Origin of the sequence: Thiorhodococcus minor (assembly GCF_010820565.1) — a bacterium.
Classification (GTDB): Bacteria; Pseudomonadota; Gammaproteobacteria; order Chromatiales; family Chromatiaceae; genus Thiorhodococcus; species Thiorhodococcus minor.
This window is the reverse complement of the sequence record NZ_JAAIJQ010000022.1, coordinates 1-57671: the sequence shown is the minus strand read 5'-3', so window position 1 is coordinate 57671 and position 57671 is coordinate 1. Positions and strand designations below refer to the sequence as shown.

General features: G+C 65.6%; 44 protein-coding genes. 24 read left to right on the top strand and 20 right to left on the bottom strand.

Annotation, left to right across the window (positions count from 1 at the left end; genetic code table 11):
• Positions 1 to 213: 213 nt before the first annotated feature.
• The 3 genes from G3446_RS09520 to clpB form a co-directional block, all read right to left on the bottom strand.
• Positions 214 to 1773: an ArnT family glycosyltransferase gene (locus tag G3446_RS09520; protein ID WP_164452596.1), complete on the bottom strand. Its 1560-nt coding sequence runs from the start codon at positions 1771 to 1773 to the stop codon at positions 214 to 216.
• Between the two features lie 176 nt (positions 1774 to 1949).
• Positions 1950 to 2915, bottom strand: a complete 966-nt coding sequence (locus G3446_RS09515) for a PDC sensor domain-containing protein (protein WP_164452595.1) — start codon at positions 2913 to 2915, stop codon at positions 1950 to 1952.
• A gap of 7 nt (positions 2916 to 2922) precedes the next feature.
• Positions 2923 to 5523 carry an ATP-dependent chaperone ClpB gene (gene clpB / locus G3446_RS09510; protein ID WP_164452594.1) on the bottom strand — a complete coding sequence of 867 codons (2601 nt, stop codon included), beginning with the start codon at positions 5521 to 5523 and terminating at the stop codon, positions 2923 to 2925.
• Between the two features lie 316 nt (positions 5524 to 5839).
• Here clpB and G3446_RS09505 point away from each other — a divergent pair, with 316 nt between their 5' ends.
• From G3446_RS09505 to G3446_RS09495, 3 genes are all read left to right on the top strand, one after another.
• Positions 5840 to 6757: a LysR substrate-binding domain-containing protein gene (locus tag G3446_RS09505; protein ID WP_164452593.1), complete on the top strand. Its 918-nt coding sequence runs from the start codon at positions 5840 to 5842 to the stop codon at positions 6755 to 6757.
• Positions 6758 to 6989: 232 nt separating this feature from the next.
• The gene (locus tag G3446_RS09500; RefSeq protein WP_164452592.1) at positions 6990 to 7184 is read left to right on the top strand and encodes a hypothetical protein; all 195 of its coding nucleotides are present in this window, start codon (positions 6990 to 6992) and stop codon (positions 7182 to 7184) included.
• Positions 7185 to 7361: 177 nt separating this feature from the next.
• On the top strand, positions 7362 to 7796 hold the full coding sequence (locus G3446_RS09495) for a hypothetical protein (RefSeq protein ID WP_164452591.1): 435 nt from the start codon (positions 7362 to 7364) through the stop codon (positions 7794 to 7796).
• Between the two features lie 19 nt (positions 7797 to 7815).
• On the opposite strand, the gene G3446_RS09490 is transcribed toward G3446_RS09495, so the two are convergent.
• Both G3446_RS09490 and G3446_RS09485 read right to left on the bottom strand, forming a co-directional pair.
• Positions 7816 to 8163, bottom strand: coding sequence for a cupin domain-containing protein (locus tag G3446_RS09490; protein ID WP_245232406.1), 348 nt, complete (start codon positions 8161 to 8163; stop codon positions 7816 to 7818).
• A 78-nt stretch (positions 8164 to 8241) separates the two neighbouring features.
• Positions 8242 to 12096 (bottom strand): DUF3683 domain-containing protein, encoded by a 3855-nt coding sequence (locus G3446_RS09485; RefSeq protein ID WP_164452590.1) that lies wholly within the window; start codon positions 12094 to 12096, stop codon positions 8242 to 8244.
• Between the two features lie 295 nt (positions 12097 to 12391).
• Between G3446_RS09485 and G3446_RS09480 the strand changes: the two genes are divergently transcribed.
• The 11 genes from G3446_RS09480 to G3446_RS09430 all read left to right on the top strand — a co-directional run bounded on the left by G3446_RS09480 (position 12392) and on the right by G3446_RS09430 (position 24118).
• Positions 12392 to 12952 (top strand): Uma2 family endonuclease, encoded by a 561-nt coding sequence (locus G3446_RS09480; protein WP_164452589.1) that lies wholly within the window; start codon positions 12392 to 12394, stop codon positions 12950 to 12952.
• A gap of 56 nt (positions 12953 to 13008) precedes the next feature.
• Positions 13009 to 13983 carry a tRNA modification radical SAM protein MnmL/YtqA gene (mnmL, locus tag G3446_RS09475; protein ID WP_164452588.1) on the top strand — a complete coding sequence of 325 codons (975 nt, stop codon included), beginning with the start codon at positions 13009 to 13011 and terminating at the stop codon, positions 13981 to 13983.
• Between the two features lie 21 nt (positions 13984 to 14004).
• Entirely contained in the window at positions 14005 to 15000 is a 996-nt protein-coding gene (gene ubiU / locus G3446_RS09470) for a ubiquinone anaerobic biosynthesis protein UbiU (RefSeq protein ID WP_164452587.1), read from the top strand.
• A gap of 81 nt (positions 15001 to 15081) precedes the next feature.
• Positions 15082 to 15993 carry a ubiquinone anaerobic biosynthesis protein UbiV gene (gene ubiV, locus G3446_RS09465; protein WP_164452586.1) on the top strand — a complete coding sequence of 304 codons (912 nt, stop codon included), beginning with the start codon at positions 15082 to 15084 and terminating at the stop codon, positions 15991 to 15993.
• 117 nt (positions 15994 to 16110) lie between these two features.
• Positions 16111 to 17883, top strand: a complete 1773-nt coding sequence (locus G3446_RS09460) for a sensor histidine kinase (RefSeq protein WP_245232405.1) — start codon at positions 16111 to 16113, stop codon at positions 17881 to 17883.
• A 10-nt stretch (positions 17884 to 17893) separates the two neighbouring features.
• Positions 17894 to 19252 (top strand): sigma-54-dependent transcriptional regulator, encoded by a 1359-nt coding sequence (locus G3446_RS09455; protein WP_164452585.1) that lies wholly within the window; start codon positions 17894 to 17896, stop codon positions 19250 to 19252.
• Between the two features lie 318 nt (positions 19253 to 19570).
• Complete coding sequence (locus G3446_RS09450) at positions 19571 to 20569, top strand: TRAP transporter substrate-binding protein (RefSeq protein ID WP_164452584.1); 999 nt, start codon at positions 19571 to 19573, stop codon at positions 20567 to 20569.
• 161 nt (positions 20570 to 20730) lie between these two features.
• A complete protein-coding gene (locus tag G3446_RS09445) occupies positions 20731 to 21282 on the top strand; it encodes a TRAP transporter small permease (RefSeq protein ID WP_245232404.1) in 552 nt (183 codons plus the stop codon).
• Positions 21279 to 22679, top strand: a complete 1401-nt coding sequence (locus tag G3446_RS09440; protein ID WP_164452583.1) for a TRAP transporter large permease — start codon at positions 21279 to 21281, stop codon at positions 22677 to 22679. The genes G3446_RS09445 and G3446_RS09440 overlap by 4 nt, the downstream gene beginning before the upstream one ends.
• 6 nt (positions 22680 to 22685) lie before the next feature.
• Positions 22686 to 23186 (top strand): universal stress protein, encoded by a 501-nt coding sequence (locus G3446_RS09435; protein WP_245232403.1) that lies wholly within the window; start codon positions 22686 to 22688, stop codon positions 23184 to 23186.
• A gap of 251 nt (positions 23187 to 23437) precedes the next feature.
• Positions 23438 to 24118 carry an SOS response-associated peptidase gene (locus G3446_RS09430; RefSeq protein WP_164452581.1) on the top strand — a complete coding sequence of 227 codons (681 nt, stop codon included), beginning with the start codon at positions 23438 to 23440 and terminating at the stop codon, positions 24116 to 24118.
• Positions 24119 to 24233: 115 nt separating this feature from the next.
• Here G3446_RS09430 and G3446_RS09425 read toward each other — a convergent pair whose 3' ends face one another.
• Genes G3446_RS09425 through G3446_RS09415 form a run of 3 tightly spaced genes read right to left on the bottom strand, consistent with a single transcriptional unit; the run spans position 24234 to position 31283 of the window.
• Positions 24234 to 24776: a hypothetical protein gene (locus G3446_RS09425; protein WP_164452580.1), complete on the bottom strand. Its 543-nt coding sequence runs from the start codon at positions 24774 to 24776 to the stop codon at positions 24234 to 24236.
• Between the two features lie 9 nt (positions 24777 to 24785).
• Positions 24786 to 28166, bottom strand: a complete 3381-nt coding sequence (locus G3446_RS09420) for a GH36-type glycosyl hydrolase domain-containing protein (protein WP_164452579.1) — start codon at positions 28164 to 28166, stop codon at positions 24786 to 24788.
• Between the two features lie 33 nt (positions 28167 to 28199).
• Complete coding sequence (locus G3446_RS09415; RefSeq protein WP_164452578.1) at positions 28200 to 31283, bottom strand: discoidin domain-containing protein; 3084 nt, start codon at positions 31281 to 31283, stop codon at positions 28200 to 28202.
• A gap of 178 nt (positions 31284 to 31461) precedes the next feature.
• Between G3446_RS09415 and G3446_RS09410 the strand changes: the two genes are divergently transcribed.
• From G3446_RS09410 to G3446_RS09390, 5 genes are all read left to right on the top strand, one after another.
• A complete protein-coding gene (locus G3446_RS09410; protein WP_164452577.1) occupies positions 31462 to 33198 on the top strand; it encodes an ABC transporter ATP-binding protein/permease in 1737 nt (578 codons plus the stop codon).
• Complete coding sequence (locus tag G3446_RS09405; RefSeq protein ID WP_164452576.1) at positions 33195 to 34553, top strand: GH1 family beta-glucosidase; 1359 nt, start codon at positions 33195 to 33197, stop codon at positions 34551 to 34553. Before G3446_RS09410 ends, G3446_RS09405 begins: the two co-directional genes overlap by 4 nt.
• Positions 34554 to 34597: 44 nt before the next feature.
• Positions 34598 to 35620 carry a helix-turn-helix domain-containing protein gene (locus G3446_RS09400; protein ID WP_164452575.1) on the top strand — a complete coding sequence of 341 codons (1023 nt, stop codon included), beginning with the start codon at positions 34598 to 34600 and terminating at the stop codon, positions 35618 to 35620.
• A 767-nt stretch (positions 35621 to 36387) separates the two neighbouring features.
• Positions 36388 to 40416: a hypothetical protein gene (locus G3446_RS09395; RefSeq protein ID WP_164452574.1), complete on the top strand. Its 4029-nt coding sequence runs from the start codon at positions 36388 to 36390 to the stop codon at positions 40414 to 40416.
• Positions 40417 to 40426: 10 nt separating this feature from the next.
• A complete protein-coding gene (locus G3446_RS09390; RefSeq protein WP_164452573.1) occupies positions 40427 to 41845 on the top strand; it encodes a hypothetical protein in 1419 nt (472 codons plus the stop codon).
• A gap of 464 nt (positions 41846 to 42309) precedes the next feature.
• On the opposite strand, the gene G3446_RS09385 is transcribed toward G3446_RS09390, so the two are convergent.
• From G3446_RS09385 to G3446_RS09350, 9 genes are all read right to left on the bottom strand, one after another.
• Positions 42310 to 42822: a PIN domain-containing protein gene (locus G3446_RS09385; RefSeq protein WP_164452572.1), complete on the bottom strand. Its 513-nt coding sequence runs from the start codon at positions 42820 to 42822 to the stop codon at positions 42310 to 42312.
• A complete protein-coding gene (locus tag G3446_RS09380) occupies positions 42812 to 43066 on the bottom strand; it encodes a UPF0175 family protein (RefSeq protein ID WP_164452571.1) in 255 nt (84 codons plus the stop codon). The genes G3446_RS09385 and G3446_RS09380 overlap by 11 nt, the downstream gene beginning before the upstream one ends.
• 38 nt (positions 43067 to 43104) lie before the next feature.
• Complete coding sequence (locus G3446_RS09375) at positions 43105 to 43638, bottom strand: recombinase family protein (RefSeq protein WP_280818799.1); 534 nt, start codon at positions 43636 to 43638, stop codon at positions 43105 to 43107.
• 177 nt (positions 43639 to 43815) lie between these two features.
• Positions 43816 to 44118, bottom strand: coding sequence for a hypothetical protein (locus tag G3446_RS09370; RefSeq protein WP_164452570.1), 303 nt, complete (start codon positions 44116 to 44118; stop codon positions 43816 to 43818).
• Between the two features lie 247 nt (positions 44119 to 44365).
• Complete coding sequence (gene mdoH / locus G3446_RS09365) at positions 44366 to 46522, bottom strand: glucans biosynthesis glucosyltransferase MdoH (RefSeq protein ID WP_245232402.1); 2157 nt, start codon at positions 46520 to 46522, stop codon at positions 44366 to 44368.
• Positions 46438 to 46986: a hypothetical protein gene (locus G3446_RS27990; protein ID WP_245232401.1), complete on the bottom strand. Its 549-nt coding sequence runs from the start codon at positions 46984 to 46986 to the stop codon at positions 46438 to 46440. Before G3446_RS27990 ends, mdoH begins: the two co-directional genes overlap by 85 nt.
• Positions 46971 to 48536, bottom strand: a complete 1566-nt coding sequence (locus G3446_RS09360; protein WP_164452568.1) for an OpgD/OpgG family glucan biosynthesis protein — start codon at positions 48534 to 48536, stop codon at positions 46971 to 46973. Before G3446_RS09360 ends, G3446_RS27990 begins: the two co-directional genes overlap by 16 nt.
• 304 nt (positions 48537 to 48840) lie before the next feature.
• Positions 48841 to 49272: a hypothetical protein gene (locus G3446_RS09355; RefSeq protein ID WP_164452567.1), complete on the bottom strand. Its 432-nt coding sequence runs from the start codon at positions 49270 to 49272 to the stop codon at positions 48841 to 48843.
• 84 nt (positions 49273 to 49356) lie between these two features.
• Positions 49357 to 50907 (bottom strand): diguanylate cyclase, encoded by a 1551-nt coding sequence (locus tag G3446_RS09350; RefSeq protein ID WP_164452566.1) that lies wholly within the window; start codon positions 50905 to 50907, stop codon positions 49357 to 49359.
• 529 nt (positions 50908 to 51436) lie between these two features.
• Here G3446_RS09350 and G3446_RS09345 point away from each other — a divergent pair.
• Together G3446_RS09345 and G3446_RS09340 are read left to right on the top strand one after the other, a co-directional pair.
• A complete protein-coding gene (locus G3446_RS09345; protein WP_164452565.1) occupies positions 51437 to 52597 on the top strand; it encodes a hypothetical protein in 1161 nt (386 codons plus the stop codon).
• A gap of 9 nt (positions 52598 to 52606) precedes the next feature.
• Positions 52607 to 53035, top strand: coding sequence for a hypothetical protein (locus G3446_RS09340; RefSeq protein WP_164452564.1), 429 nt, complete (start codon positions 52607 to 52609; stop codon positions 53033 to 53035).
• A gap of 261 nt (positions 53036 to 53296) precedes the next feature.
• Here G3446_RS09340 and G3446_RS09335 read toward each other — a convergent pair whose 3' ends face one another.
• The 3 genes from G3446_RS09335 to G3446_RS09325 are packed head-to-tail and all read right to left on the bottom strand — an operon-like array spanning position 53297 to position 55664.
• Positions 53297 to 54664, bottom strand: coding sequence for a sensor histidine kinase (locus G3446_RS09335; protein WP_164452563.1), 1368 nt, complete (start codon positions 54662 to 54664; stop codon positions 53297 to 53299).
• A complete protein-coding gene (locus G3446_RS09330) occupies positions 54661 to 55326 on the bottom strand; it encodes a response regulator (RefSeq protein WP_164452562.1) in 666 nt (221 codons plus the stop codon). Before G3446_RS09330 ends, G3446_RS09335 begins: the two co-directional genes overlap by 4 nt.
• A complete protein-coding gene (locus G3446_RS09325; RefSeq protein ID WP_245232400.1) occupies positions 55326 to 55664 on the bottom strand; it encodes a PepSY domain-containing protein in 339 nt (112 codons plus the stop codon). Before G3446_RS09325 ends, G3446_RS09330 begins: the two co-directional genes overlap by 1 nt.
• Positions 55665 to 55885: 221 nt before the next feature.
• Between G3446_RS09325 and G3446_RS09320 the strand changes: the two genes are divergently transcribed.
• The 3 genes from G3446_RS09320 to G3446_RS09310 are packed head-to-tail and all read left to right on the top strand — an operon-like array spanning position 55886 to position 57488.
• Positions 55886 to 56509 (top strand): cytochrome b/b6 domain-containing protein, encoded by a 624-nt coding sequence (locus G3446_RS09320; RefSeq protein WP_164452614.1) that lies wholly within the window; start codon positions 55886 to 55888, stop codon positions 56507 to 56509.
• Positions 56506 to 56862 (top strand): DUF1924 domain-containing protein, encoded by a 357-nt coding sequence (locus G3446_RS09315; RefSeq protein WP_164452561.1) that lies wholly within the window; start codon positions 56506 to 56508, stop codon positions 56860 to 56862. Before G3446_RS09320 ends, G3446_RS09315 begins: the two co-directional genes overlap by 4 nt.
• Positions 56863 to 56876: 14 nt before the next feature.
• Complete coding sequence (locus G3446_RS09310; protein WP_164452560.1) at positions 56877 to 57488, top strand: cytochrome C; 612 nt, start codon at positions 56877 to 56879, stop codon at positions 57486 to 57488.
• The last annotated feature ends 183 nt before the right edge of the window (positions 57489 to 57671 follow it).

Below are 57671 nucleotides of genomic sequence, written 5' to 3'. Positions count from 1 at the left end.
CCAAAACCCAGTGCAAGCGTAAGGATCGCTGCGATCTTGGTTAGGAAATCAGTGCCTTACGCAGGGGCGCCTTGCTCCCGGCAGCCAGGTGGACCGAACGATGATCGAGGCCGACTCCTGGACCGACGAAAGCGCCAACGAAGAGACCCCCGGACTCCATTGGAGAAGCCGGGGGTCTGGTTGTCGCAAGCAATGCCGAGCTGAAGCCCGGACCTAGGGCGTTGCGGCTGGCTCGGCCGCTGGCTCTGCCTCGGAATCAGACTCGGTAGCCTCCGCCTCGGAAGCGACAGTGCCGGCTTGCTCGGGCTGCTGCAGCGCGAGCGGCACCCCGATCGAGGGCTCGACGACCATGCCGCGCTCCGCAACGAGCTTATCGACCAGGGGCTGGTGCATCATCAGCAGCGTCCAGGCCATCACGACTCCAGCCGGCCAAGCCAAGAGCGCCGATGGCTTTGGCGAACGGAAGCGCATGACGATCCAGAGCCAAAGCACGGTCGCCACCGCGGCCACCAGATAGAGGATCGGCTGGAAGGCGAAGCCATAGCCGTCCGGCATGACGGCGTTGACTTGCTCGATCTCCGGCACCTCCCCCTTGAATCTGAGATAGCCCCAGAGCCCCCAAAGCGTCAGGGCCAGGGCACCAAAGAGCAAGGCGGACAGCCACTTGACGGGTGCCACGATCAAGCCCGGCATCCGGGTGATGCTGCCGGCACCCAGGGCGGCCAATGGGATCAGCAGCATCACGCCATGGATCGGCCGCGCCGCCTCGGCGGTCAGGAGCACTGCCCAGCCGACGACCGAGACCAGCAGCGCCAAGCGGACTCCCGGCAGCCCGAAGAATGCGAAGGGACGCACGATCAGCGCCAAGATCGCCAGCAGCCAGGCGGGAAAGGCCATGATCAGGATCGCCCAGAGCCACTGGAGGTTCTCCTGCGGCGTGCCGACGGCGATGTTATTGAGATAGAGGTCGAGATTGTTGCCCCACAGCCATTGATCCAGCAGCTGCGGATCACGCTGATAGAGCAGCCAAGGCCAGATCGCGAGCCAGGGCAGTGCGAACAGCAGCCCCACGAACATCCCGCGGATCTGTTTCCCGAGCCCGCCCCAAGTCGCCAGGAAGGGCATGAGCAAGGCGGTCACGCCGAGGATCGCCGGACCGAGGAGCCCCTTCGCCATGAAGGCGATGCCGGCCCCCGTGCCCAGCCAGAGCCCGCCCCAGAGGGTGCTCCTAGGCAAGAGCAGCAAGCCGTAGAGGCCGACGGTGACGCCGGCCACCAGCGCGCTGTCCGTCGTCACATCGTGACCGAACCAAACCACACCCAGGGTGCCGATCAGGATGAGCACGGTCATTGCCCCGGTTCGGCCGACGTTCTTGTGCTCGGCGGGCTTCCAAGTCAGGCGCCCGAGCAGGCCGGCGAATAATAGGGTAATGGCGAGATAGGCCCCGCCGGCGACCCGTGCGGCATCGCGCTCGGGAATGTAGTCCGCCAGCTTGTCGGTGAGTCCCACGGCGGTCATGAAAAAAAGCGGCGGCGTCTCGAGAGCGGGCTGATCGTCGCGCATCGGCACGACGAAATCATTGCTCTCGGCCATCGTCTGGACAATCTCCAGGCTCTGCACCTCATGCAGCTTCCAGGGTGCATGTCCGACGAGGCCGGAGCCAACGAAAACGATGGCCAAAATGAAGGTGAGCAGCAAGAGCGAGCGGCCTTGCGGGCGCGCAGCTCGGGCATCCGACTTGGCGTCGGCGGTCTTATTCTCTGCGTTGGACATAGTGATTCCTCACAGCAAAATCGCGCGGATCATAACACGGGCCGATCAAACTTTAGAGTGTTCTAATGTTATTAATCTCTACGACCCGGCTTGCACCTTAACAAGACATCGGCACAAGGCAAGGAATTGTATGCGGCATCGATCTGAAGATGGGCGCCCTCTTCCGCCAAGGCCATCTACCCGGTCGGGCAGGCTTCTCCAGTCCCCAGCCAAAACCCCAGGCTCTTATGAAGGAGCTCGTCCCACTGCATGTAGTGGGAGCCGTCGCAGGAGAAGTTCAGGCCCACCATGCCGTTGAAGATATTGAGCGAGCCCGAGCGCAGATAGATGGTCTCGTCCATGAGCCGCAGCTCGCGAAAGGTGTCGAAGACCGGTCGGATCTTTTCTTCAGGGATGGACGCGTCCTCGGGATAGGGGCGTCTGGTATAGGCCAGGCAGATGCCTGGATTCGTCAGGTCCTCGTAATCGAGGATGCGGTAGCGGAAGGGGTCGTCGATGGTCCAGAGCGTCGCGCGCGAGCTGGAGAAGTGCAGCTTGCCATGAAACACGCCGTGGGCGGTGATGAGCTCGACGATCAGGTCCAGCACCTCGTCGATGCGGCTGTCCATGAGGCTCTCGACACGCTGCTGGTTGAAGAGCCCCCCACGGATGGCGGGATCTCCCTTCATCTGCAGCCATTGCTCCGGCTGCTTGTAAAGCTCCCGCGTGAGGGGCAGCTCGCGCAGGTCGAAGTCGGCGCCCAAGAAGCCGAGCAGGCCGCCGGCTTCGTCCTCGATGCGCTGGACGGCGGTGAGCGAGGGGCGGCGCGCATTGCGGCTCAGATAGACGGGCGAGAGCGAGAAGCGGTCGCCCGCGATTGCCTCCGCGAGGTATGGACGCTGGCTCCTGTCGCGCCCCAGATGCTCCGGGAGCAGCCCTTGCGGAGAGACATTCGCCGTGATCTGGTGCGCATTCGCATCCAGGATGTAGAGATACTTGCAGGACGCCAGGCTTGGTAGGGCATCGACTAGGATGCCCTCCAAGGCCAGCCGGTCGGGCCAGGCCGACCGGCATCCGGCCACCAGCCGCTCGCACAGCCCGGACAGGCGGCCCTGCAGCAGCATGCGTTGCCGCGCGACGGCGGTCTGAAGTGCTTCACTCATAGGGCGGTCAGTCTACCAGCTCGCCCTGGAGCACGCGCTCGAAGGCAAGCTGACCGTCCGCCATACCCACCTCGATGAGGTCGCCCGGCGCGAACTTTCCGGCGAGGATCTCCTGCGCGAGCGGGTTCTCGAGCTGTGCTCGGATCGCCCGCTTGAGCGGCCGCGCGCCATAGACCGGGTCGAATCCAGCCTCCCCCAGATGGTCGAGCGCCGCCTCGCTGACCTCCAAACGCATATCCCGATCGGCCAGACGCGCCTGGAGATAGGTGATCTGGATACGCGCGATGGCCCGGATCTGCGCTTGCTGGAGCGGATGGAAGACGACGATCTCGTCCAGCCGGTTGATGAACTCCGGCCGGAAGGCGTGACGAACGATCTCCATGACAGCGCCCTTCATCTCGGCGTAGTTGGCCTCCCCGGCGCGCTGCTGGATGACGTCCGAGCCCAGGTTGGAGGTCATGACGATGACGGCGTTGCGGAAGTCCACGGTGCGCCCCTGGCCGTCGGTCAGGCGGCCGTCGTCCAGCACCTGCAGCAGCACGTTGAAGACGTCCGGATGGGCCTTTTCGACCTCGTCGAGCAGGATGAGGCTGTAGGGCCGGCGACGGATCGCCTCCGTGAGATAGCCGCCTTCCTCATAGCCCACGTAGCCGGGCGGCGCGCCGATGAGCCGGGCGACCGAGTGCTTCTCCATGAACTCGGACATATCGATGCGGACCATGGCCTCCTCGGTATCGAAGAGGAAGGCCGCAAGCGCCTTGCACAGCTCCGTCTTGCCGACACCCGTCGGCCCCAGGAAAAGGAAGGAGCCGATAGGTCGTGCCGGATCCGACAGCCCCGCGCGCGAACGGCGGATGGCGTCGCTGACGGCGCGCACCGCCTCATTCTGCCCGACGACCCGCTGCTCGATCTCCTGCTCCATGCGCAGCAGCTTCTCGCGCTCGCCTTCGAGCATCCGAGAGACAGGGATGCCGGTCCACTTGGAGACGATCTCGGCGATCTCCTCGTCCGTGACCTTGTTGCGCAGCAGCCTGTTCTCGCCACCCACCTCCAGGTCGGCCGCCGAGGCGAGCTGCTTCTCCAGCTCGGGAATGCGGCCGTATTGCAGCTCGGACATGCGGGCCAGATCCCCGGCGCGACGCGCGGTCTCCATCTCGATGCGGGCGCGGTCGAGCGCTTCCTTGATGTGGGCCGTGCCCTGCACCGCCGCCTTCTCGGACTTCCAGACTTCATCGAGGTCGGCGAACTCGCGCTCCAATCGGCCGATCTGCTCCTCCAGATCCGCCAGCCGCTTCTTGGAGGCGTCGTCCGATTCCTTCTTGAGCGCCTCGCGCTCGATCTTGAGCTGGATCAGACGGCGGTCGAGCCTGTCCATCTCCTCGGGCATGGAGTCGATCTCCATGCGGATCTGGGAGGCCGCCTCATCGATGAGGTCGATGGCCTTGTCCGGGAGCTGGCGGTCGGCGATGTAACGGTGCGAGAGCACAGCGGCGGCGACGATGGCCGGGTCGGTAATCTCCACGGCGTGGTGGACCTCGTAACGCTCCTTGAGGCCGCGCAGGATGGCGATGGTGTCCTCGACGTTGGGCTCATCGACCAGCACCTTCTGGAAGCGGCGCTCCAGCGCGGCGTCCTTCTCGACATACTTGCGGTACTCGTCGAGCGTCGTGGCGCCCACGCAGTGCAGCTCGCCGCGGGCCAGCGCGGGCTTGAGCATGTTGCCCGCGTCCATGGCGCCCTCGGCCTTGCCGGCCCCAACCATGGTGTGGAGCTCGTCGACGAAGAGGATGATGTTGCCTTCCTGGCGCGCGATGTCGTTGAGCACGGCCTTGAGGCGCTCCTCGAACTCGCCGCGAAACTTGGCGCCGGCGATGAGCGCGGCCATGTCGAGCGAGAGCAGCCGCTTGGACTTGAGCCCCTCGGGCACCTCGCCGTTGACGATGCGCTGGGCAAGCCCTTCCACGATGGCCGTCTTACCCACGCCAGGCTCACCGATGAGCACTGGATTGTTCTTGGTGCGGCGCTGGAGCACCTGAATGGTCCGGCGGATCTCGTCGTCACGCCCGATGACCGGATCGAGCTTGCCTTGCTCGGCCCGCTCGGTCAGATCGATGGTGTACTTCTCCAAGGCTTGGCGCTGGTCCTCGGCATTGGGGTCGTCGACGCCCTGCCCGCCACGCACCGAGTCGATCGCCTTCTCGATGGCCCCTTTGCTCGCGCCCGCCTCGCGCAGGGCGCTGCCGAGCGGTCCCTTGTCCTCGAGCGCCGCGAGGACGAAGAGCTCCGAGGAGACGTATTGGTCCTTGCGCTGCTGGGCGAGCTTGTCGGTCAGATTGAGCAGGCGGCTCAGGTCGTTGCTCAGATGGACGTCGCCGCCCGCACCCTGCACGGTCGAGAGCCGATCCAACGCCTCGCCCAGGCTGGAGCGCAAGCGGTTGGCATTCACATCAGCCTGATTGAGCAGGTGGCGAATGGTCCCGCCCTCTTGGTCCAGCAGCGCGACCATGAGGTGCACCGGCTCGATGAATTGATGGTCGCGGCCCAGGGCGAGGCTTTGCGCATCCGCCAGGGCCATCTGAAACTTCGCAGTCAGCTTGTCCGTTCTCACAGTGGCTTACTCCAGAAAACTTGTAGGGTTTTATCGGAAATGTGGGAAGCGACCCGCCCGAATCAAGGGCAGCGGCGGACGGCTGGCCAGCAGCCAAGCATTGGGCGCCACCTGCCCGCTCCTGTAAACTGCCTTGAACAAGATCACAGCTTCGAGTCCGCCGACGCCGCCTCGCTCCACGCGATGATCCCGCGACCCCAATTAGCTGGCGGCTGGCGGCTGGCGGCTGGCGGCTGGCGGCTGGCGGCTGGCGGCTGGCGGCTCGACAGCGAATTCCCCGGACAACGAAAATGGAAATTTCCGCTATCATGCCCGCGTGAACCTTCGTGACCTCAAATATATCCTCGCCGTCGCCGAAACGCGGCACTTTGGCCGTGCCGCGGAGCGTTGCTTCGTCAGCCAGCCGACGTTGAGCGGCCAGATCAAGAAGCTCGAGGACGAGCTAGATGTGGTCATCTTCGAGCGCACCAACCGCTCGGTCGAGGTTACCCCGGTCGGTGAGGTCATTCTGGCCCACGCCCGCCTCGCTCTGGAGCAAGCCGAGGCCATCGAGCAGGTCGCCCGTGCCCATCAGGACCCGCTTGCAGGTCCGCTGCGCATCGGGGCCATTCCGACACTCAGCCCCTATCTGATGCCGCTGGTCCTGGTGCCGCTCAAGCGGACCTACCCCAAGCTCAAACTGGTCCTCTCGGAGGAGATCACCGCATCACTGCTCGGGCGCCTCGCGCGGCACGAGATCGACGCCGCGCTGCTCGCGACCCCGGTCGACGACACGGATTTCGAGACCATCCCCCTTTTCGACGAGCCGTTTTGGCTGGCCCATCCGGTGAATCACCCGCTCTACGAGCAGGATGAGATCACGGAGAAGGACTTGGAGGATCTCGAGCTGCTCTTGCTCGCGGATGGTCACTGTTTGACACATCAGGTCATGGACGTCTGCCGCATGGCCGAGCGCCCTACGCGCGGGGAGATGGCCGACTTGCGCGCATCCAGCCTGGAGACCCTCCTGCAGCTCGTCGGCGCCGGCTTCGGCTGCACGCTGATCCCGGCCCTCGCGATCCGCGGCGGCTGGATGACCGACAGCGGCATTGTCGCCCGCCCACTGCAGCTTCCCGACGCCTTCCGCCGGATCTCACTCGTCTATCGCCGCAGCTTCCCCCGCCGCCAGACGCTAGAGGCCTTCGCGGACATGGTCCGCACTCACCTCCCAAACACCGTCAGACGACTGAGCTGATTCGCGTTGAGCACAAGACTGTATCTTTTATCTGACGCTGTCGCTTGAGCAAGACAAATTTGCAGAATACGCTACACTTTGTCTCAGGTGCCGGAACCAGATGCCGCGCCCAATGAGGCAGCCGGGCAGGCGTCTGATGGGCAACCGGGAGTCGCCCGGACTGGTGTGTTGATTGCTTAGTATTCCTGCGAAAGCACACCTAATCCGTCGTCAGCATTGGGGGGGACCCATCATGAGCATCAAACAATTACAGGCCGTCTGGGAGCTTTGCCGCCAGGGGTTCCAAGTCACCGCAGACAACGCGGCGAGAAGCTGGCACGACGGCAAGCCGTTCGAGCTCAGGGACAGAGTCCCGCTCGGGCGCTCGCTCGAAAGCTTGATCGACCAATGCAATTGGGAGGTCGAGCGCAAGACCAGGATCCACTAGACCGGGCAGGCACCTTGCCTCGCTTGAGCTAGATTGTTCAGGCAGCACAGCTGCGGTTATCGCCGGCGTGCTCAGTCGCAGCCCGTGCTCCCGCCGCTCACCCAAACGCCATCGTCGACAGACTCGCGATAGACTGACACACAGCCAGCATCGTCACGTTTCGAGGTCCTGCTAAAGATGGCCAAGGGATATCTCATCATTGAGACACGCGCCGATCACCCCGGCGTTACACGCATTCGCGCGACCGAGCAGCTCGCCGATCCGGATTCTCCATCCAGCAGCGGGGAAGCTGACACCAAGGTTCACTTCGTCGCGCGCTTTGGCAACGTCTTCGTGGCGCGGATGCACGCCCACACTGCCCTGCGGCGGCAGACGCTCGATGCGGAGGCCGGCCTCTACCGGGTCGACCCTGCGACTGCGGTGGCGGCCATCGATGCCATCGACCTAGGCCACGAGCCGATCTACCTAGATCCCGAGGTCGCAAGCGATCCGGGAATCGGGCGAGACACCGCCCGCCGACGCCGCAATCATCGGCTCGTCGACCGCGTTTTCAATGGCGCCGGAGCTGCGGCGGTCATCTCGCTCGTCCTCCTCGCCCTCCTTGGCATCTGATCGGCCTTTCAGCCGCGGCTCAGGCGAGCTCGAGGTCTGCGAAGATATGGACCGCCAGCCAGACGCAACGAGGCTCGGCGCTGGTGCTGAGGACCCGGTGCGGCGTGCGTGACGGGATGAAGCGGAAGTCGCCGGCCTCGAGCGTGATCGCTTCGCCCGCGATCTCAAGCGTCGCCCGTCCTTGCAGCAGGCAGACCCATTCATCCTGCTCCTGGTCATAGAGGACCGGATCGGGCTGGTCGCTGCTGACGATGCGCTCGATTTTGACCCGGCCGCATCTCAGCAGGTCCTCGAACACTTCGCCCGCGAGCGGCTCCGGAAGTGACGTGAAGAGCTTGCCTTCCATCCGGGATTCGGCCTTCGACATCAGCGCTCTGCCTCAACCAAGCATCGATTCTTCTTCGCGCGCTTCGCGCCTTAGCGGTTCCAAATTCTCCGGCCGGCATCAGAGCAGCACACGCTCGATCCCGCCGTCTTTGAGCCGCTCGATGAAGCGCTGCTGCCAGCCCTCGCCCAGCATGCGCTTGGCCATCTCGACGACGATATAGTCGGTCTCGAGGCCGGTGTCGTCCCGATACTTGGAGAGACCCTGCTGACAGGCGGGGCAGGCCGTCAACAGCTTCGCCTCGCCATCCGTCACCCGCGGCTTCCCGGTCAGGCCCTGGATGCCGGCGGTCAGCTCCTCCTGCTTGCGGAAACGGACCTGGTTGGCGATGTCCGGACGGGTCGCGCCCAGGGTGCCGGCCTCGCCGCAGCAGCGATCCGATAGGGTCACGGTCTGGCCGATGAGGCTGGTCGCGACCTTGGTCGGCGCATAGCGCTTCATGGGCGTGTGGCAAGGGTCGTGATAGAGGTATTGCACCCCATCGACGCCGTTGAGGCTCACGCCCTTTTCCATCAGCCACTCATGGATGTCGAGCAGACGGCAGCCGGGGAAGATGCGCTCGAACTCGTACTTCAGCAGCTGATCCATACAGGTCCCGCAGGACACCAGCACGGTGCGAATGTCGAGATAGTTCAGGGTGTTGGCGACCCGATGAAAGAGCACCCGGTTCTCCATGGTGATCTGCCGCCCACGCCCCTCCAGCCCGGCCGCACTCTGCGGATAGCCGCAGCAGAGATAACCGGGCGGCAGGACGGTTTGAGCGCCCTGCTCCCAGAGCATGGCCAGGGTCGCCAGCCCCACGTCCGAGTAGAGGCGCTCGGACCCGCAGCCGGGGAAGTAGAAGACCGCCTCGTCGTCGTCCGCGACCACCTTGGGGTCCTTCAGGATGGGCACCTGGGCGCGGTCCTCGAGCGCCAGCAGGTTGCGGAAGGTCTGCTTCGGCAAGTCGACGCGAATCGGCCGGCTGACCAGCTCGACGGCCAGGCCGGTTGCGGCGGGACGGCCCGTCGTGCTTCCTGGCCGCTCGGTTCGCTGTTTGGTGAGCCGCAACAGCTTGGCCGCGCGATGCGCCGCGTTCATGGCCGCGAAGCCCCACTCGGCCAGCCCCTTGCGCATCAACCGAATGGCGCGCGGATCCGTGACGTTGAGGAATTGCATGGCCGCCCAGGCGCCTGGGCTGAAGGCGCGCTTGCCGCGGTCGACCAGGATGCGTCGCATGCGCGTGGTGACCTCGCCGAAGTCGATGTTGACCGGACAAGGTGTCAGACACTTGTGACAGACCGTACAGTGATCGGCGACGTCGTTCATCTCGGTGAAGTGCCGCAGCGAGAGGCCGCGCCGGGTCTGCTCCTCGTAGAGGAAGGCCTCGATGATGAGCCCGGTGCCCAGGATCTTGTTGCGCGGCGAATAGAGGAGATTGGCGCGTGGCACATGGGTCATGCACTTGGGCTTGCACTTGCCGCAGCGCAGACAGTGCTTGACGTCGTCGTTGAGGGCGCCGAGCTCGGTCTCCTCGAGGATGATGGCCTCCTGCTCGACCAGGCGCAGTGAGGGCGTGTAGGCGCCGTCCAGCCCAGAGCCCGGCATCAGCTTGCCGCGATTGAAGAGCGCCTTGGGATCGACCTTGTCCTTGTAGGCGACGAAGGCCTCCAGCTTCTCGGGCTCGAGAAACTGCAGCTTCGTCAAACCGATGCCGTGCTCGCCCGAGATGACCCCGCCGAGGCTGGTCGCTAGCGCCATGATGCGCGCCACCACGCGGTCTGCCTCGTGCAGCATGGCGTAGTCGGACGAATGGACCGGGATGTTGGTGTGGACGTTGCCGTCGCCGGCGTGCATGTGCAGGGCGACGAAGAGGCGGGAGTCCTTGACGCCCTTGTGGATCTCGCGCAGACGCTCACGGACACGGGCGAATTCCTGCCCGCCGAAGATCTCGTCGAGCCGGTCCGCGACCTCGTCCTTGAGCGCCTGACGCAGATCGCGCCGCAGCATCATGCTCGCCAGGGTGTCGCCCTCGCGGATCAGCGCCTTTTCTGCGCCCTCCAGCAGATCCAGGTTGTCCGCAGCGGGCTGGTCGAGCCGCTCCAAGATGGCCTGCCAGCGCCCGCGCACCTGGGTGATGGAGTCGCGCGCGGCGTCCCGCTTGGCGCTGAGGATGGCCCGGCTCTCGTCCGATCCTTCATAGTCGCCCTCGACCCGCGCCTCGGGCATCTCTGAGGCGAGATAGTCCAGCACGGCCGCCATGATGGCGTCCTTGTTGCGGATGGACAGCTCGATATTGATGCGCTCGATGCCCCGGCTGTAGTCGGACAGCCGATCGAGCGGGATGACGACGTCTTCGTTGATCTTGAAGGCGTTGGTGTGGCGTGAGATGGCGGCGGTGCGGGCGCGGTCCAGCCAAAAGCGCTTGCGCGCCTCCGGGCTGATGGCGATGAAGCCCTCGCCGTCGCGCGCCTGGGCCAGCCGCACCACCTGCTCGGCAACCGCGGTCAGCGCGGTCTCGTCGTCACTGACCAGATCGGCGATGAGCACCATCTTGGGCAGCTCGTGGCGGGGCGCCTTGGTGGAGTAATCCACGGCGCGCACATAGCGCTCGTCCAGGTGCTCCAGGCCGGCCATCTGCACGGCCGATTGAGACTCGATGTAGTCCTTGATCTCGACGATGGCGGGGACGGCGAGATCCAGGTCGGTGCCGAAGAACTCCAGACAGACCGTGCGCACATGATCCGGCATGCGGTGCAGGACGAAGCGGGCCGAGGTGATGATGCCGTCGCAGCCTTCTTTCTGGACGCCCGGCAGGCCGGAGAGGAACTTGTCGGTCACGTCCTTGCCCAGACCGACCTTGCGGAAGGACTGGCCGGGCATCTCCAGGATCTCCGGCTCGCCGCGCGGCGTCTTGCCGTCCGGCGCATAGCGCGAGATGCGGAAGCGCACCCGCTCCTGGTCGTGGATCTTGCCGAGGTTGTGGTCGAGCCGCTCGACCTCGAGCCAGTCGGCGTCCGGCGTCACCATGCGCCAGGAGGCCAGATTGTCCAGGGCCGTGCCCCAGAGCACCGCCTTCTTGCCGCCGGCGTTCATGGCGATGTTGCCGCCGATGCAGGAGGCATCCTGCGAGGTCGGGTCCACGGCGAAGGCCAGGCCATTGGCGTCTGCCAGGTCGGACACGCGCCGCGTCACCACGCCGGCGCCGCAATGCGCGGTCGGCACCAAGCCCTCCACGCCGGGCAGGGCGACCCGCTCCACGCCGGAGAGCGTCTCGAGCTTCTCGGTATTGATGACGGCGGTCATGGCGTGCAGCGGGACCGCCGAGCCCGTGTAGCCAGTGCCGCCGCCGCGGGGGATCAGGGTCAGGCCGCAGTCGATGCAGGCCTTGACGATGGGCGCAACCTCCTCCTCCGTGTCCGGGGAGATCACCACGAAGGGCAGCTCGACGCGCCAGTCCGTCGCGTCCGTCGCGTGCGAGACGCGCGCCAAGCCGCCGAAGTCCAGGTTGTCCTTGCGACTGATGCCGCTCAGGGCCTTGCGCAGACGCTCGCGCTGCTCACGCTCCGTCTCGAACCAGTCGCCGAAGCGCTTCACCGCGGCCCGGGCGGCCGCCAGCAGCTCGGCGGCACGCCGGTTGTCGTTCAGGCGCTGCTCGAACTGATCGAGCCGGTGGTCGAGCGCCTGCAGCAGAAGCTGACGGCGCTTCAGGTTCTCCAGCAGGTCGTCCTGGAGGTAGGGATTGCGGGTGACCACCCACATGTCGCCCAGCACCTCGAAGAGCATCCGCGCGGAGCGTCCGGTGCGGCGGCTGCCGCGCAGCTCCTCGATCAGGCTCCACATGGATGCGCCGAGGAAGCGGATCACGATCTCGCGATCCGAATAGGACGTGTAGTTGTAGGGAATTTCGCGGATACGGGGCTGCTGTTCTGACATTACTGCGCGGGTCTGCTCGTCGATGATTTCTTGCACTGCACAAAATGGTACTGCAAAGTTGAGTGCTTTGGTTTGCCGAGTCTTGCGGGTGGACAGCTTTCACTCTATGTTGGCCCGAGCGCATTGATCTTTCGGGGAAGGTCTTTCGGACCAGGTCCGGTAGGGTGGATGAGCGAGAGCGAAATCCACCGATCCCGCGCCGGCGTTGGTGGACTGCGCTGCGCTTGTCCACCCTACCGGACACTCCGGCCGCCCCCTCGATCAATGCCGACCGACCCACCGACGGAGGGCACCAATGGGCCTGCCACAGATCGATTCTCCGATTTCGGCTGCCGACTACCTCGCCTGGGAGGAAGAGCAGCCCGAGAAGTCTGAGTACGTGTGCGGCGAGATCTTCCCGATGGACGAATTTTCACGGCGGCACGTCATGGTCTGCGGGAATGTCGCTTCGACCCTGCACCTGGCGCTCGAAGAGACAGGTTGGAGGGTTTACGCGTCGCAGATGAAGCTCCGCGTCCTCGAGGACGAAGCCTACTTCTACCCGGATGTGCTGGTGACCTGTGATCCTGCCGATCATCGCGCCGATCAATTCATGAGTGCGCCGACGGTGGTCGTCGAAGTCCTCTCGCCCTCCACCGCGGCCTTCGACCGCGGGGACAAATTCGCGCTCTACCGGCAAATCCCGTCGCTCAAGGAATTCGTCCTGATCGACCCGGAGAAGCGCCGTATCGAGTGCTACCGGCGCGGCGAGCAAGCCCGCTGGGAGCTGGAAGACATCGCTCCAGACGGCCCGCTGCGCCTGCAGAGCCTGGATGCCGAGGTCCCTTGGGAGCGGATCTTCCGCAATGCCGATTGAACCTTATTTGATTCAGATCAAATACTTGACGATGAAGCCCAGATATTTTTGATCGGATGCCCTCCCCGCCCACTCAACACCGCACCCTGAGTGACCGCGTCAACACCTTCGGTCAGTACCTGCTGAAGCGCTACGGCCAGCGGGTGCACAAGCTCGCCCTGAACGCGGGCTTCACCTGCCCAAACCGCGACGGCTCCAAGGGACACGGCGGCTGCACTTTCTGTAACAACGTCTCTTTCGGGCCAAACGCGAAGCGGTCGCCACAGATCGATCCGCAGCTCGAGGCCGGTCGCGGCGTGCTCGCCAAGCGCACGGGCGCGCGGCGCTTCATGGCCTACTTCCAGACCTACACCAACACCTACGATGAGATCGAGGTGCTGCGCGAGCGCTATGACAGCGCCCTGACACAGCCGGACGTCGTTGGCCTGTCGGTCGGCACCCGGCCGGACTGCGTTCCGGAGGCCGTGCTGGACCTGCTCGCCAGCTATCGCGCCAAGGGCAAGGAGGTTTGGCTGGAGCTGGGGCTGCAGTCCGCGGACGACGCCACCTTGGCGCGGGTCAACCGGGGGCACGGCTTCGAGGAGTATCGAACCGCCGTAACCGCCGCGCACCGGCGCGGCATCCAGGTCTGCACCCACCTCATCATCGGCCTGCCCGGCGAAGGCCGAGACGCCGCCCTGACCACGCTCGACCGTGTGCTCGAGCTCGGCGTCGAGGGGCTCAAGCTCCATCCGCTGCACGTCGTGCGCCACACCCAGCTCGCCATCCAATGGCGCCGTGGGGAGTACGCGCCGCTAACCCTCGAAGACTACATCGGCATCTGCGCCGACCTGGTCGAGCGCACGCCCCCGGCCGTGATCTACCACAGGCTTACGGGCACGGCCTCGAAAGACATCCTGCTGGCGCCCGACTGGTGCAGCCAGAAGTGGGCCGTGCTCAACGGCATCGAGGCCGAGCTCTACCGCCGCGGCACCCGCCAAGGCGACAAGACCGCCCCCACGCCGCATCACCAACTCGTCAGAACTGCATAGTCCGCAGGGGATCGAAATACCATGGAGCTCGTCTGTCCCGCCGGCAATCTGCCGATGCTCAAGGCCGCCGTCGACAATGGCGCCAACGCCGTCTATATCGGCTTCCGCGATGACACCAACGCCCGTCACTTCGCCGGCCTGAACTTCAACGACAAGCAGATCGCCCAAGGCGTGCAGTACGCGCGCGACCGTGGCGTCAAGGTCTTCGTCGCGATCAACACCTATGCGCAGCCGAATGGCTGGGAGCGCTGGACCGCCGCCGTGGACCGCGCCGCCGGCTTCGGTGTCGACGCCATCATCCTGGCCGACATGGGCGTGCTGGACTATGCCGCCGAGCGTCACCCCAAGGTCAACCTGCATCTCTCCGTGCAGGGCTCCGCGACCAACCCGGCCGCCATCGGCTTCATGCAGCGCCACTTCGGCATCAAGCGCGTGGTGGTGCCGCGCGTGCTCTCGCTCGCGCAGGTCGCGCACCTGATCGAGCAGACCAGCGTACCTGTCGAGATCTTCGGCTTCGGCAGCCTTTGCGTCATGGTCGAGGGCCGCTGCCTGCTGTCCTCCTATGCCAGCGGCCAGTCGCCCAACACCTTCGGCGCCTGCTCTCCGGCCGCCCACGTCGAATGGCGCGACACGCCCGAGGGCCAAGAGACCCGGCTCGGGGGCGTGCTCCTCGAGCGACGGTCGCACTCCGAGGCGGCCGGCTACCCGACCATTTGCAAGGGCCGCTACGATGTCGACGGCGAGCTGCGCCATGCCATCGAGGAGCCGACCAGCCTCAACACCCTCGACGTCCTGCCGCAGATCCTCGAGGCCGGCGTCAGCGCCATCAAGATCGAGGGGCGCCAGCGCAGCACCCGCTACGTCTCCCAGGTCGCCAAGGTCTGGCGCGAGGCGATCGACATGTGCAAGCGCAACCCGCAGGCCTTCCGCCCCAAGGAAAGCTGGCACCAGATCCTCGCGCAGGTCTCCGAGGGTGCCCAGACCACCATCGGCCCCTACGAGCGCACCTGGCATTGAGTGAGCTGCCAGCGTCCAGCCGCCAGCTCCCAGCGCCCCAGCGTTTGGCCTCGATAGAACCCTGAAGACCTTAGAGTACCCGTGAACACCGCTACCCATCGCCCCCGTCTCTCGCTAGGTCCCATCACCTACCTCTGGCCGCGCGAGCAAGTCCTCGACTTCTATGCCGAGATGCTCGAAACGCCCGTGGACATCGTCTATGTCGGCGAGACCATCTGCTCCAAGCGCCGCCAGATGCGCCCCGAGGACTATTGGGAGATCGCCGAGCGCGTGGTCGCCGCGGGGAAGGAGGCCGTCATCTCCACGCTCGCGCTGATCGAATCCGACGGCGAGCTCAAGACCCTCAAGCGCATCTGCGCCGACGAGCGCTTCATGATCGAGGCGAACGATCTCGCCGCGCTGGACTTCCTGGAAGGGCGAGCCTTCGTCACCGGGCATTCGATCAACCTCTACAACCATCGCACCCTGGCCTTCCTCGCCAAGCAGGGTCTGAAGCGCTGGGTGCTCCCGGTGGAGCTTGGCCGCGACACGGCGACCGAGCTGCTGAAGTCGCGTCCCGAGGGCGTCGAGTGCGAGCTCTTCGCCTACGGCCGCCTGCCGCTGGCCTACTCCGCCCGCTGCTTCACCGCCTACAACCGCAACCTGGGCAAGGACGACTGCCAGTTCTGCTGCGGCGACTACCCGGACGGCCTGGTCGTCACCACCCAGGACGGCAACGCGTTCCTCGACCTCAACGGCATCCAGACCCAGTCCGCCAGCACGCACAATCTTTTGCCGGCCCTGGCGGAAGTCGCGGACATGGGTGTCGACGTGCTGCGCATCAGTCCGCAGTCCGAGCACACCGCCGATGTCGTCCGGGTGTTCGCGGACTGCCTCACCGGCGATCTGGACGCGAGCGCCGGCACCGCCAAGCTCCGCGGCTGGGCACCCTCTGATCTCTGCGACGGCTACTGGACGGGTGACTCCGGCTACAAGGCGAGCATGTCGGCCTAGCGCAGCCACAGCGAGGTCAGCGATATCCCCGAGGTCGCGCCAGAGTCGACCAGCCGCTCGAAGCAGTTTCTCCTCTCGGCGGCACTGCTCGCGGCGCTCTGCCTCGGGCTCTGGGGCTTGGCGACCTGGGCCTACCGAGACGGTGTCGACAGCCTGGCCGAGCAGGGACGCACAGATCTCGACCTCTATGTCGCACATCTGCAGGGACTGCTCGCCAAGTACGAGCCCCTGCCGGAGCTGTTGGCGACCAACCCGCGACTGATCGACTTCCTGCGCGCCCCAGGCGGCCGCGAGAGCATCGAGGCGCTCAGCCGCTACCTCGAGACCATCAATCGCATCAGCGACGCGGCCGACACCTACCTGATGGACGCGACCGGGCTGACCATCGCGGCGAGCAACTGGAGCGCCGAGCGCCCCTTCGTCGGGCGCAACTTCAGCTTCCGCCCCTATTTCCGCGATGCCATGGGAGGCCAGCTCGGGCGCTACTTCGCACTGGGCACGACCTCCAAGCAGCGCGGCTACTATTTCGCCTATCCCGTTCGAGCAGACGAGGCGATCCTCGGCGCCGTGGTCGTCAAGATCGACATCACCGAGACCGAGCGGCGCTGGAGCAAACCGGACCGCATCTTCTTGGTGACCGACCCGGATGGCGTCATCTTCGTCTCGACCCGGCCCGAGCAGCGTTTTCACACCCTGCTCCCCATCGACGCGGAGACCCGCGCCAGGATCGAGCGCAGCAACCGCTATCCCGAGGCGAAACTGGCGCCCTTGGCGCTCACGCTGGGTGCAACACTGCCGGCCGGCCAGATCGTCCGAATCCGCACCGACGCGCGCTGGCCGCACCACAGAAGCTATCTGCTCCAGACCCGCAGCATGCCGACGGCCGGCTGGCGGGTGCACGCCTTGATCGACACCGCTGAGGCGCTGCGCGACAGCCTGAGGCTCACGATGCTGGCCGCGGCCTTGATCATCATGACCGCCCTCATCGCCGCCCTGCTCTTTCAGCAGCAGCGCGGAAGACGTGCGCACGCCGCACTCGCCGAGCGCGCCCGAGCCTCCCTCGAGCGCATCAATTCGGAGCTGGAGGAGCGCGTCGCCAGCCGCACCGCCGAGCTGACGCGCACCAACCAGCGCCTGCGCGACGAGATCGACGAGCGCCGGCGCGCCGAGCAGGCCTTGCGCGAGGCGCAGCAGGCGCTCATCCAGTCGGCCAAGCTCGCGACGCTCGGCCAGATGTCGGCCGGCATCAACCACGAGCTGAATCAGCCGCTCTCGGCGATCCGCACCTATGCGGACAACGGCCGGCTGCTGCTGAGCAAGGGGCGCGCGACCGAGGTCGCCGGCAATCTGGAGCAGATCATGGCGCTGACCGATCGCATGGCCAAGATCGGCTCCCAGCTCAAGCTCTTCGCGCGCAAGACCTCGGGCGAGCTGAGCGACCTGCCCTTGGCGCCTGTGATCGAGAGTGCCGCGCGCATCGCCGCGCCCTTGCTCGCCAAGAGCGACGGCCGGCTCGAGGTGGATGTCCCATCCCATCTGGCCGTGCGCGCCAACGACGTCCTGCTGCAGCAAGTCATCCTGAATCTGCTCGGCAACGCCTGCCAAGCGATACAGGGGCAGTCAGAGCGCTGGATCGCGGTCTCGGCAGGTCGCGATGGCGCGCATGTCCTCATGCGCGTCCAAGACACAGGCCCAGGCATTCCGAGCGCGGATCTGGATCGGATCTTCGAGCCCTTCTTCACCACCAAGGACGCCGGAGAGGGGCTTGGGCTCGGCTTGGCGATCTCGGCCCGCATCGCCAGCGAGATGGGCGGTGCGCTCAAGGCCATTCCCTGCGCGACCGGCGCCTGTTTCGAGCTTTGTCTCCCAGTGGCGGAAACCCACCCATGAGCAGCCGTGCATGAGCAGCAGTCCCAACGTCATCTTCGTCGACGACGAGCAGCATATCCGCGCCGCCAACCGGCAAACGCTGGAGCTGGCCGGCCTGCAGGCCCAGGTCTTCGAGCGCGCGGAGCGCGCCCTGCCGCTGCTGAGCAGGGAGTGGCCAGGGGTGCTGATCACCGACATTCGCCTGCCCGGCATGGACGGCCTGGAGCTGCTGGAGCGGGCGCATGCGGTCGATCCGGACCTTCCCGTCATCCTCATCACCGGCCATGGCGACATCAGCACCGCCGTCAACGCCATGCGCGCCGGCGCCTACGACTTCATCGAAAAGCCCTATCCGGCCGACCGCCTCATCGAGACCGTCCAGCGGGCGCTGGATAAGCGCGCCCTGGTCATGGAGAACCGCAATCTGCGCGTCGAGCTCATGGCCAATACGGCACTGGGGCCACGCATCATCGGCCACAGCCCAGAGATGCGTCAGCTGCGCGCCACCATCGCGCAGATCTCGGACACGGGGGCGGATGTCCTCGTGCTGGGCGAGACCGGCACCGGGAAGGAGCTGATCGCGCGCTCGCTGCACGAGCACAGCCGCCGGCGCGACCGCAACTTCGTCGCGGTCAACTGCGGCGCGGTTCCGGAGAGCATGATCGAGAGCGAGCTCTTCGGTCACGAGGCAGGCGCCTTCACCGGCGCCAAGGGACGCCGTATCGGCAAGTTCGAGCACGCCCACGGCGGCACCCTCTTCCTCGACGAGATCGAGAGCATGCCCGCCTCGGCGCAGGTGCAGCTCCTGCGCGTGCTCCAAGAGCGCACCATCGAGCGCCTCGGCTCCAACAAACTGATCCCGCTCGACTTCCGCGTCGTCGCAGCGACCAAGGTCGACCTGCGCGAGGCCGCGACCGCCGGCAGCTTCCGCGAAGACCTCTACTACAGGCTCAATGTCGTCACCCTGCACATCCCGCCCCTGCGCGAGCGGCGAGACGACATCCCGCTGCTCTTTCACCATTTTCTCCTCGTCGCGCAGGACCGTTTCCAGCGCGACGCGCCCTTCCCTGCACAGAGCGAGATCACCGCGCTGCTCGGGTACGACTGGCCCGGCAATGTGCGCGAGCTGCGCAACCTCACCGAGCGCTATGTGCTCTTGGGCGAGCAATACGGCTGGTCGCTCGAGCGCCTGCACGAGGGGACCCAGGCCGGCCAGCCGCGCACCCTTCCCGAGCAGGTCGAATGCTTCGAGAAGAGCCTGATCGTCCAGGCGCTCGCCGCGAGCAGGGGCAGCATCAAGGAGACCATGACCATGCTCGGCATTCCGCGTAAGACCCTCTACGACAAGATGCAGAAGCACGGGCTGAGCAAGGACGACTACAAGGCCTGAGGTGATTTCCTGAAATGATCCTACCCAGAACAGCGCCTCCAGCCTGGACGATGGGCACGCTGCGCTTTGCCCATCCTACGGGGAATCTGTTTCCCGGAAATCACCTGAGCGGCAATGGGCGGATTTCCGCCCCGCCCAACGACCATGAATGGGTGGAGATCCACCCATTCACCCGCACCAATCGCTCCCCTCGGTTCGAAAAAAGGGCATTCATGACAGGGAGGTAACCAAACCCAAGCGATCTGGCCCGCGCCTTGCTGACGGTGCTCCGATCCAAAGGGATCAGCGAATCACCACACATCATCGCGAGGACACAGCATGAAACGCACCCTAGCCGCACTGACGCTGGCCGCGACCGCGGCCTCGGCGCTGGTCACTGGCATCGCCAGCGCCGCAGACCCCATGGTCATCAAGTTCTCCCACGTGGTCGCGGAGAACACGCCGAAGGGAGTCATGGCGAACAAGTTCAAGGAGCTGGTCGCCGAGCGCATGGGCGACAAGGTCGTGGTCGAGGTCTATCCCAACTCCCAGCTGTTCGGTGACGACAAGGTCCTCGAGGCCATGCAGCTCGGCGACGTCCAGCTCGCCGCACCCGCGCTGTCCAAGTTCAGCCGCTATACCGATCAGCTCGCCCTCTACGACCTGCCCTTCCTCTTCCAGGACCTGGATGCGGTCGACCGCTTCCAGCAGAGCGACACGGGCCAGGCCATGATGGGGTCCATGCAGAAGAAGGGACTCATCGGCCTCGGCTACCTGCACAACGGCATGAAGCAGCTCAGCTCCAGCAAGCCGCTGCGCGTTCCGGCGGACGCCTCGGGCCTGAAGTTCCGCATCATGTCCTCCGAGGTCCTCGAGGCCCAGTTCGAGGCCGTCGACGCCACCCCGCTGAAAAAGCCCTTCTCCGAGGTCTTCACCCTGCTGCAGACCAAGGCCATCGACGGTCAGGAGAACACCTGGTCGAACATCTATTCCAAGAAGTTCTTCGAGGTGCAGCCCTACATCACCGAGTCCAACCACGGCCTGCTCGACTACTTGGTCGTGACCTCGGCCGAGTTCTGGAAGGGATTGCCGGACGACCTGCGCGGCGACCTCAAGGCCGCACTGGATGAGGCCATTGCCTACGGCAACGACATCGCGCGTAAGAAGGCCGACGAGGATCGCGCCGCGATCATCGCCTCCAAGCGCTCCGAGGTCATCGAGCTGACGCCGGAAGAGCGCGCCCAGTGGGTTCAGGCCATGAAGCCGGTGTGGAAGGAGTTCGAGGACGAGATCGGCGCGGATCTGATCGACGCGGCCTACGCGGCGAATCAGCAGTAGCCAGCGCGCAAGCGCCGGTCTCGCCGGCGCTTGCGCTCGGATTTCGCCAGCAAGACGCCGGCGCACGTCCTACCCTAGGGGATTGCGCTCGGCTCCCTGGGAGGCGCGTCACGCACGCTCGACGCCTCCCTTCTACCGACAACGATAAGAACCGACTGGCCATGCCCATGCTCTTTCGTCTCATCGACAAGACCGAGGAAGCCATCATCTCGCTGCTGCTGGTGGCCATGACCCTCTTGGTGTTCTGGGAGGTCATCCTCCGCTTCGTCTTCAACACCGGGCTGACCTGGGGGCAGGAGGCCACGCTGCATCTCTCGGCCTGGTTCGTGCTGTTCGGCGTCTCCTACGGCCTCAAGACAGGTGCCCACATCGGCGTCGACGCCTTCGTCCGGCTGCTCTCGCCGCTCGGCCAGCGCATCATCACCGCCATCGCCGTGCTGCTCTCGCTCGTCTACTGCGGCCTCTTCATCTACGGCTCCTGGATCTACCTCAGCAAGATGCACATGATCGGCATCGAGCTGGAGGACATCGAGGTCCAGACCTGGGTCGCCCACAGCATTTTGCTGATCGGGCTGGCGATGCTGTCGCTGCGGCTGCTCGCACTGCTCTGGCAGGTCGCGACGGGTAAGACGACCGGCTTCCGCCGCACCGACGAGGCCAAGGAAAGCATGCATCTGGCCGAGGAGCTCAAGCGCGAGGTGGCCGACCGATGACCACGGCAACCCTTTTCCTGCTCCTGTTCGGCTGCATGCTCATCGGCATGCCGATCGCGATCGCGCTCGGCTTCTCGAGCATCGTGACCATCCTCATCTTCTCGAACGATTCGCTGGCCTCCATCGCCCTCAAGCTCTTCGAGGCGCTGTCGGCCCACTACACGCTGCTCGCCATTCCCTTCTTCATCCTCTCGTCCGCCTTCCTGTCGACGGGCGGCGTGGCCAAGCGGCTGATCCGATTCGCGACCGGGGTCGTCGGGCACATCCGCGGTGGGCTCGCCATGGCCTCCGTGCTGGCCTGCATGCTCTTCGCCGCCGTGTCGGGCTCCTCGCCGGCCACGGTGGCCGCCATCGGCAGCATCGTCATCGTCGGCATGGTGAAATCCGGCTACCCCAAGTCTTTCGCCGCGGGCGTCATCACCAATGCCGGCACGCTCGGCATCCTCATCCCGCCCTCCATCGTGATGCTGGTCTACGCGGCCGCGACCGAAGTCTCCGCCGCGCGCATGTTCATGGCGGGCTTCATCCCAGGTCTCATGATGGGACTGCTGCTGATGATCGCCATCTATATCGTGGCCCGCGTCAAGGGGCTGCCCTCACAGCCCTGGCCCGGCTTCCGCGAGATCCTCAGCGCCGGATTCAGCGCCTCGGGCGGTATCCTGCTCATCGTCATCGTCCTGGGCTCCATCTACGGCGGCATCGCGAGCCCGACCGAGGCCGCCGCGGTCTCGGCCGTCTATGCCTTCCTGGTCGCCGTCATCGGCTATCGGGATATGGGGCCGCTCAAGGAGACACCCTGGCGCAAGCAGGGGGAAGGCATCGGCAGCGCTATCGCCAGGAGTCTCTGGCAGGTTCCCCTGGCACTCCCGCAAAGCTTCGCGCATCCGGAGGTCCGCAAGGTCGTCCTGGACGGGGCCAAGGTCTCCATCATGCTGCTCTTCATCATCGCCAACGCCATGCTGTTCGCGCATGTGCTGACGACCGAGCGCATTCCCCACGAGATCGCCGAGACCATCGTCGAATGGGGCCTGTCGCCCTGGATGTTCCTCATCGTCGTCAACATCCTGCTGCTGATCGCCGGGAACTTCATGGAGCCCTCGGCGATTCTGCTGATCATGGCACCCATCCTCTTCCCGATCGCCACCCAGCTGGGCATTGATCCCATCCATCTCGGCATCATCATGGTGGTGAACATGGAGATCGGCATGCTGACGCCGCCCGTGGGTCTCAATCTCTTCGTCACCGCCGGCATTACCGGGGAGAGCATGGGCTGGGTGATCAAGGCCGTGCTGCCCTGGATGCTGCTGCTCCTCGGCTTCCTGATGCTCATCACCTACATTCCGCAGATCTCGCTCTTCCTGCCGGAGTACATCGACAAACTGCAGGGCTACAACTGACCTATGATGCCGAGCCACTCCCACATCCTTTACGCGACGGATCTGGGGCGCTACACGCGCCCCGTCTTCCGCAATGCCGTCGCGCTCGCGCAAAGCACAGGTGCGCGCATCACCATGCTGCACGTCATCGAGCCACTGGGGAATACCGGCCGGGCGGTGATCGGCGCCTATCTGCCGAACATGGACATCAGACGCATCGAGCAGGAGGCGCTGAAGGAGATCCTTGCAACCATGCACAAGCGGTTGAGCAAGTTTTGCGAAGACGAGCTAAACGCCGCCTCGGCGGAGATCGAGGCCGACATCGTCGAGGCGCTGGAGGTCGGCAGCGGCCTGCCGTCCGAGGAGATCATCAGGACGGCGGAGACGCGCGACGCCGACCTCATCGTGATGGGAACCTGCACGCACTCGCTGATGGGGCGCTCCTCCGTCGGCTCCACCGCGCGCAAGGTCATCCAGCACAGCAGCGTCCCCGTCCTGCTCGTGCCCAATGTGGTGTCACGACAATAGCGCGAGGCCCTGAGCCGCCAACCCTGAGGGCGCGCACAGGCGTCGCGTCCTCAGGCCGTGTCATCTCATCAGGCGGCCAGCGACGACTTGATCGACTCGAAGCGGGTCGATCCCAAGAACGCGCGCAGGTGCAGCCGAACGGGACGCAGAGCATCCAAGACCAGACTTCGACGCGGAGCGTGGAAGTGTGGGGGGACAGCCTGCTCGCGGGGAGCATTGCAGATGCTTTGCACGCCGCATAAGCTCGCGTTATGTGCGGACGCTTTGCCCAATTCAGCCTACCGGAGGCGCTCGAGGACTACTTCGAGGTGGCGGACGGCTACGACTTACCGCCGCCGCGCTACAACATTGCGCCGGGAAGTCGAATCCTGGCCGTGCGTGCCGGACCGGATGGCCGACGGGTCTTCGCGAAGCTGCATTGGGGGCTCATCCCGAGCTGGGCGAAGGACCGCAAATTCGGCTACCGCACCATCAATGCGCGGGCGGAGACGGTGGCGGAGAAACCAGCGTTTCGGGCGGCCTTCAAGAGCCGGCGCTGTCTGATTCCGGCGGACGGCTTCTATGAGTGGCAAGCGACGCCGGACGGCAAGCAGCCCTACTTCATCCGCTTGACGGATGGGGACCCGATCGCCTTCGCGGGACTCTGGGAGACCTGGACAGATCGGGAGACGGGCGAAGCCGTCGAGAGCGGCACCATCATCGTCACCCAGGCCAATGCGCTGGTCAGGGGGATCCACGACCGCATGCCAGTTATCCTCGATCCGCGGGACTTCTCGACCTGGCTCGATCCGACCATCCAGACTGCCGCCAAGCTGCGGGGCCTGCTGAGGCCGCTCGCGCCCGAGCGGCTGAGCATGCATGCGGTCGAGCGCCGCGTCGGCAAGCCCAGCAACGAAGACCCGAGCCTCATCCGCCCACTCACGCCCGAGTGAGCCAGGTCGAAGGCCTGCGCAGTCGCGCTGCGCCACGCCGAATCCGTCCCGAGACGGCTCGCGGGGCTGCGCGCGAGGAGTGGCACACAGCCGAGGCGTCAGGCGGCCTGAAGCCTCAGTCGACGGGGACAGAGTAGATCCAGGCATCCTGATCGACCTTGAGGTCGATCAGGCTTCCATTGCGCACGTCCAAATGGAGGTAAATTGGCTCGCCGGCGGGCACCATGATGCCGTAGCCCGAGGGAAAGGTGATGCTGGTCGTGGTGATGTTGGAGCCGATGTAGGTGCTTCCCGACGACGCCCCATAGTCGAACAGCCCAGGACCCGCGTATTTCGCCCTGAAAATACAGCCGGCAGAGTCATCACCCGCGCATTGGTACATCTCAGGACGCGTGCTCACCTCAACATCCACATAGAGATCGATATCCGCCTGCTCAGCGATGCTGACACCCAAGATGGCGATGGCCGTCTTGGGTGTCCAGGCGCCCGCGCGGTCCTTGTGACAGGTCTCGCCGCGCTTGCAGAGGCCAGTCGTGGCCTTGATGACTGTGGTCTTGAGCGGCTGGATGTCGCCCGCATCCGCAAGCGGCAAGAAACAGGCTCCCAAGAGCATCAAGGGAGCAAGGGCGAGCGCGGGCAAGGGTAAGCGCGGAAGCATTGTGGGTCCTCAGACTGTGGCGGCGGAAAGAGGCGAAGCGCCGAGCCTCACCCGGAGGCGGTAGGAGCCAGGTCGCTCCGGCAGCGTCACCCGCACCTCCCCGTCCATCACGGGAGCTGGCGAGCCGTCGAGCGCGGCGGACAAGGCGCATGCGTCATCCTGGCGCGCGCGCTCGACCTGGATCTCGCAGGTTGTCGCACCGTCCGGCAGACGATGGCGCACGCGGAAACCTGACCAGCTCGCGGGGATGCAGGGTCGGACGACCAGGGTGCGGCCATTCTCCACCCGAACGCCGAGCACGGACTCGAGCGCCACCCGATACCACCAGCCCGCCGACCCGGTATACCAGCTCCAGCCGCCGCGACCGACGTGGGGCGACGCCCCGTAGACATCGGCGGCGACCACATAGGGCTCGAGGCGATAGCGCGACACCTCAGCTGGCGTCCTGGTGCGACTCACAGGGCTCAGCATCGCCAGCAGGGGCGCGGCGCGCTCGCTACGGCCCAGCTCGGCGATCGCCTTCACGGCCCAGCAGGCGGCGTGGCTGTACTGACCGCCGTTCTCACGCACGCCGGCGACATAGCCCTTGATGTAGCCAGGGTCCTTGGTTGTATCGACGAAGGGCGGAGTCAGAAGCCGGATCAGACCTTCGGCCTGGCTGACGAGCTCAGCCTCCATGGCATCCAGGGCTTGCTCGGCACGCTCGCGCGGGACGGCCCCCGAGATCACCGACCAGGACTGCGCCAGTGCATCGATCCGGCACTCGGCATCAGAGGCAGCGCCAAGCGGCGTGCCGTCGTCATAGTAGGCCCTGCGATACCAGCCGCCGTCCCAACCACTGGTTTCCAGTGCTTGGCCGAGGTCCGCCTGATAGGCGCGATAACGCTCGACCCGCGCCCGATCGCCCCGCCCCTCGCACAAGGGCAGGAAGTCGCTGAGGATAAGGTGCAGGAAGAAGCCCAGCCAGACGCTCTCGCCCCGCCCCTCGCGACCGACGCGATTCATGCCGTCGTTCCAGTCGCCAGTCCCCATGAGCGGTAGGCCGTGCGCGCCCCGCGTCAGCGACCGATCGATGGCGCGGCAGCAGTGGTCATAGAGATCGGCGGTCTCTCCGCTCGGCTCGGGCTTGAGGTAATCCTCGTCCTGTCCGGGCGCCAGCTCGGGCGCCGTCAGATAGGGCGCCCGCTCATCGAGGATGGCACCTTCCCCCGTGACCCGGACATAGTGCGCGGTCAGATAGGGCAGCCACAGCAGATCGTCCGAGAAACGCGTGCGCAGCCCGCGCTCCATGGGCGGTGGATGCCACCAGTGCAGGACGTCGCCCTCGACGAGCTGATGCGCCGCATGGAGCAGGATCTGGTCGCGCGTGATATCCGGGCGAATCGCGGCGAAGGCGGATGCGTCCTGGATCTGGTCGCGATAGCCGTAGGCGCCGCCGGACTGGTAGAAGGCGGAGCGTGCCCAGATGCGGCAGCCGAGACTTTGGTAGAGCAGCCAGCCATTGAGCATGAGATCGATAGCGGGCTCCGGGGTCTCCACCTGGACGCCCGAGACCAGCGCATCCCAGAAGGCGCACGCCTCGTCCAAGGCCTTGCCGACCGCCGCGGCGTCCTGGTAGCGCTGCAGCAGCTCGGCGAGCGCATCCTCATCCATCACCTCGCCGAGCAGGAAATCGCAGACGAGCGCGGCACCCGGGGCGATCCGGACGTCGAGCTGCTGCGCGAAGCAGGGATCCAGGCCGGCCCCGGCACGGCCGTTCAGTGTCTCGCCCAGCTCCAGGGCCGCCGGCACAGTCGGATCGCGGTGACGGCCGAGGAAAGCCAGACGATCGCAGGTGAAGCTGCGCCGCTCGACCTGGGTCCCGGAGACCACGGCAGTCGCGAAGACGATCCCTCCCGCAAAGTCGCCAGCCGCTGGATTGACCGCGCGCAGCAGTGCCCGCTCTGGCTCGATGCTGGTGACGATGGGGCCGTCGGTGGACGGCTGACTCGCCATGACGAGACGCTGATAGCCGAAGAGCCCCAGCCGCCTTGCCGTCGCCCCTTCATTGGCGATGCGCAGTCGAAGGATCCGCACCTGGTCTTGGCGCGGGACGAAGACCGTCGTCTCCTGCGCCAGGTCGGCATGAGTCGTCGAGAAGCGCGTATAGCCGAAACCATGCTCGACGCCATAGTCGCAAGGCGCCGGACGCGGCCCCGGCATGGGCGACCAGGACTCGCCACTGGCCTGGTCGCGAATGTAGACCGCCTCGCCATGCGGATCGCTGACGGGGTCGTTCGACCAAGGGGTCAGTCGGTTCGCCTGGCTGTTGCGCGACCAGGTATAGCCGGCCCCGGACTCGCTGATCAGGCAGCCGAAATGCGGATTGGCGATGACATTGATCCAGGGCTGAGGCGGGTGCCGATGCCCATCGGCTCGGCGCGACACCAGGATCCGGTAGGCGCGACCGTCCTCCGAGAAGCCGCCATAGCCATTGAAGTGCTGCACCCCATCGGGCGCCTGGATCGCGTCATCGCCAGCGTCGTCAATGGGCTGCGACGGCCGGGACTGCCGCGTCGGGCGGATGATGGATTCATCGGCCAGCAGCTCGAGGGCGGCGGTACGGTCGGCTGCCGCTCCCGTCACCCAGGTCAGCTCGGTGCAGGCACCAGGCTCCAGCTCGACGAGCGTGCGCAAGGCGAGGATGGGATCCAGTACCTTGCCCAAGCCACCGGAGAGGGACCGATGATTCCGCATCGCGGCCGGGCTGGAGGTCGTACAGCTGCGTCCTAGGAAGGCGGCGCGGTCCGTCTCCCACTCCAGCGCCTCGGCGCCGAGCAAGGCATGCAGCATCCAGGGCCAGGACTCGTCATCTCCGCGCGGGCGCCTGTGCGCGAGCAAGGCACCAGTCTCCGCGTCACGCTCGGTTTGCACGAAGAGCTTCGCAAAGGCCGGGTGCGCGACATCCGCGTCGACATGGAAGAGCACCACCTCCAGATAGCTGGTCAGCTCGATCCGCCGTGGTCGATCCGAGCTAGTCGTCAGCCTTAGCCGTCGGCGCTCGAAATCCTTGTCCGCGTCCAGGCTGAGCTCCAGCCGTGCCGCGACGCCTTCGTCCTCGCGCTCCAGCACGAATCGATCGTCCAGCATCGCGGTTTGGTAGACAGATGGGACGACGCGCGTGGGCTGGTAGCCCAAGGACCAGAAGTGGCGCGTCTCCAGGTCCCTGAGATAGAGGAGGCTGCCGAGGTCGTCCTGGATGGGGTCGTCGCGCCAGCGCGTCAGCGCCAGCCCCTGCCAGCGGGTCTGCCCGGCGCCCGAATCCGTGACCACGACCTCCAGCCGCCCGTTGCTCAGCCGGTAGGCGTCCGCCGCGGGTCCCAGTGGCAGGGTGAAGTCTTCTATGCTCATTGACGCTGACTCCGAGCCTCGATGGAATGCCGATCAGCCGAGCAGAGTCACCTCCGCCGGCAGCGTCGCGAGATGGGCCTCCCGCGCATTGAAGTCACGGCTCTGCTTCCCATTGATCTGCACGCTCACCAAGGGTCCCGGCGTTGGGGGCGCGACGCGAATACCGCCGGGCGGGAGCTCGAGATCGCCAGAGATGGTCACCTGGAAGGCGCCCGCCTCCGTGCGCCTCAGTGCGAGATCGACCGCGCCATAGATAGTCGGCAGACCGCGGACCGAGATCTCGCCCGCGTCGATCCAATCGGCCGGGATCCCCGCAGCGACGACCAAGGCCGCGTCGGCCTCGCGCTCGTAGACGAAGAGATCCCGGAAGACCAGGCAGTACTCGGCGCCAATCCAGGCGTGCGGCAGATCCCCTTGATGTCCAGGTGCTCGGGGATCGCGCCAGGCGATCTCCGGCCATTGATGCCAGGCCGGTGGGCGCCGCTCTTCCAGATAGAAGCGCAACAGCGCGTGCGCCTCATCGCGCCGGCCCAGGCGAACGAGCGCGCCGACGATGCGCATCTCATAGGGGGTGTAGTTGGTCCAGGGCACTGGATTCGGGCCGTGCATCTCCCTAAAGCGCTGCATGAAGAGGTCGAAGCTGTGGTGCAGGGCCAGGCTCGGCAAGCGATGCCCCTCGTCGATCAGGGTGAGTGCATTGGCCGTCGCGGTCGGATCCGGGTCGGCCCACTCCACGGAGCCAGGCAAGAAGTCGATGCCACGCTCCTCCATGGTCCGGTCGATGGAGACGTGCAGCGTTGCGCGGAAGTCGTCGCGGAGATTGGCAAGCCGCTCCGCGCTGGCCGCGTCACCGACGACTTGCGCCAGCTCGGCGGCATCCTTGAATCCGCGCAGCGCCCAGAAGTCGTCCCAGTAGGCGTGGACCGGATGGGCCAAGTAGCCTTCATGGCTCACCGACTCCGGCAGCAGGCCGTAACGCGCGCGATGCTCCGTCGTCTCATAGCGTGCCGTGAGTCGCTTCGCGCGCAACTGCTCCAGGTAGTCGACCGCCCTGAGGACCGCCGGCCACAGATCGTCGACCAGCGCGCGATCGCGTGAGAAGCGCCAGTAGTCCGCGACGGCGAAGATGAGCTGGCCGTGGCTGTCGTGCTCGGGGAGCCAATCCGCCCCGTCGTAATCGACGCAGCAGGGGACATTGCCGTCCTCCGCCTGGAAGCGCGCATACCAGCGGATGAAATCGCCGGCCTCGCGCACGCAGCCGAAGCGGAGCAAGGCCGCGGCCATGACGGCACCGTCACGGATCCAAGATCGCGTGTAGCGGCGCGGACCCGGCTGCAGCGCCGGGCCGTCCCGGTTGATCAGGATGTGGCCGATCGCGGCCTTGCAGCAATCGGCCACATCCTGGACCGACTCTGGCATGCGGATGTCGACGCTCCCCAGCGTCCGCTCCCAGCGCTCGACGGCCGCCGCAAGGATGGCGCCGCCATCGAAATCTGTGCCGCCGAGCTCCGCGGGATCGGCGCCGTTGCGGCCGGCCAGGGGCGCGGCGAGCCAGACGTCGCGCGCCTCGCCGGGATCGACGGCGACCTCGAAGCGCAGCGCGCCTGTGGCGAAGCCGAACATGTCCAGCGCATCCTGCGCTGGCGGGAGCGTATCGCGCGCCACATGATCCGCGATGGCGCCCTCGTCGAAGCTCGCGGCGCCAAACCCGGAAGGCGCGCTCAGGGGCACCAGCGCGAGCTGGCCATTGACCTGAACGCAACCAGCTTTGTAGCCCAGCATGCGAATGCGCTTCACGCCGCCGACGTCCTTGTAGCCTTGCCAGGGAGGAGACACCTGGAAGGGGCGCACCACGGCATAGAGGCCGATCTGCAAGGGCGTCGAGCGATGATTCTCGACCCGGTAGCGCAGATAGACCCATCCTGTCTCCGGCTCGCCCTGGGCGAGCGCAGTGACGCTGAGCGCCAATCCCGCGCAGAGCCATGTGGTTTCAGGAATGGGCACCTGGGGGTGGAGCAGTTCCTGCTGCAAGGTGCAATCCGCCCAGGTCGTCAGCTCGCCCTGGATGTTCAGCATGGGCTCGATGGAGTAGCCTGCCCGCGCCACCTCTAGCATCCCCTCCTCATTGAGGAGAGCGGGAGCCCTGCCGTCCGGGATGTCGACCGGGGTCCAATAGGTCTGCTCGCGGTAGAGCCAGCGCGGATAGCAGCCCCGCCGCCCGTCCGCGGCGACGCGCTCGAAGAAGTCGTTGAGCGAGCGCGCATAGCCCTCGGGCTGCAGCTCGAAAGCGACGAGCCCGGGCACCTCGTCCCCGTCGCGCCCGCCGAGCGTCAACCGCAGTCGCCGTGAGCAACCGTTCGGCAGATAGACGTAGGAGCGCACCCCGGCCGACCGCGGCGCATCATAGACGCACTTCCAGGATTCACCGTCGGCGCTCGCCAGCACCTTGAACTGCCGCGGCTGGACGGATGCCCAATGCAAGACGAGACCGCTGTAGTCGCAGGACTCGTGAAGATCCAGCTCGACCCAAGCCGGCAGGTGCTCGGCGCGCCAGCAGCTGTCCGGTCGGGGATCGAGGATGCACTCAGGCGGACCATCGCCGCCCCTGCTCGATGCGCGCACGGAGGGCGCTTGTGACGGCGTTCTGTCCTCCAGGCGCAGATTGGCGAGCCAGAGGCTGCCGCGGCCCCCGGGGCCCGCGGTGACCGCAATTTCGATGGCGGCGATCTCGTCTGGCACGCCGCCCCCGGCGGGGCCCCAACCGAAGTCGATCTGGCGACTGCCGATCCGCAGTAATCGCCAGTCGGAGCTGAAATCGAAGGACTCGTCGCGGTAGCGCCAGACATTCTCACCGCTGGTGTCCACCAGCTTGAGCTCGAAGGCATTGGCCGGCGCCTGGGCGCGCACCGACATCAGGAAGGCGAAGCTATCAGGCATCGCGAGACGCACGGCCTTGCGCGCCACGACGAAGCCGCCACCGTCGCCGAAGTCGAAATCCAATCGCATCGCGGGGCCGTCCGGCCCGCTGTCCGGCACCAAGCGCGCCTCGGCCTGTCCCGAAGCCACGGTCGACCAGCTCGCGAGGTCGGAGAAATCGTCCAGATTCAGAGATTGCATGCGCTTGGTCCTCAACAATAGGGCTCGGGACAGAGAGGACGAGCGAGCTCCGCGGAAGGCCACCGCGAGCGGCGCTCGGCGAGCCGCGGGGCTAAGCTATACTGCCAAGGGTCCGAAGTCACCCGACGTGCCCCGCCCGGCATAAGCCGCCCCGCCCATCCATACGGCGACCGCTGCGATGCGCATCATCTGGTCCCTGGTCAACGCCCTTAAGGTTCCCATCACGCCGGCCATCTGGGAGCGCTTCGTCCTCATGATGCGCGAGCTCGCAAGCTCGGAGGTCGGCGGCAAGGCCAAGCTCCTGTTCGCGCTGCTCATCCTCTTCCTGTTCGCGATCAACGGATTGAACGTGCTCAACAGCTACGTCAATCGCGACTTCATGACCGCAATCGAGCATCAGAACATGCAGGGCTTCGTCTATTACGCCTTGTTGTTCATTTTCGTGATGGGCGTCTCAACCCTGGTGGCCGTGATCTACCGCTACACCGAAGAGACCCTGGGACTGCTCTGGCGCAAATGGCTGACGGAGCGCGCGATCGAGCGCTATCTGGGCGAGCGCATCTACTTTCAGCTGCACTCCAAGGGGCAGCTGCCGAACCCGGACCAGCGCATCTCGGAGGACATCCGCGCCCTCACGGCCACGACGCTGTCCTTCACCCTGATGTTCCTCAACGCCAGCTTCACCGTGGTCGCCTTCTCGGGCGTGCTCTGGACCATCAGCCCCCTGCTCTTCGTCGTTGCCGTCGCCTATTCGATCCTCGGCTCGCTGCTGACCATCTACCTGGGCAAACCCCTGGTCAAGCTCAATTATGACCAGCTCGACAAGGAAGCCAACTTCCGCTCGCGCCTGGTGCACGTGCGTGAGAACGCGGAATCCGTCGCGCTGTTGCGCCGCGAGGAGCGCCTCAAGGTCCGCCTCAGATACCGCCTGGATCAGCTCACCTCCAACTTCAAGCGCATCATCGAGGTGAATCGAAACCTCGGCTTCTTCACCACCGGCTACAACTATCTGATCCAGATCATCCCAGCCCTCTTCGTCGCACCTCTCTTCATCAAGGGACATGCGGAGTTTGGCGTCATCACCCAATCAGCCGTCGCCTTCGGGCATTTGCTCGGCGCCTTCTCGCTGATCGTGACCCAGTTCCAGTCCATCTCGACCTACACCGCGGTGATCGCCCGGCTCAATGCGCTGCGCGATGCCATGACGCAGGACAGGCCAGATCACGCACCCAAGCTGGAGCTCTGCGAGGGCTGCGGCAGCGTCGCCTATGAAAAGCTGACGCTCTACACGCCGCGCGAAGGGAGGGTGCTCATCAAGGATCTCAGCCTCTCTATCCCAACTGGGGTCTGTCTGCTGGTTCGCGCCACCAGCGAGGCCGCAGAGAAGGCGCTGTTCAGGGCAACCGCGGATCTCTGGCAGCACGGTGAGGGGCACATCCTGCATCCCGGGCACGACGCCATCTTCTTCCTGCCAGAGCGCCCCTATGTGCCTCCAGGCACCCTGCGCGAGATCCTGCTGCGGCCGGCACAAGAGCGCTGGCTGCCGGACTGGCAGATTCTCGCGAGCCTCAAGCTGCTCAATCTCGAGCAAGCCCTGGCCAAGGCCGGCGGCCTGGACACGGAGCACAACTGGTCGGACTTGCTCTCCCTCAGCGAGCAGCAGCGCCTGAGCTTCGGGCGCATGCTCCTCGCGGCCCCGCAGTTCGTCTTTCTCGATCATCCCAGCCGCAGCCTTAGCGAATGCCCGCTCGGCGAGCTGCTGAACCTGCTGCGCCAGCAAGGCATCACCTATCTCACGCTCGGCGATCTGGCAGACGAGCCGAGGTTCTACGATCGGCTGCTGGAGATCTCCGCGGATGGCACCTGGCGGGTCCGCCCGCCGACCTCGGACGAAGTCGGTGCGCCGAAGCAATGAGCCGTGGGCACGCCTTTCCGTCTGGATTCATCTGGGGGGCCGCGACCTCCGCCTATCAGGTCGAGGGATACCCCTTGGCCGACGGCGCCGGCCCCAGCATCTGGCACAGATTCGCCCACACCCCGGGACGGGTGGCAGGCGGCGCGACCGGCGATCTGGCCTGCGGCCACTACCATCGCTTTCGCGAGGACGTCGCGCTCATGGCGGAGCTGGGCCTGAGTGCCTATCGCTTCAGTATCGCCTGGGGACGCGTACTGCCGGATGGGCGCGGCCGGGTCAATCGAAAGGGGCTCGACTTCTACCTGCGTTTGGTCGACGCACTGCTGGAGCATGACATCCAGCCGATGGTCACGCTCTATCACTGGGACCTGCCGGCAGCACTCCAGGAGCGCGGCGGCTGGCTCGATCCGGACAGCGCCGTCTGGTTTGCCGACTATGCGCAGATCCTGTTCCGGGCGCTCGACGATCGCGTGCAGGCCTGGGTGACCATCAACGAGCCCTGGGTCGTCGCGGTGCTCGGACACTTGGAAGGTGTCCACGCACCAGGTCATCGCGATGCCCGCGAGGCCGTCCGCGTCATGCACCATCTGCTCCTGGCCCATGCGGAGGCCTGCGCGACCTATGGTGCGCTCGGTCGGCACCAGATCGGCATCGCCCTAAACCTGGAGCCTCAGCATCCGGCGTCGGACTCGGAGGCGGACCGGGCAGCGGCCGACCGGCGGGACGCCTTCATCAATGGCTGGCTCCTGGATCCGCTCTTCCACGGCCGTTACCCTGAGGCAATGGCGGACATCTTCGGCAGCGCCTGGCCGGACTTCCCGAGCACCGAGATCGATCGCATCCGCTGCCCCGCCGACTTCCTCGGCGTCAACTACTACTCGCGAGGCTGGGTCCGCGACGATCCGGCCGTCCAGCCGACAGGCGCGGCGCGGATCGAGCGCCCGAATGCGCCCGTGACGGCCATGGGCTGGGAGGTCTATCCCCGTGGACTGACGGAGATCCTGCTACGGCTCAAGACCCAGTACGGCAATCCGCCCGTCTACATCACCGAGAACGGCGCCGCCTTCGAGGATTCTGCGCCAACCGCGGGACGGGTCGAAGACCCAAGGCGCGTCGCCTACCTGCGCGAGCACATCGGCGCCGCCGGCGCGGCCATCCAGGCCGGGGCCGACCTGCGCGGCTACTTCGTCTGGTCGCTGCTCGACAACTTCGAGTGGGCCGAGGGCTACGCAAAGCGCTTCGGCCTATTTCGCGTGGACCCGAGCGACCAATCGCGCCTGCCAAAGGCCAGCGCCGAATGCTACAAAGACATCATCGCTTCGCATGGTGCCGGCCTGATTCCGGAGCCAAGCTAACACGGACCCGACCGGCGTATTTCTGATGGAGACTACGCTTGATCATGGACGATACTCGAGAGCCACTTTCGGCCAAAGATCTCTCCGCACCAGCCGCTTCCTGCGCGGATCGGCAAACGCTGACCGATGCCTCCGAGGCCGCAACAGCCCAAGATTGGGTGCCGATCGAGTATCGGCAGCTCAGCCCCGGGCGCTTCTCCGGGCTGATGCAAAGCCTGGAGCTCTCGAATATCGCGCTATTTCACGAACGCCACGATCAGGACGTGCACAAGACGGGGGCCCTGCCGCCCGGACAATGTACCGTCTCACTGATCGATCGTGGTCATAGCGCCGCCCGCTTCTCGCAATTTCCCATCGACGGTCCGGACGTCCTCTTCTTTCAGACCGAGCGGCACGAATTCGACATCGTCATTCCCCGCGGACGGGCAACGATCTACGCACACCTCGAGCAGGAAGAGCTCGTCCGAGGGCTCGAGACCTTGGACAAGCCGCTTGCCGAACGACTCGCCGGCAGCCGTGGCCTGCAATCCTTAGGCCCCTTCGGTAAGGCTGGACTCGAGCAGACCATGCACGCGCTTCTCGGGATCGCTCAAGATCCGGGCCTCGGCCAAGGCGGCGCCGACCCACGCCTGCTGCGGCGCAAACTCATGGACCAGATATTGCTCGCGATCGTCGCTTGTAGACATCCCCTGGCGGGGAACGCCTCGGAGCTGCATGCGCGCCGTCGTTCCTTTCAAATCGTACGCGCCGCGCGCGAATTCATGGAGGCACAGCTAGACGAAGGCATCACCCCCGGCATGGTCGATCTATGCGCGAATACCGGCGTCTCCGAGCGGACCTTGCGCTACGCCTTCCATGACCAGCTCGGACGTCCGCCGAGTGCCTATTTGCGTCTTCTGCGGCTCAACCGCATCCGCGCCGACCTGCTCACAGCGACGCCCTCGACCTCCGTTTCCTCCGTCGCCATCCGTTGGGGCTTTCTCCATCTCGGACGCTTTGCACAAGACTATCGACGACTCTTCCAAGAGACCCCATCCGCCACGCTGAGCCATGCCCGGCGCCCGTGATCAGAGCCCCCGCCCCGCCTCCTTTAGGCGCCAGCGCTTGATCGGGAAGTCTTGCCGAATTCGGATAGTGGGGCGCTCGCAAAGGGCATAGTCTCGGCTCCATCCACAACTCGACGATGACGGCTCCAGACTCGCCTTGTGCTCGCGCCAATGCTTCCTCGCACACGTCAGGGGGTTAGCGCCGCGCCCCTCGCCTCTCGAGCCAAACCGACAATGGGGAGCACCTGGTAGATGCCGTCCGGCGATCCGGTCATCTGCCGAGGAGCGGATATCGGTGAAAACTAGTTCGCATATCAGATGGAGCGAGTAGAGCGCTCGGTCTTGACGACGCCGGCATCAGGGGTGAATGCGCGTCCAAGTACGTCCACATATCGGCTCTCAGATGGAAGCCCGGGGCTTGCCGACGCCAAAGAACGCACACCTATTGATGACTGCGCTGCCTGGGGGTTTTGGCCCAAACCGCCGAAAATATGCAATCGGCCTCGGAGCGAAGTCTACCAGGTGCAGCGGCCCCCAGATTCCGCTGCGACGTGGAGGAATCAGGATCCTACGAGCGACGGACTGTGGCCGTGCCGCGGTGACCAGACCGGACGGCCGGATATGACCGGGTATTTTTCGATCCGCCCGTCACTGTCATGTCCGAGTTTCTACAAGACCTACATCATCGGCGTCGCAACGCGCACGGTCGCTCGAAGCGACCGCTGGCATCCTCAGCGGAGCCACATACCCTGCGCTCGGCGCCCTCTCAATGGAGGCAAGCCGCAAGCATGGCCATCAATGCAATTATTCAAGGTCGGAAACTGCAACGAGCCGCGGATGCGCCGGTACGCATGGAGGTCGTCAGCGATACCGTCGAAGACTGGATTGCCTCCGCGACCGCGCCGGTGGCCGATCAGCTCCACGACCGCTTCGTCGTTCTGAGCGACGCCGCCGAGGCGCCGAACGGCCCGGAGCTGCTCAGCGTCGATGTCGACGATACCAAGCTGGTCCACTATCGCTCTGCACCGCCGCCGACGGATGGCAAGACCTATGCGTCGACATGGCTGCGTGCCGAACATGAGGTGCCACGCACGCACGCCGAGCGTGACGATCGGATCATCCAGATCAAGGCGCTGCAGCACGACCGCGAACGCATCGCCTTCATCCACTACGCCGATGCTGCACGCGAGCGGCTAGTGGAGCCGATCATCTACGACGAGACGGCCGATCGCTGGCGCCCGTGGCAGCCGGAGGTGGATCCCGACACCGGCGAGATCGACGGCAGCATCCGCAACGCCATCACCGCCAACGCGCAGATGGGGATCTACCGCGACCGCGCGGGGCGCCCCATCGTCTACGGCACCGGAACCAACTATGCCAGCGGTCGCGCAACCCTGTTCGCCCTCGTGCGCGACGCAGGGACCGAGCGCTGGAGCGCGGCCCGGGCCGCCTTCGCCGGCACCGACGCGACCCGATTTCAGCTGCTGCCCGCTTGGGACGGCAATGCCGATGTGACCATCATGAAGCTCGACCCAGACACGGTCGGCTTCCTGCAGGCGCGCATCCGTTGGAGCGACGACGCCTGGGCCTATCGGATCGAGCCACTCGATTCAGGCTGGCGGACGATCGACTCCTCTGCCCTGCCGCTGTTCTCGGACATCGCCGCCGCCGGGGCCGAGGGCATTCATCCCCTGCCGGAGGCGCTCGGCACCGCCGGCTTCCTCTTCCATGTCTCCCATCAGCTCTATCTGATCACCGGCTGCGACACCGCGGTCCCCGCCGTGAAGCGCCTGACCGAGCCGGACAGCAGCGGGGCCGTGCCGGCGGCCCCGACCGGGATCACATCGGTTGCGCTCGGCTGGGAGCATGGCATCGGCAGCGATGGCGCAGCACGGCTCTACGCGCGCGAGGAGAGCGGCAACCTGCGCTTGTGGACGCTTGAGCTCAAGCCGGGCGCCGCCCCGCAAGCGGCGCCTCAATGCGGTGGCTGGATCTGTCTCGGCGAGGGCATGTATGCCATCGGCTGTGCCGCACGGACACGCGGCGGCAGTGAGCTGTTCGTGGTCAACGAAGGCAGCGACGGCGCCAAGATCGCGTTCTGGGCCAAGGGGCCGAGCCAGACGAGCTGGTATGCGCAGCAAGTCGATGCGGCGACCGACGACCCGCAAAAGGTTACTCGGACCATCGTACACAAGAGCCAGATCAAGCTCTACGACCCCGATGGCGCACCGCTCACCCAAGCCAACGGACTGCGGCTGTATGCGGACTGCCCATGCACGGTCATCGTCAACGGCACCGCTCACCGGCTCGCCGCCGACCCGGCGCACGCCGTCGAAGTCAGCACCACCGGCAGCGGCGAGCTGGAGATCATGCTGGAAGCCACCGATCTCTCGGCGCCCACCCTCCTTGTCGCCCCGATGGACGTCGATATCGCCGATGCCGTGCCCTTCCAGCCCGCGGCGGCCGTGGCCCGCCGCTTGGCTGGCAAGGAGCCGGGCCGGGAGGTCAGCGTCGAATCGCTGCGCGCGGCAAATCTGGTGGGCGACGATCAATCCGATGATCAGGTCGGCCAGATCGCCGAGATGATCACTAGCGCCGGGCAGCAGGCGTGGAAATTCGAGCACGGCAACCGGAAGATGCGCCGCGGCGCCCGGTCCCAGCCGGCACGCAGCTTCACGATCGACTTCGCTCCCGACAGAGCGCCTGCGATATCCACCGCGGTCCTCCTCGGCGCCGACAATGCCGCCGCCAACGCCTTGATCCCGGGACTGGGCACCGCGCTGGCCGACGCCTTGGCCTTCGTTCAGAACGCCGTCTCCAGCGCCCTGCGCGCCGCCGTCGAGCTGAGCGACGGCGTTGTCCGTCTGGTGCTAGAGATCGGCGGGCAGGTCAAGGCCTGGGTGCTGGACTCGATGGCGCAGGTGCAGGCGGCGCTGAGCGCGATCCTGTGCCGGCTGGCCAAGGCCGTGGGCGCGGTTGCCGATGCGGTGCGGCGCCTGATCGAGTTCGTCGCCGCACTGCTGGACTGGGGCGACATCGTCGTCGTCAACGATCTGTTGCGCTACGTCACCCTGGGCACGCTGCGCAAGCTCGAACAGGAGGTCAAAGGGGAGTTGCGCGAATTCGTCCTGGGTCAAATCGACAAGGGCGTCGGCGATTTGCGCAACAGGGTCGATCAGCTGCGCGGCGAATTGCAGAAGGTCTGGAATCCGTCCTTCAGCCAGCTCGCCACCGGGGCCATGCCCATGATCGAGGGCAAGTCGGCGCTGCCGGCTGGGGCGGACAAGACGCTGGCGCTGATGAAGGTGCAGACCACCACCGTTCAGGGCCTCGTCCTCAAGCACCTCGACAAGTTGCCGAACCCGGCGAACATGCAGGTGGAATGGACCTTCACGGATGAACTGCGCACAGGGCTGGAGCAGCTGCGCACGCAGCTGCTGGGGCGACACTGCGACAGCCGCACCGGCGTCGACATGGCGCAGGATCGGCGCTTCAAGGCCCTGGGCCAGCTCATCGACGAGCTCAACGGCCTGCCGCCGGCCGATCTTGGCGCGCGATCGCTGGACTGGCTCTTCGGGCTGATGGTCCGCGTGCTCGATTGCGTGGAGATCGGCGCGAAGGAGATCACCAACCTGGTCCTCGATATGGTCGGACAGGTCACGGCCTGGCTGCGCCGCGTCCTGCTGACGCCGCTTACGATCCCCGGCCTGTCCACCCTGTTCGAGGCCGCCTGCGGCCACCAGCTGACGCTGCTGGATGCGCTGACCCTGACCCTTGCGGCGCCGGCCACGGTACTCTGGAAGCTGACCCATGGCGGGCAGGCACCGTTCAAGGAGAGCCCGGTGCCGCTGATGCATCAGCATCGGCTGTTTCCCGCCGAAACCATGGGCGACCTCCAACCCCCTGCCCAATCGGCCGCACTCGGCGCTGCCCGAGCCAACCTCCCTCAGCTTACCGTCGACCCGGTGCATCTCGCGTTCTACGCCTATCTGCCGAATTACCACTGGAATAGCGCCGAGTATCACTCCATCGATGCCGATGCCCTGGTCTACGCGGACTACATCGAGGCGGCGACCACTGTGCAGACCGTCGCGCAGTTCTGCACTGCCTTGGGCGACATCCTGCTCATCCCGCCGATCAATGCGTTGTGCGACGCCACCGAGATCGGCCTGCTGGACGCTGAAGCGGTGACCCGCTGGCTGAAGAACCTGGTCAAGCTCGTCATGCTGTCTCACGTCGCGCTGGATCTGGTCGTCGACACCCTGACCGAGGTCGTCGCCAAGTACGCGCCGCAGAGCCAGGGCGCGAAATTCCTCGAGACCCGAACCCTGCCGCCCAACCTGCTCGGACTCCCCTATGCAGCCAAGCTGGTGACCTTGGCCGGCGCCACGGTCTCGGTGATCGGCCTGTTCTTCGTGTTCGACTTCAGTCCGCCGCCGGTATCCAATGCCGTCAACATCTTCAGCGCGCTGTTCGATAGCGTCCTGGGGCTGGCGTACAGCATCGCCGTCGTGGCCCAATTGCTGGAGATCATCCTGATGGCGATCGCCAAAGGGGACGTTTGGGGGCATCTGCTGGTCTACCTGGACCAGTTCGGAGCCGGCCTGGACGCAATGACGTCGGTCTGCGAGCCACTGGTGCTCGTGGCGGTCTACTCGCCGGAGCCCTTGAGCAAATTCGGCAGCGCCCTGCTGCTGATCACGGAGGATGCGGCGTTGCCGTTCCTCTCCGGCATCTTTTCGTTGATCGCGATCACCGCCAAAGAGGGCACATTCCGTTGGCGGGAATTCGCCGACGACGACCAGGCCGACACCTGAGGGCGCACCGATGACAGCGTACAAGACAACCGGCGGCGGCCTGCCGAAGGCGCGGATGGCACTGCTCGCGCTCGCGACGGCGGCGCTGCAGCCGGCGTTTGCGCAGGCGCCGCCCGAGGACGGCTATCCGGAGGATGAGCCGCGCATGGTGGCCTTCCTGTTCAACCGTGCCAGCCAGAGCGGCGCCCACTGTCCCAAGGGCTGGTCCGAGCTTGAGGAGGCCCGCGGCCGGCTGGTGCTGGCCATGACGGACCCGAGCAGACTGCCGCGGGCGAACGCGAAGCAGGATCTGCCGATCCGGGGCAGAACGCTGCATGGCGAACATGCGCATCGGCTCAAGCTCAAGACGAGCGCCGAGATGCAGGTTCTGGATCTCTACCTCGACGGTGCGAATCCGCATCTAACCCGAGCCGGCCGGATCACCGTCGGCGGGCATGTCCTGGACTACCGACAATCCGATCCGAACGCACCGGTCGGCGGCAGCGTCCAGGCGCGAACGCTGGAGGATGGCGCAATGGTCGGCACGGAGCCCGGTCACTGGTCCTTTCCCTACATGCCGCTGTTGGTCTGTCAACAGGATCGACCCACCAAGCTGACCCGGGCCTTGCCGCTCAACAGCGTAATGTTCTTCATCGGTCGGCGCTGTCCGACGGGCGAGCGCGGCAACGATGTCTGGCAGATCTACGAGGAGGCCGCCGGTCGCTTCATCGTGACCACCATGGGGCGGACCGAGGCATCGGCCGCGGAACCTCGTACCGGGACGACCAGCGGGACGGCGGCCACCCGAGGCTTCACCGGGGCCCACCGGCATCCGGACGCCAGTTATCGCTTCGCACTCGAGACCGGCGGCATCGCCGACTGGGATCGGGTGCAATTGACCCCGCCCTGGCCCGGCCTGCCGTCGCACCTGTGGTATCTGGGCTCGTGGATCGACTTCAGCTACACCCAGCCATCGTCGGAGGCCGATCCGCCGGCGCATATCGAGCTGCTGCCCTGCATCAAGTCAGGCGGCTATGCCGATCGCCATGCCCGCGCCCTAGTGCCGCCGATGCTGAGCATCTTCAGCGCCGACCAATACTGCGACGGCAGCGGGGCGGGTCAGCTGCGCTGGATCACCGCCCCCAATGGCGGTTTCCTGCTGGTCGGCTTGGAGCCCGGGCAGGATCCCATCACGCCCGTCGGCGAGGCACTGACGGCAGGCCAACCGCTGACCCATCGGCATCGGCTCAGCGCCGCGCTTGCGCCCGAGCAATCGCAAACCCGGCAGCTGCGGGGTCAGGGCTATCAGCAACTCGCGGTGCCCAAGGCGCAGCAGACGTCCTGGGATACGGGGGACAGCCAACAGGTGCTGCCGACCATCCTGCTGCGCCACTGCACCCTGGCACCCGAAACCAGGCAGAGCCTGAGCACGGGAAAGGCATCCCCATGAGCACTCCGCGACCGGAACAAAGCGGAATCCAGGCTCGCGGTTGGGACGAATCGTTTGGCAATGGGGGATGCGCAGCATAGACGCTATCTCGGATTCCGCGTTGCTTCATCCGGGCCACGGTGCTGAGGCACCGCCTGGGCGGCTTCCGTCCAGCCGGGTTTGGTGTACGTTTCCTTTCCGCGAGGCCCGGAGAGCGCAGCGAAGCCGAGCGGCCCCGGTCGGTGTGGGCGCGGGCGTAGCGGCGCAGTACCGAGGGCTGTGCCCGAGGCGCGGAGGGGATATGCAGCGTGCACCCCTCACACCGTTGAGTCATTCATCGTAAGGGCGTGGCAGGGCGCCGAGTGCCGCCGCCGTGCCCCGGAGCGGAACGAGCCCAGGCTAAAAGGCTGTCTCGTCGCGAGGGCGTTGGGGCGACTGGGAGTCCCGCAACGCATCCTAGGGTCTGAGCAGGATACGTGTAAATTTTAGTAATCTCGCCCAGATGCCATGTCTTCGCCCACTTCTCGAAGTAGCTTCTGGACCAAGTCGTCCGAGACGTAGAGTCCTGATTCCCGCAGTCGCCGAATCACAGGCTCCGCTCGCTCGATCAGCCCCCTGACCTTCGCACGACCCACGATACCCAGGGTGCCGATGATTGTGAGGCCCATGGCCTTTGCGCAACGCCTGGCCTCCAGGTCGTCGAGGACGACACGGTCGGCGGAATGCATGACAGCATGGCTGATGACTTGGGTTTCCCCGGGGCCGAGATCCCAGCTGAGGATGTTGGCTGGTGGGAGTTCGTCATCCACGATGATCGCCGACTCGAGAGCCATCAGCGTTTGGACCTTGGGCGCACCATCCGTCTTGGCGCCGACCTCCCGAATCACGGCTCTGGGTACCGCAATTTCTCCCGCCAAGGCACCGAGCAGCTGAATCTGCTCGACCTTGCCAAGCAAGATCAACGGCGAGGCATTGACGACCCAGCGATCAGGCGCCATGGATCTCCTTGGCGAGCTCTTCAGCCGTCACTTGGCACGCCGGAACCTTGCGGCGGTGAAGTTCCTCCAAGAAATCGGCTCGGGTCAGCTCGGCAAGCTCTGCGGCCTTTCCTTGGGACACGATCCCTTGTGCGTACCACTGAACCGCCGCGGCGATGCGCATCTCCCGTGCGAACTCGCTCGGCGCCAGACGCAACGCGCCGAAGGCGGACGCATCGAAGTCGAATGTGATCGTGGTTGTCATGGGCTCGCTCACGGTTGTCACTGATTTACTTAGCCGCGTCACGCTCCTGGAGCTGGGGCGGGGCCGTGCACTACGCGCTGCACGGTGCTGACACCGATACCCAGCTCAGCAGCGATCTTTTTGATACCTTGCCCTTGTCGACGCGCCGCACGGATTCTTTCCTCGACGACCTCCGGTGTGCGGAGCCTGCCGAGGGTCTTACCCTGGGCGCGAGCACGCTCGAGTCCGGCGCGAGCTCGCTCGCGAATCATGGCCCGCTCGAATTCGGCGAACACGCCGCACATCTGGACCATGGCTTTACCGGCCGCCGTCGTGCTGTCGATGCCCTGCTGATGCAGATATAGACCGACGTCCTTGGCCTGCAGGTCGGAAAGCAGTGCCACGAGCTGCTGCAGCGACCGCCCCAGTCGATCAACCGACCAGGCCATCACCAGATCGCTCTCACTCCGGACGGTGGCGTCGTAGAGCCGGTCGTATCCCGGTCTGCGCTCACTTCCCTTGGCGCCTCTGACGCCGTGGTCGATGTACTCGGCGGCGATGTGCCAATCCATACGCTCGGCGACGGCTCTCAGCGCTTGGAGCTAATTGTCCGGCGCCTGCTCACCGGTCGAGACCCTGGCATCGATAGCAACGTGCTTGCTCGCGCGCTCAAGGGTATACCAAAAACCGATTCACCGGTCTTTGGGCGTGTCCTCGCCCAAAGGCCGGTGCTTCGCGAATCAGAGCGAAGAACAACACCCGCCTGGGCTTCACCAGCCTTGGACGCCGGCGTTGCGCATCCATCCAGCGCAATAGTCCCAGCTCTTCCCAAGCTCGACCCAGTAGTCGGTCTGACTCGGCAGGTGGGCCGATTTGGTCACCGAGCACTCTCCGACATTCAGATTCCGATAGCCCTTGTCGCGGGCCGTCCAGCTGCAGGCGATCCCCCACTCCTTCGCGGCGGAGCCCGCCGGCTCCGCGGTTTGACCCAAGAGATTGAGTCCCGGCTGGGCAATCGCCGCGCTCGCGCCCAGCATCAGACAGAACCCACACACCAAGCCGTTCGTGCTCATGTCGTTCCTCCAGCATCACCTTTGTGCCTGAGGTTGCAGCGCATCAGGAGAACCGCTTCAACCATACTGAGTGTAGCAATATTGGTTGGCGCTTTCGGCGGCCAGGACAGTGTAAAGGGGGCGAGGCATGGCATCGTCGACGGTCTGGCTGCTGAGGACCAAGAGCGCAGGTTGCTCGTTCTCCCCGCGCCGCTCAGCCTTCTCTGCGGCTCCAGCGATCGATCCAGAGCAAGCCACGCCCAAGCGATCAGCCGCCGGGCCCCGGAAGATCGGCGCCGGCCCAGAGCCTGGTGTGCAATAGACGAAGCCCCTCGCGGTGGGACAGCAAGGCGCGTTTCTCGGCCAGACCCAGAGAGTCGGGCCCGTCGTCCTGCAGCTGCAGGACGAGCCCCTCCAAGGCATGACGGTGGCGCCGGCTCGAGGGTGCGTCATGCAGCATGGAGTCGTGCAAGGCATAGAGACAGGGCTCCGTCATGGCCGCAGTCCAGAGCGGCTGAGCGCTGCCGCCGCGAGGCCCCGAAGGCAAGGCATCGGTCAGCCGCGCGTCCAATCGTGTGAGCACGTCCGGCTCTTCGGTCTCGGCGGGTGTCAGGAAGAGGCCGGCGCGCTTGGCATGCCTTCCGAGCGAGGTTCGGCTGGTGAGGATCGAGACAGGTATGGACAAGGCCAGACCGGCGAGCACCGGCGTGAACCACCAGAAGAAGTCCTGGACGTAGACGTAGGCGAGATAGCCCGTCAGAAAGGCGATCAGGGTGTGAATGCCATGCGCCCTCATGGCCTCGAGGACACCTGTCTGATGATCGCCGCGCCGCTGTGCCGGCCAGCCAACCGTCGTCCGCAGCAGGATGGCCGCCACGAACTTGCTCTGAAACAGCATCAAGACGGGCGCCAGCAAGACCGACAGCAGGCTCTCGATGAGGACGCTCAGGCTGGCGCCGCGCAGGCCGCCGAAGCGTTCGGCCTCCTCGCGATCCGTGGCCAGGAGCATCAAGGCGAGGATCTTCGGCAGGAAGAGAATGGCGAGCGTCACCCAGAGCACAGTGGTCATCTCGACCACATAGGATTCCGGCCAGATCGGCAGCGCATTGTGGCCGAAGAAGTAGACCGGCGACTTGAGACTCTTGAGATAGGCCTCGATGCCAGTTGCCACGAGAAACAGCAGCCAGAGGGGCGAGGCCGCGTAGGACATCACGCCCATGGCGAAGTGGATGCGGCTCAAGGGCTTGAAGCCACGTGCCATGACGAGCCTGGCGTGCTGCAGATTGCCTTGGCACCAGCGCCGATCGCGCTTGGCATAGTCGATCAGGGTCGGCGGAATCTCCTCATAGGAGCCGCCGAGGTCGTAGGCGAGCCGCACCTTCCAGCCCGCGCGCGCCAACAAGGCCGCCTCGACGAAGTCGTGACTCAGGATCTCGCCGCCGAAGGGCTCCTTGCCCGGAAGCCTGGGAAGACCGCAGTGCTCGGCGAAGGGGCGCACGCGCAGGATGGCGTTGTGACCCCAGAAATTGGCCGTATCCTGCTGCCAGAAGGCCAGCCCGGCGGCGAACATCCGCCCATAGAGGCTGCCGGCGAACTGCAGCATGCGCGCGAAGAAGGAGGCGCGATTGACGGGGATCGGCGGCACCTGCAGGAGCGCCAGCCGAGCATCCGCCTCCATGCGCCGAACCATCTCGACGAGCGTCTCGCCGCTCATGATGCTGTCCGCATCCAGGACGATCATGTAGCGGTAGCGCTCACCCCAGTCCCGGCAGAAGTCGGCGACGTTTCCGCTCTTGCGGGCGCGGTTCTCGACACGGTTGCGGTAGAAGACGCGCGCGGGCTCACCGAGATCCGCGACCCATCGGCGCCATAGCAGCTCCTCTTGGATCCAGATGTCCGGATCCCGGGTATCGCTCAGAATGAAGACCTCGAAGCCCGCTTGCTGACCTGTCGCCTCGAGCGACTCGTACATGGCCCGGAGGCCGGCGAACACCCGCTCGGAATCCTCGTTGTAGACCGGCATGACCAGAGCCGTCCGGAAGCCTGGCTGCTCCGAGGGCCGCACCACGGAATCCGCCGCCGCGGCATCGACATGCCGCCGGTAACGCATCAGCCTCACGAACCCGATCGCAGCCGTCCAGAAGGATGCGCTGATCCATAGCATGAGAATGGTGTACAGAGCGAGCAGCACCAGCTCGAGCAGCGAGATGCCGTCATCCTGGATCGCCGCCGAGAGCAGCGACATGGTGAAGAGCGTCGTGACGACGACCAGGGTGAAGTAGATGGCGCGGTGAAATCGCTGTGCGGGGAGCGGCGCGTGCTGGAGCCAGGCCATGGAGGCTAACCTGCGGGGGTTGCGTGCCTGCCGCGCCAGCCGAGCCAGCGGGCGATGCGAAGGAGCAGGCGGCGACCGAGGCGGTAGCAACAGAGCTCGATGCGAGTGGGCTCCATGCGCAGCGGCGCCCGCTCGGGCACCGCCAGGACCCGCTCGGCGCGGATGCGCTCCGCGAGCGGCTCGTTGCTCAGCCCCGCCCAGCGGGAGGTCCAGCCCGGAACATCGCCGCCGAGGACGGCCGCGCGGGCCGCCGAGAAGGCATCCGGATCGCGCTCCAGGCCGAGCTCGGAGACTAGCCATTGGTCGAGCAGCGAATGGACCTCCTCGACGGCGGCCTCGAACGGGTCGCCCAGCTGACCAAGTGCCGCGCGCAGCTCTACTCGCTTGACGACACGCTGGAGGAGGACGCCGGCCTCTGCATCACGCTGCACCCCGAGCGCATGCAAATAGCGCCCGGCACGCTCCTCGACGGCACGCCGATCGAAGGCCGGCAGACTTCTGATGGGCGCCCCGATGCCGACCGCGCCGATCGGCCTGGCTATTCCCTCACCCATCTGAAGCTCCAGGTCTCGCTCAGGACGTCATGCCCATGGCGCAGAAAGGCCCTCAGATCCGCCGGCTTCTTGCCATCGGGGTCGAGCTCGAAGAAGAGTCGCCACCCCTTGGTCTCGGGATTGGGCTGAGCCACCGGCATGGAAAGCCTGCCCGTTGTACTGGTGACGACGGCCTCGAGCTCGGTCTCCGGATCGAGCTGCGCCAGCGACTCGCCGACGAAATCGACCACCAGCTTGCGGCGGCTCGGATCCAGGATGTCCGTGCCCGCGGCCCCGATACGCGTCGCCTTCACTCGCCCCCCCATGAGACCGGTCTCGAGATCCCTCCCGAATCTCAGGCGGTATTCGAGTCTCCAGGACTCGCCGGCCTCCGGCCTGCGCTCGGGCATCCAGTAGGCGACGATATTGTCGTAGCGCTCCGCATTGCTCGGGATCTCGACCAGCTCGACCACGCCCTTGCCCCAGTCCCCGACCGGCTCGATCAAGGCGCTGGGACGATTGTGATAGTGGGCCTCGAGGTCTTGATAGTCCTCGAAGCTGCGGTCGCGCTGCAGGAGCCCGAATGCCTGGGGATTCTCGGCGACGAAGTCGCTGACGCGCAGACCGAGCGGATTGACCAAGGGACGCCAGATGCGCTCGCCCGTGCCGTCCACCACCAAGAGACCGTCGGAATCGTGGACCTCGGGCCGGAAGTCGTCCACGAACCTGTCGGTATTCTCGCCGTGGAAGAACATGCTCGTAAGGGGCGCGATCCCGATCTTCTTGACCGATTTGCGCATGAAGATGTGCGCCTTGACATCGACCACGGTCTCCATGCCCGGACGGATCAAGAAGCTGTAGGCTCCTGAGGCGCTCTCGCTATCCAGCAGGGCGTAGACCCTGATGTCGACCGCATCCTGGGCTGGCTTGCGCACCCAGAATTCGCGAAAGACCGGGAATTCCTCCTTGGTCGGCAACCCGGTGTCGAGGGCGAGGCCGCGCGCCGTGATGCCGTAGCTCAGCCCCTTGGAGACGGCGCGGAAGTAGCTCGCGCCAAGAAAGACGATGACCTCGTCGAAGACCGAATCGCGATTGATGGGATACAGGAGGCGCAGTCCGGCGAAGCCGAGATCCGCGGGCATTTCCGCGGGGACGTCGTTCTTGCCGTAATCGAAGAGGTCGTGCCGAAAGGGCAGCGGCCGCGCGACGCCATCCTCGACGACATTGACGGTCAGGCGATCCTTGAACAGAAAACCGCGAGGAAAGAGCTGCATCTGGAAGGGCAGCCCGTCCTCTTTCCAAATGCTCTCTTCGCGGTTGAAACGGATGTCACGATAACCGTCGTAATCCAGGTCCGCCAGATAATCCGGCAGTGCCGGTCGGTCGGGCTCGAAATCCCGGGTGGAAAGCTCTTCCGCGCGCCGAGCCACCGCGGCGAAGGTGAAGTCGCCGGGTGCGCCCTCCGCCGGAACCGGCTCGACGACACCTGGGGTGTCGGCGGCAGAGAGGGGGAGACCAGAGCCCAGGGCGACTCCGAACGACAGAATTCCGAGCAGCCGAGCAATCGTCATGATGTTCTCGCTGATTCGTTGAGTCCTGGAGTATGGGGGACGGCCGCCCCCGCCTCCCGTACACATGATACCAAGCGCCGCGAATGACCGAATCAGTCGAGCCACGCAAGCTGGGACGGAGAACCGAGCCGACTCGAATTCTAACCCCAAAGCCTCGGAAATTACGCGGTGATTTCGGCTCGGCGCGCACCTTTCACACTCTATCCATGGGGCGCGAGACCGACAGACGCGGCTCGCTTGTGCTCGGCGCAATGGCATCGTCACTTGGGAGCGGCGTCACAGCGGTGCGCCACTCCTACGCAGCCTAGACTTGAGCCAGTGGCGGATCGAGACGGATGCAGCGTCGGTTGCTCAGACGCAAGCCTCGGACCTGCCGGGCCGGTCGCTCAGGCCGCGTGAGATCGGCCGACCGAGGCGCCCTCCGCGAAGCGAATGCCCAGGAGACACTCGCCGTCGGCCCGCAAATCCTCGGCCCACACCACACTTGCCCGACGCGCGAGGTGATCTTGTTCCAGCCCATCTCGGGGCACTCGAAGGTCAGCAGGAGTCGCGACTGTATCGGGTGGGCGCAGGACGCCCAAACGCGAATGCCACTCTCACTGACACCGCGCGACATGCCCAGATGGCTCATGGGGTGCGGATCATACTCCGCGGCATCCGACTTCTGCATCTGGACGTCGAACATGAGCCCGAAACGCGGATGACGGCGTCGCTCGGCGGCGTTGCGTGTTTCCATCTGAGATCCCTTTCATGATCACCGATATCGCAAGCAAAGCATCTGTCGCAAGCAAAGCATCCTGTGTCTGGGACAGAGAACCGATCAGCTGACCAGCTCCAGGCTGGCCGAGTCCTCCGAGGTCAAGAAGGGATCGGCGCGACTGAAACAGAAGGTGTTGCGCGACATCCTCTTCGCCCGGTACATGGCCTCGTCGGCCTCTCGCAGCAGTTGGGTCCGACAATCTGGGCCACCCTGGCTCAAGGCGATCCCCAGACTGGCGCCGACGCGAACCGACCGCCCTCCGCCGATCTCGCAGTGCTGCGAAACAGCGCGGATGATCTTGCGCGCCAGGGACACCAGTGACTCCGGTCTATCGACCGCGGTGACCAGAACCACGAACTCGTCTCCACCCATGCGGCCGACGAGGTCGGACCTTCTGACCAAGGTGGAGAGACGCCCGCCGACACACCGAAGCACGGCGTCCCCGGCGTCGTGCCCGTGGGTGTCATTGACTTCCTTGAACAGATCGAGGTCCACCATGATCAGCGCCAAGCGTCCGTCCAAGGGCCGATCCTTCAGACTGAGCGCCTGCTCGAGCTTGGCCTCGAAGCCGCGGCGATTCAGCAGGCCAGTCAAGGGATCTGTCATGGAGGCGTGCAAGGCGAGCGCGGCGGCGCGCTTGTGGGCCGTGATGTCATTGATCACGCCCTGATAGAGCTGCTTGTCGATCTGGCTGAGAACCAGTTGGAGCCAGCGATCTTCCGTTCCATGACGCAGTCTGATCTCGCGCTGCAGCGGTCTGTCCTTGGTGCAGGCGGCGAGCGCGCGCAGCATGGCCTCTTCATCCTTCCCGAGCAGCTCCGCCAGCACCTGCCCCGAATGCCCCAGCCTCGACTCGGACTGCAGAAGCTCCTGACATGCCGGGTTGCAGGAGATCAGCCCGCCATGACGATCGACCAGGAAGATCCCCGTCGCCGCCTGCTCGAAGATCGAGCGATACTTGAGCTCCTCGATCTCGCGCGCCTCGCGCAAGCGGCGCTCCTGATGCAGCAGTCCCAGCAGGCGATCGATCAAATGGTTGATGTAGTTGACCACATCGCCGATCTCGTCGCGCTCATGTCCCCGCGCGTGCGTCAGCTTCTCGCCATGCTCGGCGGGCAGTCGATAGAGATGGTCGGCCAGCCGATGCAGCGGGCGTGTGATCTGCCGATAGACGACGAGGAGGACGGCAAGTGCGACGACGAAGATCTGGACGAACAATGAGACGGCAATGAAATAGGACGCGTCCGAGGCGGACTCGGCAAGCGCGACCGGATCCGGCACCAAGGAGATCTTTCCGACGACCTGCTTGGCGTCGAAGGGAGAGAAGAGCGGCCGCACGATCGGCGCAGCCTCATGAGAAGCCACCAATGCGGAGGCCAGCTCACGAACAGAGCGCTCGGCTTCCGCGAGCAGCTCTTCGCCGGCGTAAATCGCGACCTTTTGGACGATCCGGTTGGCGAGCAGGCCCTCCTCGACTTCGCTCGCCAATTGAAAATCATTGGTGAAACTGGCGATGCTCGCCGTGCGCTCGATGGTGTCGAGAAGCTCGTGCAGCTTGATCTCGTTGCGTGCGCTCTCGCGCTCCACGGCCACGCGATAGCCGAGCCACAAGGAGCCTGCTCCCACCGACGCTACGAGGAGAAGTATCCCGAGCGTCGTCCGAGCAACGAGACTCGTCGGCGCCAACCTTCGCATCCTGAGGGCCAAGATCAAGATCCTGCTGTATCCATCCTTAATTTTGCCCACGAAGAATAGGCTATTTTCGATCCAGAGGTGAACCTCTACCTTTCCCAGAAACGCACCGCCCCGCCACAACGCGGGCGATCTCGGCGTCGTCTCGAGTCAAGAGGTCCGGGAGCACGGGCACCCTCATCGATCGTCGCCACAGCCCGAGCACGACAGCGCGCAAGGACAGGTGCTTCCTCAGGCTCGCAGTCAACCGAGCAGGCACCGCTTGGATCAGGCCCCTTGCAAGTCAGGAGGATGGGCATTTAAATTGCCCATCCTCAAAACGTGAATCAAAGAGCCTCGACTCGCCTTGTTCTCTCAGCCGCCTAGCGCGTCTCCTCAACGGTGGGAGACGCGACCTCTCATCGAGGAGGCAACAGCCCCCTGCCTGACTCCGAAGAGTCGCAATCTCATGCTCGGCGCTTGGCTCGCGCTCACCCTAGGCACGCCCTTCCTAGCCTTCTGCGAGCCAGCGCCCTTCGCACTGAGCGGATTCGGGACACTCGCGATCGCGCGCTCGACGGATGGCTCGGCCCAGTTCGTGCGCAATCTCTCGCAGCCCGAGGGGCTCGGCACGAGCTGGCGATTCGAGAACGATTCCTCGCTAGGCATCCAGGCCAATATCGGCGTTCGCGAGGATCTGGAGGCCGTCGCACAGGTCGTCACACACTACCGCTACGACGGTCGCGCCACCCCCGATCTCACCTGGGGCTTCCTGCGCTACGACCCGAGCCCCACCTGGACCCTGCGCGCCGGGCGCCTCGGCACCGAGTTCTATCTGCTGGCCGATTCACGCATGGTCGGCTACTCCTACGTGACCGTGCGACCGCCGGTGGATTTCTACGGGACCCTGCCATTCAACTACATGAACGGCGCCGACCTGGCCGTGACCAGCCTGCTCCCAAGCGGGGGGCTGGTGACCGGAAAGCTCTATGGCGGCGTCAGCCGAGAGCGCGCACCGCTGGGAAAAGATCCGGACTTCGACATGAGCGGATCCGTCCTGGCCGGCGCCTATCTGGATGTCCACAAGGGCCCCTGGCAGGTACGCCTCAGCCATACGCGCATGCGCTTCAAGAACGACTTACCGCTGGATTACCTCTATGACGCCCTGCCCGAGGCCACCGCCGACGCGCTGCGCGTCGCGGGTGAATGGACGCACTTCACCTCACTGGGCATGTCATACGACGCCAGTCCGTTTCAAGCCCAGCTGATGGTCAGCAAGACCGGAAATACGCACGCCGCGTTTCAGGACACCTGGGCCGGGTATCTCGTCCTCAGCTATCGCGTCGGCGAGCTGACGCCCTTCGTCGGTCTGTCGGCGGCCAAGTCCAGCCCCAAGCGCTTGAGCCATCCCCTGCCCCCCTACACGGACCTCTATCTGCAAGACTTCCACAGCGACCAGCGGAGCCTGTTCTTCGGCGCGCGCTGGGACTTCATGAAAAACACCTGCCTGAAGGCACAGGTGGACGTCATCAGGGGGCAAGCGGATTCCGAGTTTCTCTATGTTTGGGAGACGTCGGAGTGGGATGGATCCATGGCGGTACTCAGCCTGTCACTGGACTTCGTGTTCTAGAGCCGGGTCATGAAGCTCTTCGCCAAGGCAATCGTCCTTCTATTGTTTTCCCTGGCGACAGCGGAATCCAACGATCGCTCAGGCATCGTCGTCGTCATGAGCGCAAACAGCGGCATCGAGGCCCTCACCCGCGAGCAGGTCATCAACATCTTCTTCGGACGCTTCCGCAAGCTGCCGAACGGCGAGACCGCGGTACCTGTGGATCAGCCAGCTGGGGCGCCTCTCAAATCGGCCTTCTACCGGCAGCTGGTCAACAAAGATCTCGCCGAGATCCGCGCCTACTGGGCCCGGCTTGTGTTCTCAGGCAGAACCGCCCCACCTGAGCAGACGAAAACGGAGCAAGAAGCACTGCAGCTCCTGTTGGAGCAGCCAGGCGCGGTCGGCTATCTGTGGGAGGGCTCACTGCCGCCTAGGCTGCGCGTCGTCTTCGATCTATGAGCCCTAAGGCGATTGCCGGAAATTCGTTTGCCAGGTGGCGCCGGATCGAGGTCCGCCTTCAAGGAGCGCCGGCAGGAGCATCGCTGAGCGATGTGACTGTCGGCACGACACAGGAGGCGGGCGTCAAGACAAGCCAGATGGTTTGAGAATTGACAGAAATCGCCTAAGAGCGGCCAGCCACCAGCAATCAGCTTCCAGCAGTTGGCTTACCGAGGCTTGCCTTCTGGACCTCACCCGATAAGTTCCTCGGGCAAGCACCGTCTAGGCGCTCGCCCGAGGCAAACGCACCCGAGCGACGAGCCCACCGTGCATCGCTGAATCGAAGCCTAGGGTCCCTCCGTAGGCATCGACGACATCGCGCACGATGGCGAGGCCCAGTCCGCTGCCGTCCTTGCGCTCATCCAGCCGCACGCCCCGCTCTCCCAGCCGGTGGCGATGCTCGGCCGCCACCCCTGGACCATCGTCACTGATGGAGATCTCGACCTCTGGGCCGACATCGACGTGGACATCGACCTTGGATTGCGCCCACTTGGCGGCGTTCTCGAGGAGATTCCCAAGGAGCTCCAGGAGATCGTCCGGCATCAGGGCCACATGGACCTGCTCGGGCGCATGGATGCGCCAGTCGATGTCCTCTCCCCCGGGAATCCGCTTGAGCGTTCCGACGACCCGTCCGATCGCGCCGACCACCTCGACCCGCGCCCGGGCCGTCGCGGCGCCCGAGCGCACCCGCGCGCGCACCAGCTCGCGATCCACCCGGCGGCGCATGCCCTCGGCCAGCTGCTCGAGGTCGGTGGCCACCACCGGATTGCCCTGCGCGCGCAGCCGCTCCGCGTCTGCGGACAAGGCGCTCAGCGGCGTCTTGAGCCCGTGCGCCAGATCGGCGGTCCAGGCGCGGGCGCGCTCGACAGCCTCCTCGCGCGCCGCGAGGAGCGCGTTCACCTCCATCACCAGCGGCAGCACCTCGTCCGGCACGCCCTCCTCCAGGCGCTTGGCCGCACCTGAGCGGATCGCCGCCACGCCGCGGCGCACCCGCTCCAGAGGAGTCAGACCCGTCTGAAGCTGTACCAGAGCGGCCAAGGTCAGCACCAAGGCGACCAGGCCCAGATAGGGCAGCATGTCCGCCGCGAAGGCGTCGCGCGCATCGGTCAGCTCGCGGCTGTCCATCGCCGCCATGAGCCGAACCGCGCGCGTGCCCTCCCCCAGCAGGACCAGACGCTCGCGCACCAGGAGGGTTTGACCACCGGGTCCGGCCAGAACGTGTGCGTGCACGCTGCCCGGCTCGAGGCGATCGGCGGGGAGGAGGATGCGGGTATCCCACAACGAGCGCGAGCGCAGCAGCCCGATGTCGATGGCGCCGCCGCTCTCGTCTTCGATCTGCCAATAGTGCCCACTCAGGGGTACGGCGAAGCGCGGATCGACCGGCAGCGGGTCGACCTGAAGCTCACCATCGTTAGCGAGGCTGGTGGCTGCCGCCAGCTGGTTGACCTGGGCGACCAGCTCGGCGCCGATGCGACGCTCGACATGGCGCTCGAAGAGGGTGAGGAGTCCCAAGCCCGCGACTAGGACCGCAATCAGAATGGAGCCCGCCGCGGCCAGCGCGAGCCGCGCACGCAGCGAGCGCCGGGTCATGAATCCTCTGCCTCGATGAGGTAGCCGAACCCGCGCCGAGTCTGAATGATGTCACTGCCCAGCTTGCGCCTTACCCGCCCCACCAGCACTTCGACCGCATTGGAGTCGCGCTCGAAGTCCTGGGCATAGAGCTGCTCCGTCAGCTCCATCTGCGACACGACGCGCCCGGCATGCTGCATCAGATAGCTGACCAAGCGGTATTCCTGAGGGGACAGATGCACAGGCACGCCGTCCAGGCTGATGCGCATCTGGCGCGTATCCAAGGTCAGCTTGCCGATCTCCAGCACCGCGGAGGCACGGCCCGCCGTCCGCCGGGTGAGCGCCCTGACCCGCGCCAGCAGCTCCTCCATGCGGAAGGGCTTGGGCAGATAGTCGTCGGCGCCGGCGTCGATCCCCTCGACGCGCTCATGCCAGTCGCCGCGGGCACTGAGGATGAGCACCGGGAAGGTCTGACCATTGGCACGCCAGCGGCGCAGGACGGAGAGACCGTCCATGCCGGGTAGCCCCAGATCCAGGACGACGCCGGACCAGTTCTCGGTGTCGCCGCGAAACCAGGCATCCTCGCCCTCGCTGCTGCGCTCCACCACGAAGCCCGCTCCCTCCAGGGCCGTCTGGACGCCCGCCGCGAGGCGATCGTCGTCTTCGACCAGCAGCAGACGCATCAGTCGGCCTCCCACTCCAGGACGCGCGCATCGGCACCGTTCACCAGCACCTCCATCAGACGTCCATCTTCCGCAATGACCTTCACCTCATAGACCCAGTGTCCGTCCTCGTGCTCCAGCTCGAGACCAACCACCTCCCCGGGGACCGCATCGCGTGCCGCCGCCAGGATCTCCTCCACTGGGCGCACCTCGCCGCGCTCGAGCGCATGTCGGGCACGGTCATGATCATGGCTATAGCCGTGGCCGTATCCGCCGCGGTCCGCCAAGGCCAGCGTCAGCCCGCCGCTCCAGAAGAGTAGCAAGGCCACGATCAATCGAGCAGGTTGTTTGAAAGACAAAACCACCTCGTCTCAGGTGCATCAGACGGCGGGGGCACCCGCCAGAGTGGCGATCCAAGCTTGCACATCCAAGCTGACCAAAGCCTGACAAGCCCACTCAGCGAGCCGTCAGCCCCCGATCGGTAGGCTAGCGGCCAATCCTTGCAGACCGGCCGCGGCCTCCCGGCACGGCCAAGCGCCAAAACACATCAGCAACCGGAGCAACGACCGTGAGCCACAGCATGGACATCGCAAGCCCCGAGACCGAGACCGAGACCCAGCCGTATAGCCCGGCGGACGGTGAGCGCGTCAAGGTCTGGGACCCCTTGGTGCGCATCTTCCACTGGTCGCTCGCGGCCGGCTTCACGACGGCCTTCGTCGTCGAAGACAACCTGCTTGGCGTGCACGTCTGGGCCGGCTACCTGGTCCTGACCCTGATCGCAGTGCGGGTCCTTTGGGGAGTGGTCGGAACCCCGCACGCCCGCTTCAAGGACTTCGTCCGCGCACCGGCCGAAGTGCGCGACTACCTCCTGGAGGTGCTGCGGTTTCGCGCCCTGCGCTACCTGGGCCACAACCCAGCGGGCGGCGCCATGATCCTCGCGCTGCTCGTCATGGTCTCGCTCACCGGCCTGAGCGGCATGGCGCTCTACGGCGCCCAAGAATTCGCCGGCCCCCTCGCCGCTCTGATGAGCGACGTCTCCGGGTCCACGGCGCATGCACTGGAGGACGTGCACGAAGTCCTCGCCAATCTCACGCTCACCCTAGTCATCCTGCACCTGGGAGGCGTGCTCTTTTCCAGCCTGGCGCACCGCGAAAACCTCATCGGCGCCATGATCAGCGGCTACAAGCGGAGACATCAGCCATGAAGACCACGATCGCAACCCTGCTCATCGCCGCCAGCGCGGCAGCCCTGCCCGCGACCTTGCTCGCGGCGAACGCCGCCGCCGGCAAGGCCGGCTGGGTGGCGGAGCACCCGCAAGCCGATGGCTCGCCCGCGCGCAGCTGCGCCACCTGTCACGGCACAGACCTCACCCAGCCGGGCAAGCACGCCAAGACCGGCAAGGTGATCGAGCCGATGGCGCCGTCCGTCAACCCGCAACGTCTCACCGACGAGAAGAAGATCGCCAAGTGGTTCCGGCGCAACTGCAAATGGACCCTCGGGCGTGAGTGCACCGCCGAGGAAAAGGCCGATTTTCTCGCCTACATCAAGACTCAGTAAGGAGTAGCCAGACCATGCCCAAGTTTCAACGACTTTATCCCCTGCTCGCCGTCGCCGTGCTCAGCCTCGGCTCCGCCGGCGTCGCCTTCAGCGATTGGGGCGAGCGCGAGGAGCACGAAGAGGATGAGCGGCACGAGGGCCGCGGCGGCTGGCTGCGCCCGCGCGCGGACGTCGCGCCCGTGAGCAATCCGACCTACGCCGAAGAGTGCGGCGCCTGCCACATGGCCTATCAGCCCGGACTGCTTCCCGCCGCCGCCTGGGCCCGGGTCATGGAGCCGTCTGCACTCACCGACCACTATGGCGACGACGCCTCGCTCTCCGAGGCGCTGCGTCAAGAGCTTGCGACCTACCTGACCGGAAACGCCGCCAACTTCGACAGCCGCACCCGCTCGCGCGCCTTCGCAGTCTCCATGGCATCCGCCGGCAGCACGGGCGGGACGCTGCCACGTATCAGCACGACGGGCTACTTCCTGCGCAAGCACGACGAGATCCCGCCGCGAATGGTCAAGGACAACCCCGAGGTCGGCAGCTTCAGCCAATGCAACAACTGCCACCAAGGCGCCGCGAAAGGGGTCTACAACGATGACCAAGTGCGCATTCCGGGCTACGGCCGCTGGGAAGACTGATCTCGACTGGCCCTGCCCGGATGGAGCCGGTAGAAGCCCGCGGTATCATTCCGCCCGTAGCCGGGTCCAACACCTCGGGACAGGCCGAAACCGGCCTATGGCCGGCCGGAGAGTAAGCCGGGTCCTTGCCGCCGTTTAGGCCGAAGTTGGTGTTCTCTGTTTGCCGCCTGGTTTCCCGGCGGT

Coding starts and splice junctions, on each gene's coding strand:
- G3446_RS09345 (WP_164452565.1), top strand. CDS start 51,437: ATGCTCGGCGCTTGGCTCGCGCTCACCCTAGGCACGCCCTTCCTAGCC.
- G3446_RS09440 (WP_164452583.1), top strand. CDS start 21,279: ATGACCACGGCAACCCTTTTCCTGCTCCTGTTCGGCTGCATGCTCATC.
- G3446_RS09500 (WP_164452592.1), top strand. CDS start 6,990: ATGAGCATCAAACAATTACAGGCCGTCTGGGAGCTTTGCCGCCAGGGG.
- G3446_RS09360 (WP_164452568.1), bottom strand. CDS start 48,536: ATGACGATTGCTCGGCTGCTCGGAATTCTGTCGTTCGGAGTCGCCCTG.
- G3446_RS09520 (WP_164452596.1), bottom strand. CDS start 1,773: ATGTCCAACGCAGAGAATAAGACCGCCGACGCCAAGTCGGATGCCCGA.
- G3446_RS09320 (WP_164452614.1), top strand. CDS start 55,886: ATGGACATCGCAAGCCCCGAGACCGAGACCGAGACCCAGCCGTATAGC.
- G3446_RS09495 (WP_164452591.1), top strand. CDS start 7,362: ATGGCCAAGGGATATCTCATCATTGAGACACGCGCCGATCACCCCGGC.
- G3446_RS09430 (WP_164452581.1), top strand. CDS start 23,438: ATGTGCGGACGCTTTGCCCAATTCAGCCTACCGGAGGCGCTCGAGGAC.
- G3446_RS09380 (WP_164452571.1), bottom strand. CDS start 43,066: ATGACAACCACGATCACATTCGACTTCGATGCGTCCGCCTTCGGCGCG.
- G3446_RS09490 (WP_245232406.1), bottom strand. CDS start 8,163: ATGTCGAAGGCCGAATCCCGGATGGAAGGCAAGCTCTTCACGTCACTT.
- G3446_RS09485 (WP_164452590.1), bottom strand. CDS start 12,096: ATGTCAGAACAGCAGCCCCGTATCCGCGAAATTCCCTACAACTACACG.
- ubiU (WP_164452587.1), top strand. CDS start 14,005: ATGGAGCTCGTCTGTCCCGCCGGCAATCTGCCGATGCTCAAGGCCGCC.
- mnmL (WP_164452588.1), top strand. CDS start 13,009: ATGCCCTCCCCGCCCACTCAACACCGCACCCTGAGTGACCGCGTCAAC.
- G3446_RS09425 (WP_164452580.1), bottom strand. CDS start 24,776: ATGCTTCCGCGCTTACCCTTGCCCGCGCTCGCCCTTGCTCCCTTGATG.
- G3446_RS09410 (WP_164452577.1), top strand. CDS start 31,462: ATGCGCATCATCTGGTCCCTGGTCAACGCCCTTAAGGTTCCCATCACG.
- G3446_RS09370 (WP_164452570.1), bottom strand. CDS start 44,118: ATGAGCACGAACGGCTTGGTGTGTGGGTTCTGTCTGATGCTGGGCGCG.
- G3446_RS09515 (WP_164452595.1), bottom strand. CDS start 2,915: ATGAGTGAAGCACTTCAGACCGCCGTCGCGCGGCAACGCATGCTGCTG.
- G3446_RS27990 (WP_245232401.1), bottom strand. CDS start 46,986: ATGGGTGAGGGAATAGCCAGGCCGATCGGCGCGGTCGGCATCGGGGCG.
- G3446_RS09395 (WP_164452574.1), top strand. CDS start 36,388: ATGGCCATCAATGCAATTATTCAAGGTCGGAAACTGCAACGAGCCGCG.
- G3446_RS09455 (WP_164452585.1), top strand. CDS start 17,894: ATGAGCAGCAGTCCCAACGTCATCTTCGTCGACGACGAGCAGCATATC.
- G3446_RS09435 (WP_245232403.1), top strand. CDS start 22,686: ATGCCGAGCCACTCCCACATCCTTTACGCGACGGATCTGGGGCGCTAC.
- G3446_RS09480 (WP_164452589.1), top strand. CDS start 12,392: ATGGGCCTGCCACAGATCGATTCTCCGATTTCGGCTGCCGACTACCTC.
- G3446_RS09315 (WP_164452561.1), top strand. CDS start 56,506: ATGAAGACCACGATCGCAACCCTGCTCATCGCCGCCAGCGCGGCAGCC.
- G3446_RS09330 (WP_164452562.1), bottom strand. CDS start 55,326: ATGCGTCTGCTGCTGGTCGAAGACGACGATCGCCTCGCGGCGGGCGTC.
- G3446_RS09405 (WP_164452576.1), top strand. CDS start 33,195: ATGAGCCGTGGGCACGCCTTTCCGTCTGGATTCATCTGGGGGGCCGCG.
- G3446_RS09335 (WP_164452563.1), bottom strand. CDS start 54,664: ATGACCCGGCGCTCGCTGCGTGCGCGGCTCGCGCTGGCCGCGGCGGGC.
- G3446_RS09400 (WP_164452575.1), top strand. CDS start 34,598: ATGGACGATACTCGAGAGCCACTTTCGGCCAAAGATCTCTCCGCACCA.
- G3446_RS09450 (WP_164452584.1), top strand. CDS start 19,571: ATGAAACGCACCCTAGCCGCACTGACGCTGGCCGCGACCGCGGCCTCG.
- G3446_RS09445 (WP_245232404.1), top strand. CDS start 20,731: ATGCCCATGCTCTTTCGTCTCATCGACAAGACCGAGGAAGCCATCATC.
- G3446_RS09415 (WP_164452578.1), bottom strand. CDS start 31,283: ATGCAATCTCTGAATCTGGACGATTTCTCCGACCTCGCGAGCTGGTCG.
- G3446_RS09340 (WP_164452564.1), top strand. CDS start 52,607: ATGAAGCTCTTCGCCAAGGCAATCGTCCTTCTATTGTTTTCCCTGGCG.
- G3446_RS09390 (WP_164452573.1), top strand. CDS start 40,427: ATGACAGCGTACAAGACAACCGGCGGCGGCCTGCCGAAGGCGCGGATG.
- G3446_RS09385 (WP_164452572.1), bottom strand. CDS start 42,822: ATGGCGCCTGATCGCTGGGTCGTCAATGCCTCGCCGTTGATCTTGCTT.
- G3446_RS09355 (WP_164452567.1), bottom strand. CDS start 49,272: ATGGAAACACGCAACGCCGCCGAGCGACGCCGTCATCCGCGTTTCGGG.
- G3446_RS09310 (WP_164452560.1), top strand. CDS start 56,877: ATGCCCAAGTTTCAACGACTTTATCCCCTGCTCGCCGTCGCCGTGCTC.
- G3446_RS09420 (WP_164452579.1), bottom strand. CDS start 28,166: ATGAGCATAGAAGACTTCACCCTGCCACTGGGACCCGCGGCGGACGCC.